Genomic DNA, 53,358 nt, shown 5'->3' with positions numbered 1-53,358 from the left:
GCGGGAGTTCAGGGTGTTCCGCCTCGACCCCGTCGAGTGAAGCGCACGCGGCGTCAGGCCGCCGCCGCGCTCGGCCCCAGCCGCTTCACGATGCCGCTGACCGCCGCCCGTCCGGCCCGGTTCGCACCTATCGTCGACGACGACGGGCCATAGCCGATCAGGTGCACGCGCGGCTCGTTCGCGACCTGCGTGCCGTCCATCACGATGCCGCCTCCGGGCGCGCGCAGGTGGAGCGGGGCGAGATGGTCGAGCGCGGCACGGAACCCCGTCGCCCACAGGATGACGTCGGCGCGAAGGAACGAGCCGTCGGCCATGCGCACGCCGTCGGGCTCGATGGCGGTGAACATGGGATGCCGCTCCAGCGCGCCGCGCGCCGCCGCCGCTCGCAGTGGCGGGGTCCACAAGAGGCCCGTGATCGACACCACGCTCTGCGGCGGCAGCCCCCGTCGCACGCGCTCCTCTACGAGGGCGACCGCGTCGTGGCCGGCGCGGTGATCGAACTCGTCGTCGCGCCACACCGGTTCGCGCCGGGTGAACCACGTCGTGGTCGTCACTTTCGAGATCTCGTCGAGGAACTGCACCGCCGAGATGCCGCCGCCCACCACGACGAGGTGCTGCCCCGCGAACTCGCTCGCCGCGACGTAGTCCTTCGTGTGCAGCTGTCGCCCGAGGAACGTGAACTGCCCCGGGTAGACGGGCCAGAACGGCCGGCTCCAGGTGCCGGTCGCGTTGATCACGTCACGGGCCGACCAGACGCCGGCGGATGACTCGACCGCGAGTCGCCCATTCGGGTCGTCGTCCTCCCTCCGCACCGCCGACACCGTCACGGGCCGCAGGATCGGCAGCGCGAGCTCGCGCTCATAGTCGCCGAAGTACCGGGCGAGGAACGCCGAGCTCGGTTCGGCGGGGTCCACGTCGGGCTTGGCGATACCGGGCAGGTCGTTGATGCCGTTGACTGTCGCCATGCGCAGGCTCTGCCAGCGGTGCCGCCACGCGCCACCGGGCCCCTGCTCGGCGTCGAGCACGATGTAGGTGCCCGCGGCCGAGCCCGGGTCGGCGCCGAGCGCGGCGCCCGCAGCATCCGTCGCCGGCAGGAAGCCGCGACGGCGGAGGTGGTACGCGGCGGAGAGGCCGGCTTGGCCGGCGCCGATCACGACCACATCGGCCGCGCGAACCGCGGTCGCCGACGAGCCGGCAACGCGGGCGCTCAGGAGGGTGTCGGTCACGCCAGGATGCAACGCCGCAACGCGGCCGGGACTTCCCACGAGGCCTACGGATGCCCCGAGCCGCCGATCGCGGCGATGAGCGCCCCGATCGCGGTGAGGCCGACGAGCGCGGCGAGCCCGTACCGCCGAACCTGCACCGCGAGGCGGGCGACCGAGAGCCGCCGGCGCGGGCGGCGCCGGCGGCTCTCGGGCGAGCGCCCGGTCAGTTCGAGCCCGGCACGATGAGTCCCTGCGTCGCGGTACGGGCGCGCTCGAAGCGGGACGCGACATCCGACCAGTGCGCGATGTTCCAGAACGCCTTCACGTAGTCGGCGCGCACGTTCTTGTAGTCGAGGTAGTAGGCGTGCTCCCACACGTCGAGCTGCAGCAGCGGCGTCACGCCGAGCGGTACGTTGCCCTGCTGGTCGAAGAGCTGGAAGACCACGGGGCGGGCGCCGATCGAGTCCCACGCGAGCACCGCCCACCCCGAGCCCTGCACGCCGAGCGCGGTCGCGGTGAAGTGCGCCTGGAACTTCTCGAACGATCCGAACGCGTCGTCGATCGCCGCGGCCAGCTCGCCCTGCGGCTCGCCACCTCCCTCGGGCGAGAGGTTCTGCCAGAACACGCTGTGGTTCACGTGCCCGCCGAGGTTGAACGCGAGGTCCTTCTCGAGCTTGTTGACGTTCGCCAGGTTGCCCGCCTCACGGGCCTCGGCGAGCTGCTCGAGGGCCGTGTTCGCGCCGGTCACGTAGGCCTGGTGGTGCTTGGAGTGGTGCAGCTCCATGATGGTCGCCGAGATGTGCGGCTCGAGTGCGGCGTAGTCGTACGGCAGGTCGGGGAGGGTGTACGCGTTCATCGGATGCGTCCTTTCGAGTCGTCCGTCGCCGGGCGGCGACGGTTGGGTGCGATGTGCGTGGGAATCAGGCGTTCAGAGGTCGGGGGCGGCGGGGTCGAACCGATGGAATCTGCGGTCGTGGTACATCAGCGGGTCGCCGGGCGTGCCGGGGATGACGTCGAGCACCTCGGCGAGGACGAGGGAGGAACTGCCCACGGGCACGACGTGCAGCGCCCGGCACCGGAACGCCGCGCGTGTGTCGGCAAGGAGCGGCTCGCCCGTGTTGAGCGTGGTCCAGCCCTGCTCGGGCGTGAAGCGCGGGGCGCCCGAGTGCGCGAACACCCGCGCGAGGTCGGCGTGGCGGTCCGCGAGGAAGTGCACGAGCATGGTGTCGGCGGCGAGGAGGCCGCCGGCCGATCCGGTGGCGCGCGTGACCGAGAACGAGATCGACGGCGGATCGAGGGCGACGGATGCCACGCTCGACGCGGTGAGCCCGACCGGGCCGGTGGACGTCGACGCCGTGATGAGGGTCACGGACGCCGGGTGCGTGCGGAACACTGCCTTGAGGGCCACGGCGCGGGCGGCGTCGTCGACGGCGGACTCGGTTTGCCTCGTGTCGTCGGTCATTCGTGGCCGCCCTGCGGCGGTAGCGCGGCGATGAGCTCATGATCGCGCGGGATGAGGCCGATCTTCGCGGCGCCGCCTGGCGAACCGATGTCGTCGAAGAACTCGACGTTGGCCTTGTAGTAGTCGGCCCACTCCTCGGGCAGGTCGTCCTCGTAGTAGATCGCCTCGACGGGGCATACGGGCTCGCAGGCGCCGCAGTCGACGCATTCGTCGGGGTGGATGTAGAGCGAGCGTTCACCCTCGTAGATGCAGTCGACGGGGCATTCGTCGATGCACGCCTTGTCTTTGAGATCGACGCACGGCAGTGCGATCACGTAGGTCATCGAGTGCTCACCGAGTTCAACACACGCATGTCCCCACGGTACGACCTCAAGTGGGGTTGAGGTCAAATGCGCCGCCATACGGGGACGCACGCGGGAAAGTCCGTAGGGTGGATCCGTGACCGCCGACCCCCGCGCCGAGCTCACCGCCCTCTGCGAGCGCGGGCTCGACTGGTCGATGAGGACGCCCCGAGTGCTCCCGGATGCCTCGACTGCGCGTCCCGCCGCGGTGCTCGTGCTCTTCGGCGTGCTCGACTCCGTGCCCGCGAGGTCGGGCGGCCACGTGCCGCGCGACCTCGACGTGCTGCTGTTGCGCCGCGCCGCGACGCTCGGCAACCACCCGGGGCAGATCGCGTTCCCCGGCGGGCGGCTCGAGGGATCCGACGCAGGTCCGATCGCGGCTGCGCTCCGCGAGGCCGCCGAGGAGACGGGCGTCGACCCCGACGGCATCGAGCCGCTGGGAGTGTTGCCCGCGATGCCGGTGCCCGTGAGCAACTACCTCGTGACCCCCGTGCCGGCGTGGTGGACGCGCCCCTCGGAGGTGGCCGCCGTCGACCACGACGAGTCCGTCGACGTGTTCCGAGTACCCGTCGGCGACTTGCTCGCGCCGGCGAACCGGGCGAACACGGAGCACACATATGGCGGCCGCACCTACCGCGCGCCGGCGTTCACGGTCGACGGCCGGATCGTCTGGGGGTTCACGGCCATCGTGCTGTCGCGCATGTTCGACGAGCTCGGCTGGTCGGAGCCCTGGGACGAATCGCGCGTGGTGGAACCCGACCGATGACGGTGGCCGGCCGCCGCGTCGCCGTCCTGGGCTGGCCGCAGGGGTGCCGGTTCCCCGCTGGATGGAGCGATCGGCATGAGCATGCTTCGGGCACTTGGGGTCGCGGCGCTGGCCGTGGCATCCATCGTTCTCGTACTCGTCGTGCCTCGTCCCGCCCGTGCCCACTGCGACACGATGGACGGTCCGACGGTGGCCGACGGGCGGCGCGCACTGGAGTCGGGCAATCCGTACCTCGCCGGGCGGGACATCCTGGGCGTGGTGCGCTTCCGGCTGCTGCCGTGGCGGAGGCGACCGCATCGGCCTCGGGCGAAGCGTGCACGGCATGAGCCACCCGCCGGCATCGCCACCCTCGTCGACGAGCCCGGGAGCTCGCGCTCGCGACGCGCCGGATGCTCGCGACGGTCAGGCGCGATGTCGGGGCATCCGACGCGCCATGAACCGCATTCCCCGGCGGCCGTCATTCCCCCGGCACCTCGGTGGCGGACTCCGTGAACCGCAGCACCGCTTGCACCGGTTCGTGGTCGGATGCCGCGGCGCCGTCGAAGCGCACGGCATTGATTCCCGTGCGCAGCACCTCGACACCCGGACCCGCGAGGATGAGGTCGATGCGCTTGCCGCCGACCCGGCGACGCCGGTAGTTCGAGAATGTGCCCCACTGCGGCCCGATGCGCTCCTCGGCGACATCCCACGCGTCGCGGAGCACGCCGTCGCCCTCGAGCCGCCGATGCACGACCGAACCGGCGGCGGCGTTGAGGTCGCCCATGACCACGAACCCGGCGTCGGGATCGGCGGCGTGCTCGGCCAGCACGAGGTCATGGATCATGAGGGCCGCTGCGTTCCGCGAGCGACGGGAGACGTGGTCGAAGTGGGTGTTGAAGACGATGAGACGACGGTCGGTCGCGACATCCGTGAAGTGGGCGGACACGACGATCCTCGGCACGAAGTTGCCCCAGGTGCGGGACCCGGGTGTGTCGGGCGTCGCGGAGAGCGCGCGCTGGTGCCACCTCGAGAGCGTCAACCGCTGCGTGTCGTAGAAGATCGCGCAGCGCTCGCCCTCTCCGGACGCGTTGCGCCCATGCCCGACCCAGTCGTAGTGCGGGCCGAGCGACTCGGCGACGAAGTGCACCTGGTCGGCGAAGGCCTCCTGCACGCCGAGCACCGTTGGCTGCTCCGCGGCGAGGATGCGCCGCAGCAGCCACTTGCGCCGGTCCCACCGGTCGGGACTCCCGGGTCGCAGGTTCCGGAAGCGCCGGCGCACGTTGTACGTCATCACGTGCACGTCGGGCGCCTCCACCTGCCCGATCAGCACCGGATCCGTCATTCGTCCAGCGTACGACCGCCCGGCGCCGCGAGCGTGACGAGACAGAGCTCGGGTTCGACGAAGGGCAGGAGGTCGGCGCGGCGGTCGGACCCGCGCGTCAGCAGGAGCTGCTCGATGACCCCCCGGTGCACCGAGCACACCACTTGCGGGTGGTCGCGTGCGGCGTCCCGGAACGGGCACGCGCGAAGCCTGATCTCGTCGTCACCGGCGACGAGCGGCTCGAAGCCGAGGTCGTCGAGCACGCGCACGAGCGTGTCGACGCCGCTCGCGTCGCCGGTGTCGGCGTCGGAGTCGGGCTCCGCGTCTGGCCGCGGAGGCGCCAGCGCGTCGGCCCACCGATGCCCGGCCTCGATCGACCGGGCCCGCCCGTCGGGGCGCTCGGCGAGTGCCGCGGCGAGCACCTCGATGAGCTGCTCCCGGCTGTCCTCCTCGGGGCCCGACGTCGCGACGTAGCGGATGCGCGGCCGGCCGCGGCGCGGTTCGGCGCCGACCTGGCGTCGCACGAGGTGCGCGGTCTCCAATTGGTAGAGGTGGAACCGCACCGTGGTCACGTGCAGCCCGAGCTCCGCAGCGATGGTGAGGGCGTCGACCGGGTGCGCCGAGCGGGCGATCGCGTCGAGCACCTGCCGCCGCGGACGCGAGGCGAGCGCCGCGTGCACGTCGCCACGGACCGATTCACGGGGCATCCGCTGGCTCCCGAAGGCGGATCGTCTCGAACTCGCTACCGGAGCGGCCCTGCATCCGCCGGCTGATCGAGCCCGCGATGCGTTCGGCCTGGAGCTTCGCGAGTTCGGCCTTCTCTCCGCTGAAGTGCTCGTCGACGGTGCCGACCCAGAGCTGCAACCAGCGCTCGAAGTGCTCGGGGCGAAGTGGATGCCTCGCGTTCAGCGCGAGGTGGACCTGCAGGGCATTGCGCCGGTAGAGGCCGGCGTTGAAGAGCACCGTCTCCCAGAAGTCGCACATGATGGGCATGTGGTGGTCGAGGTCCATCTTCGCGACGTCGGTGAAGATCCGGCCGATCAGCGGGTCGGCGAACGCGCGCCGGTAGAACTCGCCGACGAGGCTGCTGATGTCGGCTCGATATTGGAGGTCACGCGTCATACTTCGACGCTATCCGATTAAACCGGATAGTGTTGCGGTTAAGTCGACAATTGGACGGAGAGCGGGCAGTGACGGTTCGGAAGGCATCCCTCATCGCGCTCGACGCGGTCGACTCGGGCACGGTCGAGCCTCCGTCCGTCGATCCCGTGGACCGCGTCGACCGCATCGGGCGCGGGGGGTTCGCACTCGGCGTCGCACTCGTCATCGTCGGCGGCCTGGTGGCCGCCGTCACCGACCCGCTCGAGCTCGCGAAGGGCAGCTGGCTCGCCGCCTATCTCGTGCTCGTGGCGGGGGTCACGCAGTGCGGCCTCGCCATGCAGCATCGAGTGCTCCGAGCGACGGATGCCTCGGCCGGCCGCCTGCGAACGACGCTCGTCGGCTGGAATGCCGGGAACGCGCTCGTCATCATGGGCACGCTCGCCGCGGCGCCCGTCGTGGTCGACGTCGGAGGCATCCTGCTGCTGGCCGTGCTCGTCGCCGCACTGGCCGCGACGTGGAAGCATGCGGCTCCCGCACGGGCGGTGCTCGCCCGGGTCGTGCTCGGCGCCCTGATCGTCAGCATCCCGATCGGCCTCACGCTCGCCCACCTGCGGGCGGTGGGCTGACCGTGAACCGGGTGGACCACGCGACCGGACCGGCCGACCTCGCAGGCGAGCGCCGCGTCATCCGGCCGAAGATCCCCTACGTCGGCACCCCGGTGTTCCTCGTCGCGACAGGGAACTCCGACGGCTCGGCCAACCTCGCACCCGCCTCGTCGTACTGGGCACTCGGGCAGATGCTCGTGCTCGGTCTCGAGACCGACGGGCAGACGATCGAGAACCTGCGGGAGCGACCCGAGCTCACGGTGAACTTCCCGTCGGGCTCGCACTGGGAGGCGGTCGAGCGCCTCGCCGCGCTGACGGCGCGTGATCCCGTGCCGCCCGCGAAGGCCGACCGCTACCGGTTCGAACCCGAGAAGTTCGCGGCGGCCGGGCTGCACACCGAGGCATCCGACCTCGTGGCACCACCGCGCGTGCGGGAGTGCGCGCTGCAATTCGAGGCGAAGGTGCGCCGCATGACGCCCGGATGGAGCGACGACTACGTGCTCGTCGAGGCGGAGGTCGTGCGCGTGCACGCCGCCGCCGGCATCGTCGCCGAGGGCGACCACATCGACCCACGAGCATGGCAGCCCCTCATCTACAGCTTCAAGCACTACTTCGACCTCGGCGAGGAGCTCGGCTGGACGAGGTCGAGCCCGACGGCCCCGGCGGTGTCGGATGCCCGCTGAGTTCGGCGGCGACGCGGTGTGCTGGCTCGGACGGGTTTGCCCCGAGTGCGGCGCGATGACCGAGGGCGCACCGGATGCCGCGAGCCGGCCATGCTGGCGATGCGGCGCGGTGCCGGCGGAACAGGAGACCGATGATGCGTGACCTCGGTGAGTTGCTCGGGATCGAACGGCCGATCGTGCTCGGACCATTCGGCGGTCTCTCGTCGATCGAGCTCACCGCTGCGGTCAGCGAACGGGGCGGACTCGGCTCCTACGGGCTCTACGGGTACGACCCCGAGCGGATCCGCCAGATGGCCTCTGCGCTGCGCGCCGTCACGGATCGTCCGTTCGCGCTCAACCTCTGGCTCGCGCACGACGAGGTGGAACAGGTGTCCTCCGCCGACTTCGACCGCTCCGCGCAGGCCCTGCGGCCGTTCTTCGACGAGCTCGGGCTCGAGGTCCCCGAGCGACCCGACCGGTACCTTCCGTCATTCGAGGCGCAGTTCGACGCCGTGCTCGAGGCGCGGCCGGCGGTCGTGAGCTTCGTGTTCGGCGTTCCATCGCGAGCGGTCGTCGACGCGGCCCACGAGCGGGGCATCGTCGTGGTCGGCACCGCGACGAGCGTCGACGAGGCGGTCGCGCTCGAACGCGGCGGCGTCGACGCGGTCGTGGCGACCGGGGCGGAGGCAGGTGGTCACCGCGTGTCGTTCCTGCGCCCGGCCGAGGAATCGCTCGTCGGCACCGTCGCCCTCGTGCCGCAGGTGGCCGACGCGGTGACCCTGCCCGTGATCGCGGCCGGCGGGATCGCCGACCGGCGCGGGGTCGCCGCCGCCTTCGCGCTCGGCGCCTCGGGGGTGCAGGTCGGCACGGCGTTCCTGCGCACCGAGCAGTCGGCCACGACCGACGCGCACCGACGGGCGATCACGCAGGCGCCGGCCCACGGTACCGTGCTGACGCGAGCCATGAGCGGACGTCTCGCACGGGGCATCCCGAACCGCGCCGTTCGCACGATCGAGGGTGGGGGAGTGGTCGCCCCGTTCCCCGTTCAGAACTGGCTCACCGGGCGCTTCCGTGCCGAGGCGGTTCGTCGCGGCGTCGGCGAGCTGCAGTCGCTCTGGGCCGGCCAGGCCGCAGCGCTCTCGCGCGAGTCCGACGCAGACGCGGTGTTCGACGAACTCGCCGCCGGGTTGCCCGCCTAGTCTGGACCCGTGAGCGACCTGCACAGCTACGAGCCGCGACTGGGTCACGGCCTCGCGCACGATCCGCTCAACCTGATCGTCGCGCCGCGTCCCATCGGCTGGATCTCGTCGCTCGCGGCCGACGGCTCACGCAACCTCGCGCCGTACAGCTTCTTCAACCTCTTCAACTACCGCCCGCCGATCATCGGCTTCTCGAGCCTGCGCTGGAAGGACTCGGTCGCGAACATCGCCGAGACGCGGGAGTTCGTGTGGAACCTCGCGACCCGCCCTCTCGCGGAGGCGGTCAACGCCACGTCCGCTGAGGTGCCCGGCGTCGTCGACGAGTTCGAGCTCGCCGCGCTCGAGGCGGCGCCGTCGTCGCTCGTCGCGCCGCCGCGGGTCGCCGCGACCCCGGTCGCGTTCGAGTGCCGGGTGGCGGCGATCCACCGACTGACGGATGCCTCGGGGCGAGACCTCGACGCCTGGCTCGTGCTCGGCGAGGCCGTCATGATCCACATCCGGCGCGACCTCGTGGCGAGCGGCACCTACGACACCGTGGCCGGCGAGCCGATCCTCCGTGGCGGGGGACCGGCCGACTACTTCACGATCAGCGAGGGCGCGCGGTTCCGGATGCGGCGCCCCGGGGCATCTGTCAGCTGAGCGATGTCGCGATGGCGTCTAGAGGCGGTCCATCGCGCGCAGCACGTCGTCGGCGGAGCCCAGTGCGCCGTCGCTCCCAGCACGAGTCCCGGCCTGGTCGGGCATCGTCTGCGCGTGCTCCCGCCGGCCGAACACGAACCACACGCCGCGCGCCGGCACGGTGCCGTGGTTGGAGTAGAGATGCGGCCGCACGGCGTCGAAGTGCACCGAGTCGCCGGCGTGGAGGATGTGCGTGTCGCGGTGCTGGCGTTCGACTTCTCGAACATCCGCTACATGACGGCGACGCACATCGGCACATGGGCGATGGACGGGGATCGCCGAGGGCGTGGCGCCGACCGGCGCCGCGTCACTCGACGGTGGGGGCGGGAATGCGGTGGTCGAGAGCGCGGGACTCCGCCAGGAAGTAGGTCATGGCAAAGCCGGCGAGCAGGGAGCCGAGTCCGCCCCAGAGCAGGTCTCCGAGCGAGTCCACATAGCCCACGTAGATCTCGCCGTCGATGAAGGCATGGCCGAACCACTCGAAGAACTCCCAGAGCACCCCGAGCGACAGGCCGATCGCGGTGTTCACCACGACGGCCGAGAGGGTCGGGCTCGGGAGGGTCCGGTGATCGGCCACGACCTGGAGCCGCACGAGCAGGATGTAGACCAGTGCGGCGAAGAGCCCGTTCGTGAGGAGGTGCATCGGGAGGTCCCACCAGCGGGTCGTGAGGTAGATCCCGAGCACGCTGCTCCAGGTGGACGCGAACACGGCGACGCCGAAGGCGATGTCGAAGCTCGGACGGAGGCCGAGCAGCCGCGGCACGAGCATGACGGCGGTCGCCGACACGAAGCTCACCGCCGAGAGCGGGCCCCAGCCGACGCCCGCGACGATGATGCTGATGACGGCCAGCACGCGGATCACGTCGGCAAGCACCTCGGCGGGCCCGGTGGGGGCGCGCAGCAACGTCCGGATCATGACAGCAGACTAGTCGGACGGCCGACCGATCAGTCTCGCAGGTACTCCCGCAGGTTGTCGGGCAGCCCGAGCACGACCGTGTGGTCGTCGTGCGACACGGCCAGCCCGCGTTCGTTGAGTGACAGACTCCAGCCGTGGAGCTCGACCCGGCGCCGCACGGTCTCGATGAGCGCCTTGCGCCGCTCGGCGGTGTCCTGTGGCTCGATGTTCGTCTCGAGGATCAGCTCGAAGTTGAGATCGTCGGTCGACAACGTCCCCAACTCCTCCAGGCGCGCCTCGACCCCGAGGACGACGGGCGCCAGGTAGAGGTCGGTCATGTCGTGCGGTCGTTCAGCCACGAGGTCCCCTCCAACATCTCGGTCGCGTCGATGCGATCGTCACGCCTCACACTAGCCACGGTGCGCGGTCGGTGGCCAGTGCAAGCCCGGGCCGGTCGCCCGGGTCGTTGAGCCCGACCCGCGTCAGCGTGCGGCATCCGGCGCCGTCGGCGTCCGCTCGCCGACCGTGAGCAGGAGGTGCGACGGGTTGATCGCCTCGACGGCGTGCGGCACCCGCGCGCCGATGTGGATGACGCCACCTGATCGCAGGTCGATGCGCTCGCCGCCGACCTCGAGCGCCACGCGGCCGTCGAGCACCGACACCAGCAGGGGCGCCTGCGCGAGATGCTCCTTCATCACGGTGCCCGCGTCCATCGAGAGGCGCACCACACTCGCCCCCGGTCCCTTGTGGATGCGCGTCGAGCGCACCGCGCCGGGTTCGATCGGCAGGGCGTCGAGCAGCGCGGCCAGATCCGTCGCGATGACGGTGTGCGTGGCGTCGGCCATAGGGTTCCTCCGGGTGATCTCGGGCGGTCGGTCGTCCGTCCCGCTCATTCTCCCCGTTCGATCGGGGGTACGGTGTGAGGATGGGCCACGGGAGCGTTCCCGACACGTGGGAGCAGGGCCGCACGTACGAGCAGTACGTCGGTCGCTGGAGCCGCGCGATCGCCCCCAGGTTCCTCGACTGGCTGCGTGTGCCGCGAGGCCGGCGCTGGCTCGACGTGGGGTGCGGCACGGGCGTGCTGTCGGCCGCGATCCTCGAGCGGTGCGGGCCCGCGAGCGTCGACGGCGTCGAGCCCTCCGAAGGGTTCCTGGAGACTGCCGTGGCACAGCTGGGAAGCCGGGTCACCTTCCACCGCGCCGTCGCATCGTCCCTGCCGATCGACGACGCGTCGATGGACGCCGTGGTGGCGGGCCTCGTGCTCAACTTCGTACCCGATCTCGACGACGCGCTCTCGGAGATGACGCGTGTGGCGGTCGACGGCGGCGTGGTAGCCGCGTACGTCTGGGACTACGCCGACCGGATGGAGCTCATGCGCCGGTTCTGGGACGCCGCGACCGATCTCGATCCCGCGGCGGCGACGCTCGACGAGGGAGCCCGCTTCCCCGACTGCACGCCCGAGGCCCTGACCTGGCGGTTCGCGAGCGCCGGGCTCCTCGACATCGCGACCACGGGTATCGAGATCCCGACGGTGTTCGCGGACTTCGACGACTACTGGACTCCCTTCCTCGGTGGCCAGGGACCGGCCCCGTCGTACGTGATGTCGCTCGACGAGACCGCCCGGGGACGCCTGAGGGAACACCTCCGCGAGTCCGTGCCTGCCCGGCCCGACGGATCGATCGCGCTCGTCGCGCGGGCGTGGGCGGTGCGCGGCGACGTCGCTCGCTGAGGCGCCGCGCCGTCAGTCGCTACGCGGCGGGCTCCGCGTCGCGCTCCGGCAGCTTCCACCCGGGCCGCACGTAGTGGCACGTGTAGCCGTTCGGGTAGCGCTCCAGGTAGTCCTGGTGCTCGGGCTCCGCCTCCCAGAACGGGCCGGCGGGGGAGACCTCGGTTGTGGCGGGCCCCGGCCACAGCCCCGAGGCGTCGACGTCGGCGATGGTCTCGTACGCCGTCACCTCCTGCTCGGGCGTGGTCGGGAAGATCGCCGAGCGATAGCTCGTGCCGATGTCGTTGCCCTGCCGGTTCCTCGTCGACGGGTCGTGGATCTGGAAGAAGAACTCCAGCAGGTCGCGGAACGACTCCTTCGAGGGGTCGAACACGATCTCGAGGGCCTCGGCGTGCGTGCCGTGGTTGCGGTACGTCGCGTTCGGGACCTCGCCGCCCGTGTATCCGACGCGGGTGTCGATGACACCGGGGCGCCTGCGGATCAGGTCCTCCATGCCCCAGAAACAACCGCCGGCGAGCACGGCGGTCTCGGTGCCGGGGATCCGGGTGATCTCACCTTGGTTCGTCATGATGCGTCCTCCTTCTCGGATGCCGCGGCATCCGTCATCGTTTCCGGGAACAGCGAGCGGTACTCGCCGTAGCCCTGCGCCTCGAGTTCGGCGATTGGCACGAATCGCAATGCTGCCGAGTTCATGCAGTAGCGAAGCCCGCCGGCCTCGACGGGGCCGTCGTCGAAGACGTGGCCGAGGTGGCTGTCGGCGCCGGCCGAGCGCACCTCGACGCGCTTCATGAACAGCGAGCGGTCGACGTGCTCGTTGACCGCGCCGGGCTCGATCGGCCTGGTGAAGCTCGGCCAGCCCGACCGGCTGTCGTACTTGTCGGTCGAGGCGAACAGCGGCTGCCCCGAGACGACGTCGACGTAGATCCCGGTCTCGTGGTGGTTCCAGTACTCGTTGCGGAAGGCCGGCTCGGTTCCGTCCTCCTGGGTGACCTGGTACTGCTTCGGCGAGAGACGGGCGATCGCCTCGGGAGTCCTGCGGTAGTCCTGTGACACTTCGTTCCTCCTTCGTGGGCGCCGCTGGCTGCGGCGCCTCGACGCTCGGCTCGCGTGATCGCGGAACCGCGGCGTCATCAGAGAGAACCGGCGAAGCCGCCGTGCTGTTCCGCGTCATGCCGCCGCCGGCTGTGACTTCGCTGTGAGGACGCCGTCGGCGTCCCGACGTACGATGGGATTGCGTCGGCCGGGGCGCTTCGGAAGGAGCAGCACTGGCCACCACCTGGCATCCCATCCTCGCCGCGACGGAGCCCGAACCGGGGTGCTGGCGCCTCGTCGACAGCATGGGTCGCGAGTACGGCTCGGTCACGATCGTGCGCGTCGACGGCGTGGTGCGCTACCGTGCCGAGTTCGCCGGCCGGCTCCTCGGCTGGGGCACCACGCTTCGCGGTGCCTGCGAACGCGTGCACCAGGCATTCGTGCGCTCCCACGGTCCTCGCGAGTGGCCCGGGTACCCGGATTTCCGAATGCGTTGAGGGCGACGAGAACCTGAGGAATCATCCCGTTTTGGATGACATTCACAGGATCATGTGAGGGGTTGTACAGAACCTCTCGACAGACTGGCGACTTCGCCCGGGCGCCCCCGCGTCCGTGGAACGTCGAGTCCAGGATCGTCGAGCGCGAGTTCGCCGGTTCGCCCCGTGAAAGTCATGCAGAACCGATCTGAATCCTCCAACCCGAACACCTCCAATCCGAACACCTCCATCGACGCAGTGAAGCCCGACGCCCCCGGCCGTCGGGTCCGGCGCAGGCCGTCGGGCCGGCATAGGGGAGCGATCCTCGCGGCCGGCGCCGTCACCGCGATCGGCGCCATGGTCGGCACGGGCTTCGCCGTGCAGGGCGCCGTCGCCGCCCAGAACGACCGGGTCGCCGAGACCCGGGCCCTCACCGAGGCGACCGACCTCAACGTCGACCAGCTCGACGCGCACGGCGGCATCCTCGCCGCCCGTGCGGTCAAGCAGGCCGAGGACACGCTGAGCGGTGCGAACGACACGATCGCCGCCGCGCAGGGGAAGGTGGATGCCGCGCAGCTCGCCTCCTCGGTCGCCGCACTGTCCGACTACCGTCTGCTCGCCCCCGAGCGGGTGTTCGAGCTCGTCGACACGACGACGTACCACGTCCACACCGTGAGCGCGGCCGTCGCCGAAGCCGATCGGCTCGCCGCAGAGGCGGCAGCCAAGGCGGCTGCGGAGGCCGCTGCCGCGAAGGCGGCGGCGGAGGCAGCAGCCGCGGAAGAGGCGTCCTCGTCCTCCGCCGTCTCCCGCCCCGGCGCGCCCGCCAACCCGACCGAGGCGCAGGCGATCGCCCGCGAAATGCTCGCCCAGCGTGGTTGGGGCGACGACCAGTTCGGATGCCTCGTGGAGCTCTGGAACCGCGAGTCGGGGTGGAACGTCTACGCGTCCAGCCCGAGCGGCGCCTACGGCATCCCGCAGGCCCTGCCGGGCAGCAAGATGTCCACGGCCGGTGCCGACTGGGAGACCAGCGCGGCCACCCAGATCACCTGGGGCCTCGGCTACATCGCCTCTCGCTACGGCACGCCATGCGGCGCGTGGGACGCCTTCAACTCGCAGGGCTGGTACTGATCGAACCCACCCGCGGAGGCGGGGACGGCTGACGCCGTCCCCGCCTCCGTCGTCTCCGGGCGAATCCGGCGGGCGGCCGCATCGGGCGGTCCGGTGCTCGAGCGACCCGGTGTCAAGCGCCTGCACGCGACATCCGGCGCTCGATAGCCTGACGCCATGTCGGAACAGACGCAACCGCGGCGGGGTGGCCCGTTCGCGGGCATCGTCGCCCTGGGCAAGCGCGCGACGGCGTGGGCGCTCGCACGGAAGCCCGTGCGTGCGGTGCTGCTCTACCAGGAGCACCACGGCCCGATGCTCGCCGACAGCGTGACGTATCGCACGCTGTTCTCGGTGTTCGCGGGCATGTTCCTCGGCTTCGCCATCGGCGGCATCTGGCTCTCGGGCAACCCCGACGCGATGGACGCCCTCGTCGCCACGATCGGCACGGCGATACCCGGACTCGTCGGCGAGGGCGGCGTCATCGACACCGACGACCTCATCCAGCCGATCACGCTCAGCGTGGCCGGCCTGGTCGGCCTCATCGGACTCGTCGGTGCGGCCATCGGCGCCGTCGGATCGCTGCGCAAGGCGTTCCGTGAGCTCGGCGACAAGTCCGACGAGCACACGTTCTTCCTCTGGCTGCTCCTGCGCGATCTCGCCCTCGCCGTGGCCTTCGGCGCCTCGCTCGCAGTGGCGGCGGCCGTGACCTTCTTCAGCACGACGGCGCTCGGCGCGCTGTTCGACTGGCTCGGCATCCCGACGCACGACCCTGCCTACGATCTCGCGACGCGCGCGGTGTCGATCATCGTGATCTTCGCCATCGACACGCTCGTCATTTCCGGCATGTTCCTCATGCTGTCGGGCTTGCGGCCGAGTGCCCGCTCGCTGTGGACGGGAGCGCTGCTGGGCGGGGTCGGGCTCGCGGTGCTGCAACTGCTCTCGAGCCTCTTCGTGGGCGGCGCGTCGAGCAATCCGCTGCTCGCGTCGTTCGGCTCGCTCATCGCCCTGCTGCTCTGGTTCAACCTCTCGAGCCAGGTGATCCTGATCGCCGGGGCCTACATCATCACGGGCGTCGACGAGGAGCGCGACCGGGTGGCGGCGCGGTTCGGCGCGCCGACGCCGGCGGTCCGGCGCATGCGCCGGGCTGAACGGCGAGCCACGGATGCTGCAGCCGAACTCGCGGCGGTGCGTGAGGCGGTCGCCGAGGAGCAGGCCGACACCCCGGCCGGGGCCTGACGCGGGGCGGCGGGCGCGCGACCGCGTGGTCGCGCGCCCGGTCGCGGCTCAGAGCGCGGTGTCGCGCCCGGCGGGCGGGTAGTCACGGTCCTCCTCGACGATCTCCACGACCTCGACGTCGTCGTCGTCGAGGTCGTTCTCGTCGAGGACCTCCTCGACCGCCTCGTACTCCTCCTTGGGCAACTCCGCGCTCAACGGCAGCTCGGAGTCGGTGTACTCGCCTTCGAACGGGTCTCCGGGACGCAGTGCGTCGGACATGGCTCCTCCGATCGTCAGGGCCGATCCGCGGTCGCGGCGGCCTCGGCCCACGCTACGGCGGCGCCATCGGGTACCACAGGGGATTGACGTTCCGAAGCGGGCGGGGTAGCGCCGCACTTCAGCAATGGGGTGGTCAGGTGGAACGGCAGGTTCGAGACGACGTTCGACGGCCGCGGCATCCGGCACGACACTTCCGGCGCGGCATCCGGCCCGCCAGAATGGGCGGATGGCCACCGTGCTGCAGGTCGTGCGAACCGTCGTCGCCCCGCTCACGCGGACTCGGGTGTTCCGGGCCGTGGGCCCGCTGGTGCTGCCGCCGGTGGAACGCGTGCTTGCGCGGGCGACCGGCGGGCGCGTGCAGCTCAGCGGGTTGCTCGTGCCGTCGCTCGTGCTCCATTCCACGGGCGCGCGAACGGGACTCGAGCGCGACACGTACCTGATGTACACGCCCGACGGGCACGGCCGTGCGATCGTCGCGGGCACGTCGTTCGCGCAGGAGCGGCATCCGGCGTGGACCTACAACCTGCTCGCGCATCCCGATGCGGCCATCACCGTGCGCGGCCGGCGGATGCCGGTGCGGGCGACCCGCATCCGCGGCGAGGAACGCGAGCGGGCGTGGGCGCGCATCGAGGCGCAGTGGCCGGGCTACCGTGCCTACGAGCGCGACTCGGGCCGCGAGGTGCGCCTGTTCCGGCTGCAGCCGCTGGCCGATCCGCATCACGTGTCGATGTGACGCGGCCGGCCAGCGCGCACTGCCGCGTTCAGGCCGTGTTCGGCTCGATGCGCGCCCCGGCCTCGAGCAGCAACCGGACCGCGGTGCGGATGCCGGTGCTCTCCGCCATCGACCGACGGTAGGCGACGCTGATGTCGCGCACCTGGCTGTGGTCTGCCAGTGGGCGGGCGACGACTCCGTCGGGCAGCTCGGAGCGACCGAGGCGCGGCACGAGCGCGATCGTGACTCCCTGACGCGCGAGCTCGACGAGCGAGCCGAAGTCGGGATCCTCCGCGACGATGCGCGGCACGGTGCCGAGGTCGGCGAAGATCCGCATGAGCGCCTCGTGGCATATCTGGCCGCGAGGGGTGCTCGCCCACAGTTCGTCGACGAGGTCGGCGCGTCGGATCTCGGCGTGCCGGGCGAGCGGATGCCGCGTCGAGAGCACGACGTCGGCCTCGTCGCGGCACACATGTTCGGTGACGACGTGCGCCGGGGTGACGAGTGGCACCGAGTTCCAGTTGTGCACGATGGCGAGGTCGGCGACGCCGGGCGCGACCAGGTCCATGGCGTCGATGGGGTCCATGCCCGTCACCGTGGCCGACACGGGCGGTTCCGTCTCCTGCAGGCGTCGGAGCACTGGTCCGAGGAGGCCACGCGTGGCGGTGGAGAAGGACGCGATGCGCAGCGGCGCACTCGCTCTCGACGTGCCCGCGCCGAGCGCCTCGAGTCGTTCGAGGCGGTCGAGCAGTTCGCGGCCCTCGCCTGCGAGCGCGCGCCCCCGCTGCGTGAGGAGCACGCCGCGGCCGCGCCGCTCGAGCGCCGGTGTCGCGGGCCTCGTGATCGCGCCGTTCAGCGAGGCGGGCCTCTCGGGCCTCTTCGGATTCGGCACCCTCGCCGTGCTCTGGCTCGCGACGGGATGGGCAGCCTACCGGGCGATCCGTCAGGGCGACGTCGCGAGTCACCGCGCATGGATGATGCGGAACTTCGCGCTCACGTACGCCGCCGTGACCCTCCGGCTCTGGCTCGGTGTGCTCATCGGCGCAGGCCCTGCCCGGCGGCGCGTTCGACCTCGAGGCGGCGTTCGCGAACGCCTACGCCGTGGTGCCCTTCCTCGCGTGGCTGCCGAACCTCGTGGTCGTCGAATGGCTCATCCGGCGCAGGGGCCTTCCCGCGTTCCGCCTGGTGCAGACAGGTGAGGCGGACTCACCGCTGCGGGGCTAGGCTTCGGGACATGTGCAGGAACATCCACCCCCTCCACAACTTCGAGCCGGCGGCCACCAGCGACGAGGTGTACGCGGCGGCCCTCCAGTACGTGCGCAAGGTGAGCGGCGCCACGAAGCCGTCGAAGGCGAACCAGGCCGCGTTCGAGCGCGCCGTCGCCGAGGTCGCGCACATCACGCAGCACCTCCTCGACGAGCTCGTCACGGCGGCCCCGCCGAAGGACCGCGAGGTCGAGGCGGCCAAGGCGCGTGCTCGGGCCGCGCGGCGCTACGCGACCGTGTGACGGCACCACGCGCCGGGTGACGGCCGCCCGCTCCGCGCGGCCGTCGAGCCGTCGTCGGGGGGAGAGGGTACCGTCGCACCATGGCCGGTGATGCAACCACGCTCTCTGTCCCGGGTCCGCACGGCGTACGCGACGTGCGGATCTCCTCGCCGACCCGGGTGCTCTGGCCCGAGGTGGGCGTCACCAAGCTCGAGCTCGCCGAGTACCTCGTCGCCGTGGGCGAAGCGTTCATCGAGGCGAACGGCGATCGTCCCGTCTCCCTCCAACGGTTCCCCGGTGGCGTCGACGGCGAGCAGTTCTTCTCGAAGAACCCGCCCAAGGGCGCACCCGAGTGGGTGCGATCGGTCACGGTCACGTACCCGAGCGGCCGGCGGCATCCGCAACTCGTGCTCGACGAGCCGGCCGCCGCGGTGTGGGCCGCGCAGATGAACACCGTGGTGTTCCATCCGTGGGCGTCCCGCGCGGGGAACACCGACAACCCCGACCAGCTCCGGGTCGACCTCGATCCGCAGCCCGGCACCGGGTTCGCCCACGCGGTGCCGGCCGCGTACGCGCTGCGCGACCTGCTCGGCGAGGTCGGGCTCGCCGGCTACGTGAAGACGTCGGGCAACCGCGGCATCCACGTGTTCGCGGCCATCGAGCCCGAGCACGAGTTCCTCGATGTCCGGCACGCCGTCATCGCGCTCGCGCGGGAGCTCGAGCGCCGCATGCCGGCCGAGCTCACGACGGCATGGTGGAAGGAGGAGCGCGGCGACCGCATCTTCATCGATTACAACCAGGCCAACCGCGACCGCACGATGGCCGGCGCCTACAGCCCGCGCCCTCTCCCGCACGCGCCTGTGTCATGTCCGCTCGCGTGGGAGGAGCTCGACGGTGCCGACCCCGCGGAGTTCACCGTCCGCACGGTGCCCGAGCGGCTGCGAGAGTCGGGAGATCCGTGGGCGGGCATGCACGATCGGCCCGGTCGGCTCGACACGCTGCTCGAGTGGTGGCAGCGCGACCTCGACGGCGGCCTGGGCGAGCTGCCGTTCCCGCCGGACTTCCCGAAGATGCCCGGTGAGCCGATGCGCGTGCAGCCCAGCCGAGCACGCACCCCAGACTGAGCGCACGCCGCGGCTCAGGTCGTGACGAGCAGTTTGCCGACGGTCTCGTGGGGCCGACGCCCCGGCTGCCGCGCCGACGTCGTCGAATCGGTACGCGTGCTGCACGGCGACGGTGAGTCGCGCCACGCGTCGCGATCAGCCGGTTCGGGTCTGCGCCTCGGTGTTCGGGGTCCGCGTGGCGCGGGCGAGCGTTGCCACGACGTCGAGCGCGATGGCCCCGGGCACGAACACGCCCGTGGCGCCCGCCGCGAGGTACCGGTGCGCACGAGCCACCGCCTCACGAGTGCGTTGCCGGACATCGGCCGGGCTGCCGACCCAGAACGGATCGGTCCGGGCGTTGAGGTACAGCCCGGGCGCCGCCGTCGAGATCGCGTGGACCTTGTGCGCGGCGAGTTCTGGATCGACGAGCCGGCCCTCGGCATCGGAGTCCTCGACGTTGACGCCCACGACGCCGAGGCCCGCGAGTCGCGCGGCGTACCGGCCGACGGCCCGAAGCCAGCTCGCGGAGGCGAGGTCCCGGGCGTTCGGCAGCACGAGCGGATCGCCCCGACGGTGCAGGGCGCGGAAGGTCGCCGGCGTCATCATGGGCGCAGTCCGTCCACCACGGCGGTCGCGATGGCGAGCGCCGGTCCGGGCGCCGGACACGCCCGGGCGCCAGCGCCGAACGCGGCGTCGGGATGCGCCGCAGCCGCACCGACGTCGCCCAAGATGAGGGCGGCGGTCGCGACGTGCGCCCGCACGAGGAGTTGCACGCGCAGCACGCCGTCGTCACGATGCTCACGCCGGCCGGGCGGCGGTGCGGCGGCGAGCAGCCGCACGAGGGCGGCGTCCGCGGCATCCGACGGGCCGCCCGCCGGGTAATGGTCTGCGAGCACGGCGACAGGCGGGACGCCGAGTCGGGAACGGCGAAGCCGAGCTGCTCCGCCAGACACGCGACGGGCATCTGCACGGCGACCGCGTCGGCTCCGGCGGGCGCCATGGCGCTCGTACGCGAGGAGGTGGCCGTCGCGAGGGCGCCCGTGTCGAGGGTCGAGAGGCGCTCCTCGGTGCGGCGGCGACGCGCGGCGTGCAGTGGCCCGTTCACGAACCGCGAGGCCTCAGCACCGCACCTTCACGATCGCCTCGCCCCGCGGCTTGCCGATGCGCTCGTGGCCGAGGGGGCCATCGCGCCGCTGGAAGCGGGGGAGCCGGGTCGTCTCCGGCACCTCGGCGGGGAGCTCGCGGAGCGCCCGCGATTGCGCGAGGTCGACACGGCCGCCGGCCGGCGTCCCGCCCTGCGCTGATGCCTCGACTGGACGGGCGCCCACCTCCTCGACACGCTGGTCGCCGAGGGCTGGGTCGCGTGCGTGCCCGGGGATCGGTCGCTGCGTGACCGATGCCGGACGCGAGGCATTCGCGGCGCTCGAATGAGCGCCCGGCGTCGAGCGGCTCAGATCGAGACGCGCCCGCGTCCGTGCGTCGGGGCGCCGTGCAGCTGCCGGTGCAGCCGCTCCATGCGCGCGTCGAGGTCGGCGGCCGTGTGTGCGGCATCCGTCAACTCCTCGAGCAGTTCCGCGGGCACCCGCCGGTCGTACTTGTAGTAGATCTTGTGCTCGAGGCTCGCCCAGAAGTCCATCGCGATCGTGCGGATCTGCACTTCGACGGCCACCGGGTGCGCCCCGGTCGACAGGAACACGGGCACCTCGACGATGACGTGCAGGCTCTGGTAGCCGTTCTCCTTCGGCTCGGCGATGTAGTCCTTGGTCTTCAGCACCCGGATGTCGCGCTGGGTCGTGAGCAGCTCGGCGAGTCGGTACGCGTCGGTGACGAAGCTGCACGTGACTCGCACGCCCGCGATGTCGGTGATGGTCTCGCGGATCGACTCGAGCGTCGGCTCGATGCCCTTGCGCTGCATCTTCGCGATGACGCTGTCGAGGCTCTTGAGCCGACTCGAGATGTGCTCGATGGGGTTGTGGTCGTGGTCGAGGCTGAACTCCTCCCGGAGGATGGACAGCTTCGTGACGACCTCGTCCATGCCGAACTTGTAGCGCAGCATGAAGCGCTCGGTCTCGTCGCGGAGGGCGCGCATCTCGTCGAGCGTGTGCCCGTCGATCGCCTCGAGGGTGCGCTGGGCGCGCGCCGTGAGCATGTGGGGCGCGTCGCCGCGCCGGGTCGCCGGGATGCCGTCGAGCGGAGTCACGTAGGCCACGCTACGGGCGGAATTTCTGGATTCGCTTTGACGGGCCGCGATTCCGCTGCGCGCGGATCGCTAGCATCGGGAGATGCCCACGTGGACCACGGTCGCCCCCCGCATCCACCAGCGTCGCGGCGGACCATTCGACCTGTCGACGGTCGTCGTGGAGGGCGACGACGGGCTCCTCGTCGTCGACACCGGTGCGGAGCCCGCCGAGGCCGAGGAGCTCGACGCCGACATCGGGCGGCGGTTCGACGGCGACGTGCGGTGGGTGGTGAACACGCACGCCCACTTCGATCACACGTTCGGCAACCAGGTGTTCGGCCCGGGATCGGCAACGGATGCCGCGATCTACGGCCACGCGGGAATCGTCCGCCATTTCGAGCGCTACGAAGGTCCCCGGCTCGCGGCGTGGCGAACCGACCCGTCCCGCGAGCCCGAGCGGCGCTGGCACGACGCGCGGCTCACGCCGCCGACGCATCCGGTGGAGCGGATTTCCCGGCTCGATCTCGGCGGCGTCGTCGTCGAGCTGCGACCGCAACCGCGCGCGCACACCGACACCGACCTCGTGGTCTTCGCGCCCGCCCAGCGCGTCTGGGTCGTGGGCGATCTCGTGGAGGAGTCGGGGCCGCCGATGTACGGCTCGGGCAGCTTCCCGCTCGACTGGCCGGGCGTGCTCGACGGACTGGTCGCCGAGCTGCGGCGCGGCGATCGCGTGATCCCGGGACACGGACGCGTCGTGGATCGCGAGTTCGTCGAACGGCAGGCCGCGGACCTCCGCACGATCGCCGAGCACTTCGTCGCGGCACACGACGCGGGCCTGGGCGCGGCCGCGGCACTCGCCGAGCACGACGACTGGCCGTTCCCCGTCGAGGGTCTCGTCAGCGCCGTCGAGCGGGCGTACGCGTCCCTCGACGGGCTGCCGCTCGACGAGGGCGGCATCGACGATGCGTGATACGCCGCCGCGTCAGGCGCCTCGCTCGTCGAGCACGGCGCCGACCGCCCGGATCGCGAGGTCGACCGCCTCGTCGAAGCGGTGCGCCGGGGGAGCGCCGTAGCCGACGACCATGGCGGGCGGATGCCGCCACTGCGTGCCGCGCAGTCGGAACGAGCAGAGCCCGTCGAACCGGAGCCCGAGCCGCGCCGCCTCCTCGGTCACCCGCTCCTCGCTCGAGCCGGGCGGAAGCTCGAGGAGGCAGTGCAGGCCCGCGCTGAGGCCAGTGACGCGGCATCCGCGGAGTTCGTCGGCGACGCGCGCCTCGAGGGCCAGCCGAGACGGATGCCACGTGGCGAGCAGGTACCTGGAGTCGCCGATCACGAAGGCCGAGTACCGCGAGCGCATGTGCCGTTCGGCCGTCGGGGCATCCGCGGTGCCCGCGATGAACCTGCCGCAGCACTGGTCGAACCGCTCGCCGCTGAGGCAGCGCGGTCATGGTCTGCACAGGAGGAACTGAGGAACCTTCCAGATTCGCGGGGCAGGGTTGCCGGGTGCGCCTCGGCTCGGAAGGCGCGCGGCCCCCCGACCCCCGACCGAGCGCCCTTCTCCTATGCGAAACACGAACCGAATCACGCGCGCCTCCGAAACCGACAACCCGAACAGCTCCAACCCGACCTCACCCGCCACTCCGCCGGCCACGTCTCGGCGCGAGCTCCGTCGCCGGCGCATCGGCCGCCGCCGCTTCATCGTCGCCGGCGCGATCGCCGCCGCCGGCCTCGTCGTCGGCACCGGCTTCACGGTGCAGGGCGCCGCCGAGACCCAGGCCCGCATCGAGGCCACACAGGCGCTCAACTATGCCGGCACGTTGCACGGCGAGCAGGTCGGCGCCCATCGCACGATCGCCGCCGCGCGCATCCTCGACAACGCCGAGGACACCATCAGCGTCGCGAACGCGGCGCTGGCCGAAGCCGAGGGCAAGGTCGACGCCTCGGGCCTCGCCTCCTCCGTCGCGTCGCTCAATGAGTACCGCAGCATTCCCGTCGACGAGGTCGCCGACCTCGCGAAGGCGACGCGTGCGGAAGCCGAGAAGACCGCCGCCGCGGCCGCGGCCTGGGACAAGGCCCGGGCCGAAGCCGCCGCCGCGGCGGCTGCCGCAGCCGCGGCCGAGTTGGCCGCGGCCAACACGCCCGACGGCGCACGAGCGTTCGCCGCCGACCTCGCCGCGTCGCAGTACGGGTGGGGCGCCGACCAGTTCCAGTGTCTGAACAACCTCTGGCAGAGGGAATCCGGCTGGTCGTACACGGCCTACAACGCCTCGAGCGGCGCCACCGGCATCCCGCAGGCGCTACCGGGCAGCAAGATGGCCACGGCCGGTGCCGACTGGGCGACCAACGCCCGGACCCAGATCACGTGGGGCCTCGGGTACGTCAGGGCCGCGTACGGCACGCCCTGCAGCGCGTGGTCGCACTCGCAGGCCGTCAACTGGTACTGATCCGCTGACGCGGGCCGGGGTCGACGACCCCGGCCCGCGTTCGCGTCTGCGGGCTTCGACTCCCGCCGCCGTCCGCCGAGCGTGCACCTCCCGCCCTCCCGGGGGCGGCGAGTGCACTCTCGGTGGCAGCGAGAGGGATGCGGCCAGGGCACGGGGAGCACCTCGGCCCGCCTCAGTCGGTGAGCACGAGCGGGGCCAAGGCCGCGAGCTCGTCGCCGAGCCCGAGATCGACGAGTTCCACGCGACCGGCGTAGCCGGTGGCGGGCCCGCGCAGCAGTCCGGCCTTCACGGCCCCGAAGGTCACCGTCAACGTGGCGTGCAGCACCCTCGGGTCGGGCACGGTGCCGTCGTCGGGATGGATGCCGCTCGGCAGGTCGACCGCGACCACCGACGTGCCACGCCGTTCCACGATCGGGATCGCCAGCTCCACGAGGTCGCGCGCCGCCCCCCGGAGCGCCGGCGAACTGCTCGTGCCCGTGCCGAGGATGCCGTCGACGAGCACGACCGCCGATTCGAACGCCGCTCGCGCGGCATCCGTGTCGTCCGGCCCGACGAAGCGGACGCCGGCCTCGGCGGCGGCCTCGCGCCCGCCGGGGTGCATCCGCTCCGACGTCGCCACGCCGACCACGTCGACCCCGTCGCGCGCGAGGTCCGCGCCCGCGAACAGCGCGTCGCCGCCGTTGTCGCCGGCGCCGACGAGGAGCACGACCGGGCCATGCGGCGCATCCGAGTCGGCGAGAACGCCGCGGATCGCCGAGGCCAGTGCCGCGGCCGCACGTCGCATGAGCGGTTCGCCCCGCGCGAGGTGCGGCGCCTCCGCCGCGCGGACCTGTGCCGCCGAGTATCCCGCGACCATGGGATCAGACCGTTCGGGGATCGAGGAGGCCGGCGCGGTCGGGGTGGCGTCCGAACCACTCGCCGACGTACCAGCAGCTCGGCACGATGTGGCGACCGCCGGCCGCCTCGACGTCGTCGACGGCGAATTCGACCAGTTCGCCCGCGAGTCCGCTGCCGCGGTACGGCGGATTCGTGAAGGCGCGCGTGAACGCGACCGAGTCGCCGAGCACGCGGTAGTCGAGGACACTCGCGATGTCGCCGTCGACGCGGAGCACGTAGCGGCGGGCATCGGGCTCGTGGCTGATTTCCTTCTGCACCGTCTCAGGCTACGCCCGGCGACGCGCGGGCCCGGCGGATCCCGAGGCGGGTCGCTCAGCGCCCGCGCAGTCGCTCGAGGTCCCGTCGCTCGCGCTTCGTCGGCCGACCCGCGCCGCGGTCGCGCACCGGCACGACCGGCACGGCCTCACGCGGCGGCCGCGGGGGCGTGCGATCCTCGAGCGCGGTCACGGCGACGCTCGCCGACACGCGCTTCACGAGGGTCTGGCGCACCACCAGCATCCGGTCGAACCCGTCGACGCGCACCCGCACCTCGTCGCCCGGCCGTACGGGCTGCGCGGCTTTCGCGCGCTCGCCGTTCACGCGCACGTGGCCGGCGCGGCAGGCGGACGTGGCTGCCGAGCGCGTCTTGAACTGGCGCACCGCCCACAGCCACGCGTCGACGCGGACGGGGGAGTCGGAGGACATGCAGCCAGCCTACGACCGCACCAGCGCCCACCAGATGAGCAGCATGGTGACGAGGAATCCGATCGCGTAGTTCAGCGCGATGAATCGGCGCCAGCCCCGGTTCGCCGTGCCAGACTCGGCGTCGCCGACCGAGCGGTACGGCCACGCCGCGACGAGGTACGGCGTCACGAGGAAGGCCGCGAGCGGCCCCGGCCATTCGGTCACGAGCATGAGGAGGCCGGCGACCACCCAGAGCCCGAGGGCGAGGCGCACGGTCGCACGGGCTCCCAGCGCCGTGGCGATCGAGGCGATGCCGGCCTCCCGGTCGGGCACCACGTCCTGCACGGCGCCGAAGGCGTGGCTCGCCATGCCCCAGCAGAAGAACGCCGCGAGCAGTGCGATGAGCTGCGGCGTCGGCTCGGCTCCGGCGACCGCCAGCCCGTACACGGCGGGACTCACGAAGTGGGTGCTGGACGTGACGGAGTCGAGCACCGGGCGCTCCTTGAACCGCAGTCCGGGCACCGAGTACGCGAACACCGCGAACAGGCTCACCGCCAGCACGAGCCAGGACCACGGATGCCCCGTGCCGCCGAGCCAGAGCATGGCGACGATGAGCGGGGCCACCGTGATGATGCCCGACCACACGACCGTGCGATGCAGCCCCGGCTCGAGAAGCGCACCCTCCGCGCCGCCCTTGCGCGGGTTCCGCAGGTCGGACTCGTAGTCGAAGACGTCGTTGACGCCGTACATGAGCAGGTTGTAGGGGATGAGGAAGAACAGCGTGCCCACGACAAGGAGGGCGTCGACGGTACCGGTGGTGAGCAGGTAGGCGGCGGCGAACGGGAACGCGGTGTTGATCCAGCTGATCGGCCGCGACGAGAGCAGCACCTGCGCCATCGTGTGCACGGGTCCGCGGGTCACGGATTCAGTCTTCATCATCGCCGCCTCGCTGCGCACGCCGTCGCACGATCGTCCACACGGCGGGCACCAGGAGCGCGGCGACGGTCGGGTAGGCGAAGTCCTCGATCGGTGCGAGGCCCACGGTCGGCCCGAGCCTCGTGCCGTCGGCGTAGCCGAAGAGGCCGGCGGCGATCATGACCGTGTCGAAGACGCCCGTGAGCGCGAGGAGCACGGCCGCGGCGATCGCGGTCGCGATCCACCGCCGACGTCGGGCCGGCCGCGGCAGCGAGCGTGCCGTGATCACCGCGGCGAGCACGCCGATCGCGAGGAACGGCAGGGAGATCAGCGCGTAGGTCACGGGCGTCCCCTCGCCTGCAGGGCACGTTCGGCGCCGAGCACGGTCACCAGCGAGAGATGGCAGAGGAAGAGGAGGAACACCGGCTCCTCGATGGGCAGCTCCGGCGCGATGACGAGGCCCGACGCCCAGGGCGAATCGCCGCGGAAGAACACGCCGAAGCCGATGCCCACGACGTCCCAGGCGAGCAGCAGTGCGGTACCGACGCCGACTGCGATCGCCGCAGCACCCGGTGCACGCCAGAACGCCAGACGCCAGCGCGCGTCGATGAGCGCCATCGCGCCAAGCGAGACGAGGAGCGCGGCGAGATAGGCGAACCCCGTCATCCCGCGTTCCGGTCGAGCTCGACGGATCGCGCAGTAACGGCGGGCTCGGGCAGCGGGCCGCTCGACCGGTCGCCGCGAACGCGCTTCAGCACGTTCTCGGCGCTGATGAGGCACATCGGCAGGCCGATACCGGGCACGCTCGACCCTCCCACGTAGAGGAGGCCCCGCACGCGGCGCGAGCGGTTCGACCCGCGCAGGAATGCGCTCTGCCGCAGCGTGTGCGCCGGGCCGAGCGCGCCGCCCCGCCAGGAGTTGAGGTCCTCGGCGAAATCGGCCGGCCCCACCGTGCGGCGCACCACGATGCGCGCCGCGATGCCGGGGGTGCCGGTGGCCTCGGCGATGCGCGCGATCGCGCGGTCGGCGGCCTCCTCGACGAGGCGGTCGCCCCCGCCGTCCTCGCCGCCGCGGCCGATCGAGACGTCCGCGGGCACCGGCACGAGGATGAACAGGTTCGTGTCGCCCGGCGGCGCGACGGTGGCGTCGCTCGCACTCGGCTTGCACACGTAGAACGACGCCGGGTCGGGGATGCGCGGGTCGGCTCCGAAGATCTGCTCGAAGTTCTCGGACCAGTCCTCGGTGAAGAACAGCGTGTGATGGGCGAGCGCCGGCACCTCCCCGCGCACGCCGAGCATCGCGAGCACCGCGCCGGGTCCCGACGTCCGCCGCTCCCACCACGACTCGGGGTACGTGCGCGCCGCCGGCGGCAGCAGCTCGGTCTCGGTGTGGTGCAGGTCGGCCGCCGACACCACGCGGTGGGCGGTAACGCGATGCTCGTCTCCCGACACGTCGCGGTAGCGCACGCCCGTGACCGAAGGCGACGGCTCGTCGGTCAGCTCGATGGCCTCGACGTGCGCGTTCACGATCAGGTCGACCCCGGCGGTCTCGGCGATCTCCGCGATGCGCGCGATGAGCACGCCGAACCCGCCCCGCGGGTACAGCACGCCCTGCTCGAGGTCCATGTGGCTCATGAGGTGGTACATGGCGGGCGTCGCCGACGGCGACGACCCGAGGAACACGGCCGGGTAGCCGAGCACCTGGCGGAGCCGTCGGTCCCGCACGGAACGGGCCGCGAACCGGTCGAGCGGCGTCGCGAGCAGCCGCGCGAGGCGACCGGCGCTGCCGAGCACCTCGGGGGCCGCGAATGCCCTGGGGTCGTCGAAGTTCGTGTAGAGGAAGCGGCGTCGGGCGACGTCGTAGGTGGATGCCGCGGAGTCGAGGTACCGCTCGAGCGCGGCGCCCGCACCGGGCTCGATCGACTCGAAGAGGGCGACGTTCTCGGCGCGCGAGGCGCGGAGGTCGATGGGGTCGTCGTAGCCGTCGGCGTAGACGCGATAGCCGGGGTCCAGGGTCGTGAGCTCGAGCTCCGCAGCGACGGTCGTGCCGAACAGGCGGAAGAAGTGATCGAACACCTCGGGCATGAGGTACCACGACGGGCCGGTGTCGAACCGGAACCCGCGTCGCTCCCACGTGCCGGCTCGCCCGCCGAGCGTCGGCAGCGCCTCGAGCAGGGTGACCCGATGGCCGTCCCGCGCGAGCAGCGCCGCCGACGCCAGCCCGGCGATCCCCCCGCCGATGACGACGATCCGTTCCCCCGACATCGTCGTCATCGGCCGATCCCGCCGGCCGTGATCGCGGATCTGACCGCGATCACGAGCTTCTCCCCGTCTGGCACCCGGATCCGCGTCGCGATGAGCCGCTCGGCCGGCGTCGTGCGGCAGCGAGCGGCGAGCTTCGCGAACAGTCCGTGTGCGGCGGCGACCGCGGTACGGGCGCGGCGCGGGAGTTCCCGGATGCTGCGACCGGCGATCTCCAGATCGTGATCGATGTCGTCGAGGATGCGCGCCTTGTCGGCCTCGGTGAACCGATCGGGGTCGATCCAGGGGAAGTAGTTGCGCCCGAGCTCGTGCCAGTCCACGGCCAGGTCGCGGAGGAAGTTGATCTTCTGGAATGCGGCGCCGAGGTGCACGGCACCCTCCTCGAGCCGCTCGCGTCGCGCGGCATCCGCCGGCTCGTCGATGAGGAACACCGCGAGGCACATGAGGCCGACGACCTCGGCCGAGCCGTGGATGTACGGCCCGACCTCGTCGATCCGCATCGGCGCACGGTCGAGGTCGCGGCGCATGGAGGCGAAGAACGGGCGCGTGAGCCGCTCGTCGATGCCGGCGTCGCGCGCGGTCGTCGCGAACGCGTGCACCACGAGGTTGGCGGAGTACCCGCGCCCCATCGCGGTCTCGGTCTCGGCCTCGAGGTCGCCGAGCACCGCGACGAGCTCGGCGTCGGCGAGCCCGGCCGCGCGCGCGGTGCCGTCGACGATCTCATCGGCGACGCGCACGAGGGCGTAGATCGAGCGGATGCGCCGGCGCGACGCCGGATCGAGGAGCCGGGCCGCGGCCCCGAACGAGGTGGAATAGCGCCCGATCACCACGGCCGCGCTCGCCTCCGCGGTCGCGCCGTACCGGCCGAGCGCGTCGGCCTCGCCGCCGGGGGGGCTCATCGGGCACGCTCCGCCGCGTGCTGGGCGAGCTCGCCGAGCTCCGCCCTGAGGGCTTCGGGCAGGTGGGCGGCGTCGAGCTCGAGCCGGGCAAGGGTGACGTGCTCGTCGGCGAGCCGTCGGGCCGCGTCGAGCGCGCCGCACTCGCGGAGCGCGACCCGCATGAGGTGCGCGGCTCCGTCGTCGAGCTCGGGGTCGCCGAGCCGCGCGGAGATCGCGGGCCACGCATCGGTCGTCGCGGCGTGTGCCGTGAGCGCGGTCTGCTTGCCCTCGCGCAGGTCGGACGCGGCGGACTTGCCCGTCACCGCGGGGTCGCCGAACACGCCGAGGATGTCGTCGGCGATCTGGAACGCCACGCCCACCAGGCGCCCGAAGCGCGCGAGTGCGTCGACGGTCGCCCCGTCGGCCCCCGCGAGCACGGCGCCGGCGGCGAGCGGGCACTCGAACGAGTACACCGCGGTCTTCTGCTCGAGTGTGGCGAGCACGCGGTCGACGCGCGGCGTCTCGGGGATGCCGGCATGCACGACGTCGGCCAGCTCGCCCGCGGCGGACACGAATACGGCACGGTCGAGGATGTCCAGCAGCGCCGCCCGCCGGTCGTCGTCGACGGCCAGCGTCGCGATCTCCCGGTGCGCGCGGCTGAGCGCGAGGTCGCCTGCGAGCACCGCCGCCGTCTCGCCCCACGTCGCGCTCACGCGGTCGCCGGCGCCATGGTCGCGGGCGCGCCCGGCGAACTGCGCCGCGATGTTCGGCGCACCCCGTCGCACGGTGTCGCGGTCGATCACGTCGTCGTGGATGAGGAATGCGGTGTGCAGCAGCTCGAATGAGATCGCGACGCGCGTGACGAGCGACCGGTCGGTGCCCCCGAGGCCGAAGTAGGCCGCGTTCACGAGCTGCGGGCGGATGCGCTTGCCGCCGGCGCTCTGCTGCTCGAGCGATTCCCAGAGCGCAGCGTAGTGCGCGCCGTACTGGCCGGCGCGCACGCGGGCGTCGGCGAAGACGGCACGAAGCCCGTCATCGACCGCGGAGTCGAGCACGTCAGTCACGGAACAGCTCCAGCTGCCGGGCCTGCAGGACGAGCCATGGGCTGAACGCCCACGGGGCTGCCTCGACGGCCCGGCCGAGCTCCGCCGGATCGACCCAGCGATACTCCGCGACCTCGCGCGGATTGGGGTCGGGCTCACTCGCCGTCCTGGCGAGATAGACGGGGCAGACCTCGTTCTCGACGGTGCCGTCGGCGTCGGCGGCGCGGTAGCGGAACAGCGGGAGCGCGAGCTCCACGTCGTCGAGCTCGATGCCGAGCTCGAAGTCGGCGCGCCGGCGCACGGCCGCCACGAGCGACTCGGCGGGCCTCGGGTGTCCGCAGAACGAGTTGGTCCACACGCCGGGCCACGCCTGCTTGGTGAGCGCGCGGCGGGTCACGAGGAGTTCGCCGAGGGCGTTCACCACATGACAGGAGAACGCCAGGTGCAGGGCCGTGTCCGGCCCGTGCGCGGCGCTCTTCGGTGCCCGACCGATGGGGTTCCCCGCTTCGTCGAGGAGCACGACCTCGTCTTCGATGGCCTCTATGGTCTGTGTCATCGCCCCCTCCAAATGACTGAATTCGCTAACCGAGTTAGTGACTTGACGATAGCATCGTGGTTATGCCCGAGGGAACAACCGAAAGTTCGACGAGCGACGGGTACTGGTACGACCGGACCGATCCGTCCACGCTCGACGTCCTCGAGGCGGTCAGGCGTCACCGCGACGCGGAGGCGATGATGCGCAGGCGCACGCGTGACGACATGGACATGGGCGACACCGACGTCGCGGCGCTCCGCTGGATCATCCGCGAGGAGCGTGCCGGGCGCGACGCGACGAGCGCGGCGGTCGCGCGCGAGCTCGGCATCACCACGGCCGCGGTCACCAAGCTCGTGGGGCGGCTCGTGACATCCGGTTACCTCGAGCGCTCGCGGCATCCGTCCGACCGCCGCGCCATGCTGCTCAGCACCCTGCCCGGGGCGCACGAGCGACTCCGGCGCACCCTCGGGCCCATGCACGAGCGGATGCTCCAGCTCGCCGTGTCCCTCACCCCCGCCGAGCGGGCGATCGTCGTCGACTTCCTGGATCGGCTCGCGGGCATCGTCGTCGAGGCGGGTGACCGCGCGGGTGCGCCGGCCCGCCGTGAGTCCCATGTGGGTCATGCTGGAGTCATGAGCGGAACGAGCGGGGACGCCTGGGTCGAAGGACCCGACGGCGCGCGGTACTGGGGCAGGTTCGGTGCCGCCGGACTGCTCGTCGTCAGCCCCGCATCCGAGGTGCTGCTGCAGCACCGCGCCGCCTGGAGCCACTTCGGCGGCACCTGGGGCATGCCCGGTGGCGCCCGGCACGAGCACGAGGACGCCGTGCAGGCCGCGGTGCGCGAGGCCGCTGAGGAGGCAGGCGTTCCGGCACGGCTGCTCGCCGTGCGATTCACGTCGGTGCTCGACCTCGGCTACTGGTCGTACACGACCGTCGTGGCCGACGCCGTCGAGCGGTTCGCGCCCGTCGTGAGCGACCCCGAGAGCATCGAGCTGCGCTGGGTCCGGTTCGACTCCGTCGGCGAACTGCCGCTGCATCCGAGATTCGCGGAGTCCTGGCCTTCGCTCAGGTCGAGGCTCTGAATCCCGCGCGGTCCCTCGATCGCGGAATCCACGGCACGATGGGCGACGTGCGCGCCCGGTACTCGTCGTACTCGGGATATTTCGCGCGCGAGATCGCCTCGGTGAAGGCCGTCGAGCCGACGAACAGGAGCGAGAGCAGCACCGCGCCCGCGATGGTCCAGTGCACCCACACGCCGGTGGCGGCGACGGCGAACCCGTAGAACACCCACCACTGCGCCTGCTCGAAGAAGTAGTTCGGATGCCGCGAGAGGCGGAACAGGCCCGTCTGCAGGAAACCGGGATCGGGGGAGCGGCCCGCCGCCGTCTCCGCGGCCTTCCAGCGGTGGAACGCCCACTGCTGCTGGTCGGCGACGGTCTCGCCGACGAGGAAGGCCACGAAGAGCGCCGCGAGCACGACGTCCCACGCGCCGAGCGGGTCGCCCGCCGCCTCGAATGCCGTGAGGGCCGGCAGGCTGATCAGCAGGATGAGGCCGTTCTGGTAGATCGAGATGAAGAGCAGGTTGAACGCCTGGAACGCCGGCGGCGACATCCGCCCGCGCAGCACCGCCCACCGGTAGTCCTCGCCGCCCGGACGGTAGCCGCCCTTGCGCGCGTAGTTGAAGGTGAGCCGGATGCCCCATGCCGTCACCAGCACCGCCATCAACACGAGTCGGGCGTCGAAGGCGCTCGCCACCGCGAACACCCAGACGTACGCGATCGGCGCGACCGACCAGATGCGGTCGACCCACGAGTACTCCCGCGTCACGATCGAGGCGAGCCACGTCGCGGCCGTGATCGCGCCGCAGATGACGAGACACACGAAGAGGGGAGCCATGGCGGCATTCTAGGGGTCGATAGGATCGCATCGTGGCTGGGGAGAGCACGAGGGCGGTGGGTTCGCGGGTCTGGACGATCCCGAACGTCCTCAGCATGCTGCGGCTCGCCCTCGTGCCCGTGTTCCTCGTGCTCATCGTGGTGGGCGGATATGTCTCGGCGCTCGTCGTGCTCGTGGTGGCGAGCCTCAGCGACCTCCTCGACGGCTACCTCGCGCGACGACTCGGCCAGGTCACCCGCCTCGGGCAGCTGCTCGACCCCGCGGCCGACCGCCTCTACATCTTCGCGGCGCTCGTCGGACTCGCCGCGAACGGCCTCGTGCCCTGGTGGATCGTGGTCGTGATCGTCGCCCGCGACGTGTTCCTCCTCGTGCTCGGCGTGGTGCTCGCCAGCCACGGGTACGGACCGCTGCCCGTGCACCAGCTCGGCAAGGTCGCGACCTTCGCCCTGTTCTTCGGGGTGCCCGTCATCATGCTCGGGCTCGCATTCCCGTCCGCGCAACCGGTGACCGAGCCGGTCGGCTGGGCGGTCACCCTGTGGGGGGCGTTCCTGTACTGGTGGGCGGGCGTCATCTATGCGATCGAGACCGCCCGCGTCATCCGGATCCCCCGTGTAGCGGACGACTCCCGATCGGATACGCTGGGGGAAGGAGGTTAGTCGTGGCGGATACCGACATCACCCAGCCCGGCGGCGAGGCCGAGGGCGAGCCTCAGGCGACGCCGGCGAGAGCCGGCGACGACGGGATGGGCGACACGACTATCGGGTTCAGTCGCGAGGCCGCCGCCCAGCTGGCGGCGCTCGACAGTGACATCTCCGCCGAGGAGCAGGAGGCGATCAACGCGCTGCCCTCGGGGTCGGCGTTGCTCATCGTCCGCCGGGGCCCCAATTCGGGTGCGCGGTTCCTCCTCGACGCCGACGTCACGACCGTCGGCCGCCACCCCGACGCCGACATCTTCCTCGACGACGTCACGGTCTCCCGCCGGCACGCGGAGTTCCTCCGGCATCGCACGGCGTTCGAGGTGAAGGACCTCTCGTCGCTGAACGGCACGTACTTCGACGGCGTGCGCATCGACACGGCCCTCCTCAGCGACGGCGCCGAGGTGCAGATCGGCAAGTACCGGCTCACCTTCTACGCCTCCCGACGCGACCTGGCGCCACTGGCGACCGGATAGTGCCCGGCACCGCCGTCTTCCCCCACGCGAGCGGCCAGGCCCAACTGCTCGGGATCGGCCAGGTGCTCGCGCTCCTCCAGCCCGAGTTCCCCGAGCTCACCCCCTCGAAGCTGCGCTTCCTCGAGGAGCAGCGTCTCGTGTCCCCGGCGCGCACGGCCGCCGGGTACCGCAAGTTCTCGAGGGCAGACGTCGACCGCATCACGGTCGTGCTGTCGATGCAGCGCGACCACTACCTGCCGCTCAAGGTCATCCGCGCGCACCTCGAGGCGATCGACGCGGGCGAGACGCCCGCACTGCCCGGCGCGACCGACGCGACGACGTTCCTCGCCGGGGCGCGCCGGTTCCGGCGCGACGAGCTCGTCCAGGCCGCGGGCGCCACGCACGCGCTCCTCGACGAGGCCGTCTCGGCATCGCTCCTCGCGGCCGCCGAGACCTACGGCGAGGAGGCGGTCGGCGTCCTGCGGTCGCTCGTGGCCCTGCGCGGCGTCGGCATCGAGCCGCGCCACCTCCGCGGCGTGCGCGCGGCGGCCGAGCGAGAGGCCGCGCTCGTGGAGCGCGCGATCGCACCGTCGAGGCGCTCGGATGCCGCCGACAAGGCCCGCGCCGCCGAGCGCGCGCTCGAGCTCGCGGGGCACCTCGAGAACGTGCACGTGAGCGTCGTGCGGGCGACCATCGCACGCCTCGCACGATGATCCGCGACACGCCGTGACGTTCGGCCCGATGTGTTTGGCGCAGCCTCTCCCCGTGGGTAGCGTGGGAATCGCGCCGTCGGGGTGCGGGCGTGAGAGTGAGGGGCGATCGGATGAGTGAGCTCGACCGGAGCGAACGGGCTCGTTACGACCTCGGCCTGCTCTTCACCGACGGCATGCCCGAGCACGACGACGGCACCGGCTACCGCGGCGCGGTCGCGGCCCGAGCGGCCGGCATCAGCTACCGCCAGCTCGACTACTGGGCTCGCACGCAACTCGTCGAGCCCACGGTCCGCGGTGCGGCCGGATCCGGTTCCCAACGGCTCTACGGGTTCCGCGACATCCTCGTGCTGAAGCTCGTCAAGCGACTGCTCGACACCGGCATCTCGCTGCAGCAGATCCGCACCGCGGTCATGCAGCTCCGCGAGGCCGGCATCGAGGACCTCGCGCAGACGACGCTCATGAGCGACGGGGCGAGCGTCTACCTGTGCACCTCCGACGACGAGGTCATCGATCTGGTGAACCGCGGCCAGGGCGTGTTCGGCATCGCCGTCGGCAAGGTGCTCCGTGAGGTGGAGTCGACGCTCGTCGAGCTCGACACCGAACCGGCCCACCCGCTGGACGAGCTCGCCGTGCGCCGTGGAGCGCGGTCGCGCAAGATCTCCTGAGCGGATCGTTCGCTCGCTCGCTGAGTTCGTCGGAGCGGGACGCGGCGTCGCGCGCACTCTTCGCGAACTCCCTTCGAGGAGGTCAGGGAGCGACAGATCGTGAGGTCAGGTGACGGGCGACTCGAGCTCGAACGGCGTCGCGGCGTAGTCGCCGATGCGGGCGGTGCGCAGCACGCGGTCGAGCAGCTGGTCGAAATGCCGCGACATCTCCTCGGCGCTCTCGCCCGGCCACATGTGCAGCGGCTTGGCGGCGCCCTGAGCCTGCTGCAGCGAGGTGCGCTCGGGCAGCTGGGGGCTCAGCACGAGCGGGCCGAACATGTCTCGGAGCTCCTTGATGCGGAACTGGTGCTCGAGCGACTGCACGCGCGCCCGGTTCACGATGATGCCGAGTGGCTGCAGGCGTGGCGAGAGGCCACGGCGGATCTCCTCGATCGCGCGGAGCGCACGGTCGGCGGCGGCGACGGAGAACAGGCCCGGCTCGGTCACCACGGCGACGCGGTCGCTCGCCGCCCACGCGGTGCGCGTGAGGGCGTTGAGCGAGGGAGCGCAGTCGATGAGCACGAGCTCGTAGTCGGCCTCGACGTTGGCGAGCGCCTCCTCGAGCTTCCAGATGTCGCGGATCGACGGATGCGGTCCGTCGAAGTTGATCGCCGACGGGCTGCCGATCATGACGTCGATGGTCGACTGGGGATTCGATCTCGCCCATCCGCTCGGCGCGATCGCCGAGCGGACGATCTTCTCCTTCGGAGAGGCGAGGACATCGGCAACGTTGAGATGGCCGGACATCTGGATGTCCATGCCGGTCGAGACGTCGGACTGGGGGTCGAGGTCGACGACGAGGGTTCGGACGCCGCGCGCGAAGGCCGCCGACGCCAACCCGAGCGTCACGGTCGTCTTGCCGACACCGCCCTTGAGGGAGCTGACGCTGAGTACGTGCACGAACAGATACGTTACCTTTACTACTCGGGCGATACCTACATGTTCGCTGTGCGCCATGCTCACTCTGCGCTGTCCGTCTGAAAGGCCTGCATGTTCACGAAGATCCTGGTAGCCAATCGCGGTGAGATCGCCATTCGAGCGTTCCGTGCAGCCGTCGAGCTCGGCGCGAAGACCGTCGCCGTGTATCCGTTCGAGGACCGCAACTCACTGCACCGCCTGAAGGCGGACGAGGCGTACCAGATCGGTGAGCCGGGACATCCGGTGCGTGCCTACCTCGACGTGTCCGAGATCATCCGCGTCGCGAGGGAGTCGGGCGCGGACGCCATCTACCCGGGATACGGGTTCCTCTCCGAGAACCCCGAACTGGCCCAGGCCGCCGCCGAGGCGGGAATCACCTTCATCGGGCCGTCGAAGGACGTGCTCGAGATGGCCGGCAACAAGGTCACGGCAAAGGAGCACGCGATCGCCGCGGGCGTGCCGGTGCTGAAGTCGACGCCGCCGTCGCGCGACGTCGAGGCCCTCGCGGCACAGGCCGACGAGATCGGCTTCCCCATCTTCGCCAAGGCCGTCGCCGGCGGCGGCGGCCGCGGCATGCGTCGGGTGAACTCCAAGGACGAGCTGCGGCCGGCCCTCGAGGAGGCCATGCGCGAGGCCGACAGCGCGTTCGGCGACCCGACCATGTTCCTCGAGCAGGCGGTGCTCCGCCCGCGGCACATCGAGGTGCAGGTGCTCGCGGATGCCACGGGTGAGACGGTGCACCTGTTCGAGCGTGACTGCTCGGTGCAGCGCCGCCACCAGAAGGTCATCGAGATCGCGCCCGCGCCGAACCTGCCCGACGAGGTCCGGGAGCGGCTCTACCACGACGCGGTCGCGTTCGCGCGCTCGATCGGCTACGTCAACGCCGGCACCGTGGAGTTCCTGCTCGACAGGGCGGGCGAGCGGGCCGGGCAGCACGTGTTCATCGAGATGAACCCGCGCATCCAGGTCGAGCACACCGTGACCGAGGAGGTCACCGACGTCGACCTCGTGCAGTCGCAGATCCGCATCGCGGCGGGGGAGACCCTCGCCGACCTCGGGCTCCTGCAGGACTCGATCAGGCTTCGCGGTGCCGCGCTCCAGTGCCGCATCACGACGGAGGACCCGACGGCCGGCTTCCGTCCCGACACGGGCAAGATCACGACGTACCGGTCGCCGGGCGGCGCAGGCATCCGCCTCGACGGCGGAACCATCAATCCCGGCGCGCAGATCAGCCCACATTTCGACTCCATGCTGGCCAAGCTCACCTGCCGCGGTCGGGACTACCCGGCGGCCGTGGCACGGGCGAGGCGGGCCCTCGCCGAGTTCCGCATCCGCGGCGTCTCGACGAACATCCCGTTCCTCCAGGCGGTGCTCGAGGACCCGGCGTTCATCGCCGGCGACCTGAGCACGTCCTTCATCGACGAGCGCCCGAGCCTCGTGCGCGGCCGCGTGTCGAAGGATCGGGGGACGAAGCTCCTGAACTGGCTCGCGGACGTCACGGTCAACCAGCCGAACGGTCCGGCGCCGACCAGCGTGAACCCGGTCGAGAAGCTGCCGTCGATCGACCTCGGCGCCCCGGCACCCGACGGGGCGCGCCAGCGTCTGCTCGAGCTCGGCCCGGTCGGGTTCGCCGCCGCGCTCCGCGCACAGACCCCGCTCGCCGTCACCGAGACGACCTTCCGGGACGCACACCAGTCGCTGCTCGCCACCCGTGTGCGCACCCGCGACCTCGTGGCTGTGGCGCCCTACGTGGCCCGGATGACCCCCGAGCTCCTCTCGGTCGAGGCGTGGGGCGGTGCGACGTACGACGTCGCGCTGCGGTTCCTCGGCGAGGACCCGTGGGACCGACTCGCGGCGCTCCGCGAGGTACTGCCGAACGTGAACATCCAGATGCTGCTGCGCGGGCGCAACACGGTCGGCTACACGCCGTACCCGACCGAGGTGACCGATGCGTTCGTGCGCGAGGCGGCGGCGACCGGCGTCGACATCTTCCGCATCTTCGATGCGTTGAACGACGTGTCGCAGATGCGCCCGGCCATCGACTCGGTGCTTGCCACGGGCCACACGGTCGCGGAGGTGGCGCTGTGCTACACGGGCGACCTGCTCGATCCCGCCGAGGACCTCTACACGCTCGACTACTACCTGCGGCTCGCCGAGCAGATCGTCGAGGCCGGTGCGCACGTCATCGCCATCAAGGACATGGCGGGACTGCTCCGCCCGACGGCGTCCGAGAAGCTCGTCGGCGCACTGCGGGAGCGCTTCGACCTGCCCGTCCACCTGCACACGCACGACACCGCCGGCGGCCAGCTCGCCACGCTCCTCGCGGCGGCCCGAGCCGGGGTCGACGCGGTCGACGTCGCGAGCGCACCCATGGCCGGCACCACGAGCCAGCCGTCGGCGTCGTCGCTCGTCGCGGCGCTCGCGCACACCGAGCGGGACACGGGCATCTCGCTGCAGTCGGTCGCCGACCTCGAGCCGTACTGGGAGGCGGTGCGCCGCATCTACAAGCCGTTCGAGTCTGGGTTGCCCGGCCCCACGGGCCGCGTGTACCACCACGAGATCCCGGGCGGCCAGCTCTCGAACCTCCGCCAGCAGGCGATCGCGCTCGGCCTCGCCGACGACTTCGAGCTCATCGAGGACATGTACGCCGCGGCGAACGACATCCTCGGCCGCGTCCCCAAGGTGACGCCGTCGTCGAAGGTGGTCGGCGACCTCGCCCTGCACCTGGCCGCGGTGAAGGCCGACCCGGCGGACTTCGCGGCGAACCCCGACAAGTACGACGTCCCCGACTCCGTCATCGGGTTCATGGCCGGTGAGCTTGGCGACCTGCCGGGTGGTTGGCCCGAGCCGTTCCGCTCCAAGGTGCTCGCCGGCAAGGACATCCGGATCGGTGTCACCGAACTCGTGCCCGAGCAGCGCGATGCGCTCGAGGCCGACAGCTCCACTCGGCGCGCCACGCTCAACGCGCTACTATTCCCTGCGCCGACGCGGCAGTTCGAGCAGATCCGCGAGCACTTCGGGGACCTCTCCGCGATGGACACTGCCGACTACCTCTACGGGCTCCGGCAAGGCTCGGAGCACGTGGTGGAGATCGACCGGGGCGTGCGGCTCTACGCGGGCCTCGAGGCCATCGGCGAGGCCGACGACAAGGGCATGCGCACCGTCATGACGATCCTCAACGGCCAGTTGCGCCCCGTATTCGTGCGTGATCGCAGCATCGTCGTCGAGACCCGAGCGGCCGAGAAGGCGGATGCCTCGCAGCCCGGCCAGGTCGCCGCGCCGTTCTCCGGCGTGGTGACCCTGCAGGTCGAGGCGGGCGCCGAGGTGGCCGTCGGACAGAGCGTCGCCTCCATAGAGGCCATGAAGATGGAGGCCGCCATCACGTCCCCGATCGCCGGCGTCGTGGAGCGCGTCGCGATACCCAAGACGCAGCAGGTCGAGCCCGGCGATCTGCTCGTGGTGGTGCGCCCACGATAGGCTGTCCCCGTGCTGCACTGATGAGGAGGGGTATCGGTGTCTGACAGGGGTGGAGAAGAGATGACGAGGCGCCGGGCGACCGGCGTTCACACCGCGTCGCCCGATCACGGGGAACTCGAGCCATCGAGCGGTGCGCACGCCGCGGACGCGCTCCCGGAGAGCTTGAACATCCACGTGGACCTCCCGCCCGCGCCCCAGCCCGTGATGCCGGAGGACGAGGTGGCGGTAGCCATCGATGACGTCGCTGTGAACCCCGGCACCGTCGTGGCGGCCGGCTCGAGCACGATGTCGGTCGAGGTCGTCACGCCGGCGCTCGCGGGCGCCGGTCACCGCGGCGCGTCACGACGCGACCCGTCCCCGTACAGCGCGCTGCTGTCCGCCGACGCGACGAAGTTGCGGCGTGAGCGCGTGACCACCGACACCGGCAGTCATGTGGCCATCGTCGACGTGCCGGGCGAGGCTGCGGCCGGATCCGAGCTCGAAGTGCCCGAGACCTCGGATTCGCTCACCGCCGACCGGTTGATCGACCTCAACCGTACGACGCGTCCTGCTCCGCAGGGCGGGTTCAACCGCTTCCTCTACGATGCATCCCTCCACCTCGTCAACCTGGGCGACTCCGCGAAGGTCCGCGCGCACAAGGCGATGAACGCGCGCATCCAGAAGCGGTTCGAGGGCGGGGCCAGGTTCGTTCCGGTGCTCACCCGCAAGGGCGGCGTGGGCAAGACGACCGTCACCACCCTCCTCGGCATGGCGCTGGCCGACGCCCGCGACGACCGCATCATCGCGATCGACGCGAACCCCGACCGCGGCACGCTCGCCGAGCGCGTCGACCGGCAGACGCGCGAGACGGTGCGCGATGTGGTCACGAAGGCGGCATCGATCGGGGGGTACACCGACTTCTCGAGGTTCGTCTCCCGCGACGAGACCCGGCTCGACATCCTCGCGTCGGACAGCGACCCGACGCTCTCCGAGGCGTTCGACGACAACGACTACAACGTCGTCGCCGGACTGGCCGCCCGCTACTACTCGCTCGTCGTCACCGACTGCGGCACGGGCATCGTGCACTCGGTGATGCGGGCGACGCTGCAACGCGCAGACTCCATCGTCATCGTGTCGGGTGGCAGCGTCGACGAGGCGCGACTCGCGTCCGAAACGCTCACGTGGCTCGAGGCCAACGGCTACGGCGAGCTCGTGCGCAACGCGGTCGTCGCGATCAACCTCGCCACGCAGGGCACCCATCTCGTCAAGGTCGACGAGATCGAGGCGCACTTCCAGTCCCGGGTGCGGGAGATCGTCCGTATCCCGTACGACCCGCAGCTCGCGGCAGGTTCCGTGGTGAACTGGCACGAGCTGCGCCCGGTTACCCAGCACGCGGCGCGCGAACTCGCCGCCCTCGTCGTGGAAGGCCTGCCCGCAGAGCGCGGGCACTGATCGGAGCACAATTGCCGGAACGTCCCATTCGCCTGTTCGGCGACCCCGTCCTGAAGACCGTCTCCGCCCCCGTCGAACAGATCGATGACGGCATCCGTGCACTCGTCGACGACCTCCTCGACAGCGTGAAGCTGCCCGGGCGCGCCGGCGTGGCGGCGTCGCAGATCGGCGTGAACCTGCGCGCGTTCAGCTACAACGTCGACGGCCGCGTCGGCTACATCCTGAATCCCGTCCTCGTCGAGGTCACGGGAGAACCCGAACTCGTGGACGAGGGCTGTCTCTCGGTGCCCGGGCTCTGGCACAAGACCAGGCGGTACCCGTTCGCTCGGGTGCGCGGCATCGACCTCGACGGCAACGAGATCGAGCTCTCGGGCACGGGGATCATGGCCCAGGCGTTGCAGCACGAGACCGACCATCTCGACGGGCTCCTCTACCTCGACCGCCTCGACAAGGACGAGCGTCGGGCCGCGATGAAGGCGGTGCGGGAGTCGGACTGGTTCTGACCTGTGGCGACCACCGGCTCCGCGCCACTTCGGCGCCTGCTGCGCCAACACCGGTGGCGCGGAGCGCGCACGAGGGGAGCAGCGGCTGCGCCCTGCCCAGAGCGCGCACGAGGGGAGCAGCGGCTGCGCCCTGCCCAGAGCCGCGGGACACTTCAAGTCGGATGAGGCTCAGTGCACGATCGAGTGTCCCTCGGTGGCCGGCGCCCCAGAGTACATGCCCTCGATCTCGGTGGCGAAGTCCTCGAGGATCACGTTGCGCTTGATGCTGAGCTTCGGCGTGAGGTGACCGCTCGCCTCGGTGAGCTCGGTCGGCAGGATCGTGAACCTGCGGATCGACTCGGCGCGCGAGACGTTCTCGTTCGCAGCGTCGATCGCCCGCTGCACCTCGGCGAGGACCGCGGGATTCTTCACGGCATCCTCGACGCTCATGCCCGCATCCTCGTCGTTGTTGTTCAGCCACACCGGGAGCATCTCGGGGTCGAGCGTGACGAGTGCGGAGATGAACGGCTTCTTGTCGCCGACCACCACGACCTGGCCCACAAGCGGGTTGGCACGAATCGGGTCTTCGAGCGCAGTCGGAGCGACGTTCTTGCCGCCGGCGGTGACGATGATCTCTTTCTTGCGGTCCGTGATCGAGAGGAATCCGTCGCTGTCGAACGATCCGATGTCGCCCGTCTTGAACCACCCACCGTCGAAGGACTCGGCCGTGGCCTCGGGATTCTTCCAGTACTCCTTGAAGACGTTGACGCCCTTCACCTCGATCTCGCCGTCGTCGGCGGTGCGCACGGCCACGCCGGGGAGGGCCGGACCGACGGTCCCGATCTTGGACTTCGTGGCGAGGTTCACCGTGGCGGGTGCCGTGGTCTCGGTGAGGCCGTAGCCCTCGAGGATCGTGATGCCGAGCGAGTGGTAGAAGTGGCCGAGGCGCGGACCCAGCGGTGCCGAGCCCGAGACGGCGTACTTGACGTTGCCGCCCATGGCCGTGCGCAGCTTGGCGTAGACGAGTCGGTCGAACAGCGCGAACTTCAGCTTCATCCCGAGCGGGATCTTCGCACCCGACTCCTTCGCGACGGAGTGGGCGACGGCGGTCTCTGCGGCGGCGCGGAAGATCTTGCCCTTGCCGTCGGCCTCGGCCTTCTGCTCGGAGACGTTGTAGACCTTCTCGAACACGCGCGGGACTGCGAGGAGGAACGTCGGCTTGAAGCTGCCCAACGAGGGGAGGAGCTGCTTCGTGTCGGGCTGGTGGCCGACGCGCACGCCGGCGTGCACGCAGAGCACGGAGATGAACCGGGCGAACACGTGCGCGGTCGTGATGAAGAGGAGCATCGATGCGCCGTTCGGGTCGAGCACGACCTCCTTGAGCGCGACCGCGGTGTTGCGCGAGAGCTCGACGAAGTTGGAGTGGGTGAGGACGCAGCCCTTCGGCTTGCCGGTCGAACCCGACGTGTAGATGAGCGTCGCGATGTCGGAGCCGACGGCGAGGTTGCGGCGTCGTTCGATCTCCTCGTCGGGTACGTCGGTGCCCGCGGCCACGAGCTTGTCGAGGTCGCCGAGGTCGATCTGCCAGACGTTGCGGATCGCGGGGAGGTCGGGGTGCACCTCGTCGAAGCGCGCGAAGTGGTCGGGTGTCTCGAGGATCACGGCGATCGAGCCCGAGTCGCCGAGGTTCCACTTCACCTGGGCGGGCGAGCTCGTCTCGTAGATGGGCACGAGCACAGCTCCGGCGAACCAGGTGGCGAAGTCGATGAGCGTCCACTCGTAGCGCGTCTTGGCCATCAGGCCGATCTTGTCGCCCGGCTGGATGCCCGACGCGACGAAGCCCTTCGCCAGGGCGATGACCTGCTGGTGGAACTCGCGGGTCGTGACGGGCGACCAACCGCCGTCGGCCGTCGGAAGGGAGAACAGCACGGAGTCAGGCGTCTCCGCCACCCGTTGCACCAGCAGCTCGGTCGTGTTGGCCTCCGGGTCCGCGGGGACGAGGGCGGGAGTCTCGAATTCGATCACGGTAGCTCCTTCGGCAACCGGGGAGGGTCGTGCGGCAGAGCGCTTGCGAACCTCGGCATTGGGGTCGATTACACTCTAGTCGTTGCTCGCGCGGCCAGGAGGCCCCGGGACCATTCGGCCTCACCCCTCTCGAAAGGCAGCCTGCTCGTGCACGCGATCGGTATCGACATCGGCGGAACGAAGATCGCGGGCGCGGTCGTCGACGAGCTGGGCGCGATCGTGCGCAGCGAGCGCGTGCCGACCCCGGGCGACCCGGCGCTGCTCGAGGACGCCGTGGTCGAGATGATCCGGTCGCTCTCGGCCGGGGAACCGACCGCGGCCGTCGGCGTGGCGGCGGCGGGGTTCATCGACGCGGCGCAGTCGATCGTGTACTACGCCCCCAACATCCGCTGGCGCAACGAGCCGTTCCGCGAGAAGCTCGAGGCCCGCGTCGGCACGACCGTCGTCGTCGACAACGACGCGAACGCCGCGGGCTGGGCCGAGTTCCGGTTCGGCGCGGGCCGACTCGTGAGCGACATGGTCATGCTCACCATCGGCACCGGCGTCGGCGGGGCCATCGTCGCGGGCGACCGGCTGTTCCGCGGCGGCTTCGGCGCGGGCGCCGAGCTGGGCCACATGCGCCTGGTGCCGAACGGCATCGCCTGCGGCTGCGGTCAGCACGGATGCCTCGAGCAGTACGGGTCGGGTCGTGCCCTGCTCCGCATGGCCGGCGAGATCGCCGACGCCGGCGGCATCGGACAGGCGCTCGCGCGCACCCGCGACGAGCACGGGGCGCTCGACGGCCGTCGCGTCGGCAACCTCATCGCAGCGGAGGACCCGGGGGCCACCGCGGCGCTGCGTCAGCTCGGGCACTGGCTCGGCGAGGCGTCGGCGTCGCTCGCGGCCGTGCTCGACCCGCAGCGCTTCGTCTTCGGCGGCGGCGTGGCCGTGGCGGGAGACCTGCTGCTCGACCCCATCCGCGAGGCGTTCCTCGAGCACCTGCCGGCGCGCGGCTACCACCCCGAGCCCGACTTCGTCATCGCGGAACTCGTGAACGACGCCGGCGTCGTCGGGGCGGCGGACCTCGCCCGGGTCTGGGTCGCCGAGCACGCCTGAGCCGCTCGGCGATAGGCTGGATCGTCGCTCGCGACGGAAGGGAGGCACGCGGTGTTCTACTGGATCATGAAGCACATCGTCGTCGGCCCCATCCTGCTGGCGATCTTCCGGCCCTGGGTCGTCGGCCTCGAGCGGGTGCCGAGGGAAGGTGCCGTCGTGCTCGCGTCCAACCACCTCTCCTTCATCGACTCGATCTTCCTCCCGCTCGTCGTCCACCGTCGCGTGGTCTTCCTCGCCAAGAGCGAGTACTTCACCGGCAAGGGCCTGAAGGGCTGGGCCACGCGCGTCTTCTTCCAGGCGTCCGGCCAGCTGCCGATCGATCGATCCGGCGGCAAGGCGTCCGAGGCGTCGCTCGACACGGGACTGCGCGTGCTGCGCGACGGCGGGGTGCTCGGCATCTACCCCGAGGGCACGCGCAGCCCCGATGCGCGACTGTACCGGGGTCGCACGGGCGTGGCGCGCATGGTGCTCGAAGCCGGCGTCCCCGTCATCCCCGTCGCGATGATCGGCACCGAGAAGGTCATGCCCATCGGTACCCGCATCCCGAAGGTGCGCCGCATCGGCATCATCATCGGCGAACCGCTCGACTTCTCGCGCTTCCACGGGCTGGAGGGCGACCGGTTCGTGTTGCGGTCCGTGACCGACGAGCTCGTCTACGAACTCCGCGCCCTGAGCGGACAGGACTACGTCGACGTGTACGCCAGCTCGGTGCGGGAGCAGCGGGCCGCGCAGTCGGGGTAGGCTCGACACGGCGGCGTCGCGACGTGCGGGGCCGTTTCCCGTTCATGGCGCCTCGCGCCTCACCCTTCAGGACAGTCCCGTGGTACAGCTCGTCGAGCCCGTCGTCTTCGCAGATCCCTCCGTGATCGACGGCCTCGACTATTGGCGCACGCTGCCGATCAAGCAGCAGCCCACGTGGCTCGACCCCGAGGCGGCGCACGCGGCATCCGCCGAACTCGCGACGCTGCCGCCGCTCGTCTTCGCGGGCGAGGTCGACATGCTGCGTCAACGGCTCGCCGCCGCGTCGCGCGGCAAGGCGTTCCTGCTGCAGGGCGGCGACTGCGCCGAGACCTTCGCGGGTGCGACGGCCGACCAGATCCGCAACCGCGTGAAGACGGTGCTGCAGATGGCGGTCGTGCTCACCTACGGCGCCTCGATGCCCGTGGTGAAGATGGGCCGCATGGCCGGGCAGTTCGCGAAGCCCCGCTCCAGCGGCACCGAGACGCGCGGCGGCGTCACGCTGCCCGCCTACCGCGGCGACATCGTGAACGGCTACGACTTCACGCCCGAGTCGCGCGCGGCCGACCCGTCGCGCCTCGTGCGCGGCTACCACATGGCCGCGTCGACGCTGAACCTCATCCGTGCGTTCACGCAGGGCGGGTTCGCCGACCTGCGCCAGGTGCACTCGTGGAACCAGGGCTTCGCGGCGAACCCGGCGAACGCCCGCTACGAGTCGCTGGCCCGCGAGATCGACCGTGCCATCAAGTTCATGGACGCATGCGGCGCCGACTTCGAGGCGCTCCGGCACACCGAGTTCTACACGGGCCACGAGGGCCTGCTCATGGACTACGAGCGGCCGATGACCCGCATCGACTCGCGCACGGGCACGCCGTACGACACGTCGGCGCACTTCATCTGGATCGGTGAGCGCACGCGCGACCTCGACGGCGCGCACGTCGACTTCCTCTCGCGCGTGCGCAACCCCATCGGCGTGAAGCTCGGGCCGACCACGACCCCCGAGGCCATGCTCGAGCTCGTCGACAAGCTCGACCCCGAACGCGAGCCCGGTCGCCTCACGTTCATCACGCGCATGGGCTCGGGCCGGATCCGCGACGCGCTGCCCCCACTGCTCGAGGCCGTCAAGCGCAGCGACGCCAACCCGCTGTGGGTCACCGACCCGATGCACGGGAACGGCATCACGACGCCCAGCGGCTACAAGACGCGACGCTTCGACGACGTGGTCGACGAGGTGAAGGGCTTCTTCGAGGCGCACCGCGCGGCCGGCACGTACCCGGGCGGCATCCACGTCGAGCTCACCGGCGATGACGTCACCGAGTGCCTCGGCGGCTCGGAGCACATCGACGAGATCACGCTCGAGACGCGGTACGAGTCGCTGTGCGACCCGCGCCTGAACCACATGCAGTCACTCGAGCTCGCGTTCCTCGTGGCCGAGGAGCTCACCGCGCGTTGACCCGGCCCGCGGGGCATCCGGCGAGGATGTCCCGCGGGCCGGTGGCCCGGCGGCTCAGCCGCCGAAGTTGACGGTGATCTCGGAGCCGCGCTTCTCGAGCTCGCCGGCCGCCGGGCTCTGCACGGATGCCACGACGGCGCCCTCGAGGAATCCGGGGACGTTGCTCGTCACGATGAAGTCGAGCGCCTCGAGCTGCTCGCGTGCCTGCGCGACGGTCTGACCGGTGATGACGTTGGGCACCTCGACGAGGTCCGGGCCCTTCGACACGGTGAGCACCACGGTGTCGCCGGGGCGCATCGGGTCGTTCGCAGGCGCTGCGGAGATGACATGGTCGACGGGCACTTCGTCGCTGAACTCGGGGTCGGCGTAGCCGACGGCGAGGTTCGCGCCGGCCAACGCCGCCTCGGCCTCGCCGACGGGAAGCCCCGTGACGTCGGGGAGGGGGCCGACGCTGATGACGAGCGTGAGGTCGGCGAGCTCGGCGACCTCCCCACCGACGGGGTTGCCGTCGGCGCCGAGCACGGCGATCACCGCGCCGGCGGCGAACTCCGCGGAGAACTGCTGCAAGTTCTGCTCCGCGACCCTGAACTCGCCGAGCGCATCCCTCGCCTCCGCCTCGGGAAGGCCGATGACGTCGGGCATGGCGAGGATACGCGGCCCGAGCGAGACGAACATGGTCACGGTCGACCCGCGCCGTGCCTGCGCGCCGCCCTCAGGATCGGTGCCCGAGACCTGGCCCTGCGGGACGACCGGGTCGTTGCGTTCCGCGGAGGCCACCCGGAAGCCCTCGTCCTCGAGCACCTTTCGGGCGTTGTCGGGCAGGAGCGTCGACACGTCGGGCACGGTCGCCAGTGCTCCCGGGCCGGCACCGAAGTACCAGCCGGTCCCGGCGGCGAGACCGGTGAGCAGGAGCACGAGCGCGAAGATCCAGTAGCCGCGTCGCCTCCGTCGCTCGGCGCTCGTCGCGAGTGCGTCGACGTCCTCGTCGTCGGATGCCTCGGCCACGGCGACGGCGATGGGCGCGCCGGCGCCGAGCACCATGGTCTCCGCGGTGGCGGGGCCCGCCGGCAGGGCGTCGGCCATGATCGTGGTCGCCTGCGTGGAATGGGCCGGGCGGCGGGGCATGCGGATCGACGGCTCGACCTCGCGGAGGCGCTCGAGCATCTCGCGGGCGTCGCGCGGCCGCTCCTCGGGGTCGCGTGCCGTCGCCCAGAGCACGAGCTCGTCGAGCTCGGCCGGCACCGCGGGGTTCTTGCTGCTCGGCGTCGGCACGGTGTCGTTCGCGTGCTGGTACGCGATCTGCATGGGCGCCTCGCCCACGTACGGCTGCTCGCCGGTCAGCATCTCGTACAGCATGATGCCGACCGCGTAGATGTCGCTGCGCGCATCCGCCACGCCCCGGGTCACCAGCTCGGGGGAGAGGTAGGCGATGGTGCCGAGCAGCGCCTGCCCCGTCGCCGTGTTCGCGCTCGCGGCGCGCGCGAGGCCGAAGTCGCCGAGCTTGATGCGACCGTCGTCTGCGAGCAGCACGTTCTCGGGCTTGAGGTCGCGATGCACGATGCCGGCCTGGTGCGCCGCGGCGAGGCCGGCGAGCACCGCGTCCATGATGTCGACGGTCTGCTCGGGCGTGAGCTTCGTGTAGTCCTTCAGGAGCTCGCGCAGCGTGATGCCGGGCAGGTACTCCATCACCAGGTACGCCATGTCGGAGTCCTGGCCCTGGTCGAAGACGTTCACGACGTTCGGGTGCGCGAGCCGCGCGGCCGAGCGCGCCTCCTGCACGAACCGCGTCTTGAACGTGTTGTCGTCGGCGAGGTGCCCGTGCATGATCTTGATCGCGACCCGGCGCTCGAGGCGCAGGTCGGTCGCGAGGTACACGGTGGCCATGCCGCCGCGGGCGATCCGCGAACGCACCTGATACCGGCCGTCGACGAGACGGCCGATCATCGGGTCGGCGGGCGGCGCGGTGGTCACCGTACGAGTGTACGAAGAGCCGCATGCCGCGCGGTGTCTCGACGCCGGTCAGTCGCCGAATCGCAACGGCTTCGTGATCGACGGATGCCTCCGTCGCGGAGCCCGCTCAGCCCAGCTCGGACAACCAGGCGCGTGCCGATGCCTCCCACTTCGCGTAGTGGTCGGGGAAGTCCGAGAGCTGCACCGCCTGCGCGGCCTGCGTGACGGTCATCGTCTCCCAGCCTGCGATGTCGAGCAGCCCCTCCGTGCGGCCGGGATTGGGATTGGCCGCGCCGCCGTAGAACGCGGCCGTCGCGCGCACGGGGTCGAGCACCTCCTCGACCGTGCCCCATCCCTGGCTCGGACGCTGCTGGAAGAGGCCGAGCGAGTCCCGGTGGCCGTGGTGCAGGTTGCGGAGCCCGGACTCCTGAGCCGCGGCCGCCAGCGCGACGACGATGCCCTGGTCGTGCACGCCGAGCGCGCGTCCCATCTCGATGATGATGCGCGCGTGGTCGCGCATCTCCCCGGTGAGCGGCACGTTGACCGAGGCCACGATCGCGACGGGCTCGGGCCTGCGGACGACGAGCACCCGGCCGGGGACGATGATGGTCGACCCCGCGAGGCCGTTGGCCCGGTCGAGGTCGGCGACCTTCAGGCCGTGCGCGCTCGCGATGTCGTACAGCGTTTCGCCGGGGGCGACGACGTGCGTCTCGGCCGGTGCGGGGGCGGATGCAGCATCGGGCGACGACGGCCCGCCCGGCGCGTCGGGCACGGGCACGGTCGAATCCGTCAGCGGCAGCACGATGGACTCGCCGGGAAAGATGAGGCTCGATGGGCCGAGACCGTTGGCGCTGAGGACGCTGCCGACGTCGAGTCCGTAGGCGGCCGCGATGCCGCTCACGGTGTCGCCGTCGACCACCACGTGCTTCCGGATCTCGGGTGCGGCCCGGGGAGCCTGCGCCGCGGCCGCTCCGCCGGGCAGCGCCAGGCGCTGCCCGGCAAAGATGAGGCTCGACCAGCTCAGGCCGTTGAACGCGAGCACCTCCGCCGTCGCGAGCCCGAACTGCTCGGCGATGCTGCTCATGGTGTCGCCGTCGACCACGACGTACTCGGCCGGCGGGATGGATGCGGCCACGGTGCGCGCAGTGCGCCCGGCGCCGGCGTGGTTCGCCTTCGACTTCGGTATTCGCTTCACGGTCTGCGGTGCCGCCTCGGCGGGTTGCACGATGCCCAGGGTGACGGCGACGGCGCTCACGATGGCGAGCGGCACGCCGAGCACCGCACGGATGCGGCGGGTCCGCGGAGGCCGTGCCCACGCGGCATCCGTGCGCCGATCCCCGTCGACGCCGGTCGTCTCTGACTCGTCCGCCATGGTGCCCCCTCACGCCGACCTGGTACTTCGACGTTGCGGTCACCGTCGCATGGGGGGCCTGCCGAGTCAACGACCTCGGCCGCGAGTCCGCCGACTCCCTCCCGGACCGGGTGACGGCTCCGGCGTGCCCTTCCCGACCCGGGCGCGCGTCTGGCAGGCTTGGAGTCGTGACCGACGCCGACCAGACCGACTGGCTGACCGTTCCCGACCTCGTCGAGCTGCTCGGGCTGACGCCGAGCCGCGTCCGCCGCCTCATCGATGATCGACACCTGCTCGCGACGCGCGTCGACGGCATGCTGAAGGTGCCGGCGCTCTTCCTTCGCGATGCCGCCCCGTTGCCCGAGCTGCACGGCACGGCCATGGTGCTCGCCGACGCGGGCTTCAGCGACGCCGAGTCGCTGGAGTGGATGCTCGCCGAGGAGGACAGCCTCGGCACCACGCCCATCGCCGCGCTCCGCGCAGGCCGAAAGTCCGAGGTGCGCCGGGTCGCCCAGGCGCTCGCGTAGTCGTTCACGCCGGCCGGCCGGTCAGCTGGTGCGCCGGCTGACGGACCTCGCGAGCGACCCGAGCTCCGAGCGCGCCTCGCGGCCGAGCGGGGCATCGGCGAGCACGGCGGTCGCGCGAGCGACGTTGTCGGCGATGATCCGCTCGACCTCGTCGACGGCGCCGCACTCGCTGAGGGTGCGCTGGAGCATCCGCACCTGGTCCGCGCCGAGGTCGGGGTCGCCGAGGAGCTCGTCGAGGAGCCGCCGCTGCCCCGGCGCGAGCCGCTCCCGAGCGATGGCCACGAGCATCGTGCGCTTGCCCTCGCGCAGGTCGTCGCCACTCGGCTTGCCGGTCACGTCGGGGTCGCCGTAGACGCCGAGGAGGTCGTCGCGCAGCTGGTAGGCGATGCCGAGGGGCAGGCCGAAGTCCCGCAGCGCCGAGAGCTGTACGACGGAGGCACCGGCGATCGCGCCGCCGATGGTGAGTGGCGCCTCGACCGAGTACTTCGCCGCCTTGTAGACGATGACGCGCTCGGCGCGCGTGCGCTGCTCGGACCCGGGCTGCGTGAGCCAGGCGCGTTCCTCGAGGATGTCGAGGTACTGGCCCGCGGTCACCTCGGTGCGCATGCGGATGAACTCCGCGCGCGCCGTGCGCGCGGCCTGCTGGTCGGAGAGCGCGCCGAGGCCCTCGTCGAGCAGCTCGTCGCTCCAGCCGAGGAGGAGGTCGCCGAGCAGGATCGCCGAGGCCCGGCCGAAGTCCGAGCCGCTGCCGGCCCATCCGGAGTCGGCATGCAGCGCCTCGAACAGCCGGTGCGCGGCGGGCGCACCCCGGCGGGTGTCGGAGTTGTCGATGATGTCGTCGTGCACGAGCGCGGCGGCATGGAAGACCTCCAGGGCGGATGCGGCCGAGACCACGGGGAAGAGATCCCGCCCGCCGGTCTCGAACGGATCGAACCCGCGCGCGCCCACCGCTTCCCAGCCCCAATAGCAGAACAGCGCGCGGAATCGCTTGCCGCCGCTGAGAAACCGCCCTGAGAAGGATGTCAATGGGTCCAGGTCGGGGCTGATCGAGCGGAGAATGGATGTGCGTTCGGCGAGGAATTCCTCGAGGCGCGCATGCACCAGATCGACGAGCCGGGAACCGTGAGCCACCCGCCTAGCCTAGCGAGGCGGGGCAGGGCTAGAATGGACTCGGATGCGTCGGTCCCGAGCCTGAGGGGAATGAGATGCCGCTTTCAGAGCAGGAGCAACGTCTTCTCGAGGAGATGGAGCGGAACCTCTACCGCAATGACGCCGACTTCGTCCATGCGGTCGGTGGAGTCCGCGGTCGTCGTCCCAACTACCGAGCCATCGTGCTCGGCGTGCTGCTCGCGGTCGCCGGTGTCGGCGCCCTGATCGCGGGGGTGGCCCTCCAGCTCCTCATCGTCGGTGTCATCGGCTTCGCCCTCATGTTCGTGGGGGTCCTCGTCGCCATCACCCCCTCCAAGCGCGGCGGACTCGCTGCCGCCCCCACCGACCCAACGACGTTGCCCGGGGCGCGTCGGTCGAGCGGGAGCTTCATGGACCGACTGAACGAGCGATGGGATCGTCGCCAGGAGGGCCGCGACTAGTCCTCCACTTCCCACCACCTCGACGGGTCGATCTTCGGATCGGCCCGTTTTCGCGTGTCCGAAGGGCCGTCGCGCGCTGATCGTGCGCCGCCAGGCGGCGAGGACGGGGGCATCCGTCGTCCGTGGAGCTGTTGTCGGCGGTCCGCTGCGCCGGTTTCACCGCAGATTCCTCCACCTCCCTCCACTCTGCGTCTTCCCCGTGTTCACAGGGAACTCACACCCCCAGAACGGGGAAAACGAGCGATTGTCGTTGGTGAGTGGATGAGAGTGGAGTAAAGTGGGGTCACCTGGATCCTGGCCGGAGGAAAGGGGGTGGTGCGATGTTCCTCGGGACCTACGAGCCCAAGCTCGACGAGAAGGGCCGCGTCATTCTTCCGGCGAAGTTCCGGGAGGAGCTGTCGAACGGGCTCGTGCTCACGCGCGGGCAGGAGCGCTGCATCTACGTGTTCAGCGTGCGGGAGTTCGAGAGCATGAGCGACAAGATCCGCCAGGCCCCGGTCACGAGCAAGCAGGCACGCGATTACATGCGCGTGTTCCTCTCGGGGGCATCCGCGGAGACCCCCGACAAGCAGCATCGGGTCACCATCCCCGCCACGCTCCGCGGCTACGCGGGGCTCGACCGTGACCTCGCGGTCATCGGAGCCGGCAGCCGGGTGGAGATCTGGGATGCGTCGGCGTGGCAGACATACCTCGC

Annotated in this window: 66 protein-coding genes and 1 pseudogene (2 of these 67 only partly in view); 31 read left to right on the top strand and 36 right to left on the bottom strand. The window is 71.3% G+C overall.

Going from position 1 to position 53,358, the window contains the following annotated elements; all coding sequences use genetic code 11:
* On the top strand, positions 1 to 40 hold the 3' end of the coding sequence (locus tag IEX31_RS02215) for a nitroreductase family deazaflavin-dependent oxidoreductase (RefSeq protein ID WP_229662035.1). 443 nt of this gene lie to the left of the window's left edge; only the last 40 of its 483 coding nucleotides appear in the window; its start codon lies off the left edge, out of view; the stop codon is at positions 38 to 40.
* A 13-nt stretch (positions 41 to 53) separates the two neighbouring features.
* Here IEX31_RS02215 and IEX31_RS02210 read toward each other — a convergent pair whose 3' ends face one another.
* The 4 genes from IEX31_RS02210 to fdxA form a co-directional block, all read right to left on the bottom strand.
* Positions 54 to 1,211: an NAD(P)-binding domain-containing protein gene (locus IEX31_RS02210; RefSeq protein ID WP_229662053.1), complete on the bottom strand. Its 1,158-nt coding sequence runs from the start codon at positions 1,209 to 1,211 to the stop codon at positions 54 to 56.
* A gap of 217 nt (positions 1,212 to 1,428) precedes the next feature.
* The gene (locus IEX31_RS02205) at positions 1,429 to 2,061 is read right to left on the bottom strand and encodes a superoxide dismutase (RefSeq protein ID WP_188741772.1); all 633 of its coding nucleotides are present in this window, start codon (positions 2,059 to 2,061) and stop codon (positions 1,429 to 1,431) included.
* Positions 2,062 to 2,133: 72 nt separating this feature from the next.
* Complete coding sequence (locus IEX31_RS02200; protein WP_188741771.1) at positions 2,134 to 2,667, bottom strand: flavin reductase family protein; 534 nt, start codon at positions 2,665 to 2,667, stop codon at positions 2,134 to 2,136.
* Positions 2,664 to 2,990: a ferredoxin gene (gene fdxA / locus IEX31_RS02195; protein ID WP_188741770.1), complete on the bottom strand. Its 327-nt coding sequence runs from the start codon at positions 2,988 to 2,990 to the stop codon at positions 2,664 to 2,666. The genes IEX31_RS02200 and fdxA overlap by 4 nt, the downstream gene beginning before the upstream one ends.
* 115 nt (positions 2,991 to 3,105) lie before the next feature.
* Here fdxA and IEX31_RS02190 point away from each other — a divergent pair, with 115 nt between their 5' ends.
* Positions 3,106 to 3,774, top strand: a complete 669-nt coding sequence (locus IEX31_RS02190) for an NUDIX hydrolase (protein ID WP_373285487.1) — start codon at positions 3,106 to 3,108, stop codon at positions 3,772 to 3,774.
* A gap of 457 nt (positions 3,775 to 4,231) precedes the next feature.
* Here IEX31_RS02190 and IEX31_RS02185 read toward each other — a convergent pair whose 3' ends face one another.
* The 3 genes from IEX31_RS02185 to IEX31_RS02175 are packed head-to-tail and all read right to left on the bottom strand — an operon-like array spanning position 4,232 to position 6,196.
* The gene (locus tag IEX31_RS02185; protein WP_188741769.1) at positions 4,232 to 5,095 is read right to left on the bottom strand and encodes an endonuclease/exonuclease/phosphatase family protein; all 864 of its coding nucleotides are present in this window, start codon (positions 5,093 to 5,095) and stop codon (positions 4,232 to 4,234) included.
* Positions 5,092 to 5,781 (bottom strand): helix-turn-helix transcriptional regulator, encoded by a 690-nt coding sequence (locus IEX31_RS02180; protein WP_188741768.1) that lies wholly within the window; start codon positions 5,779 to 5,781, stop codon positions 5,092 to 5,094. The genes IEX31_RS02185 and IEX31_RS02180 overlap by 4 nt, the downstream gene beginning before the upstream one ends.
* On the bottom strand, positions 5,771 to 6,196 hold the full coding sequence (locus IEX31_RS02175; RefSeq protein WP_188741767.1) for a group III truncated hemoglobin: 426 nt from the start codon (positions 6,194 to 6,196) through the stop codon (positions 5,771 to 5,773). The genes IEX31_RS02180 and IEX31_RS02175 overlap by 11 nt, the downstream gene beginning before the upstream one ends.
* Positions 6,197 to 6,264: 68 nt before the next feature.
* Between IEX31_RS02175 and IEX31_RS02170 the strand changes: the two genes are divergently transcribed.
* The 4 genes from IEX31_RS02170 (at position 6,265) to IEX31_RS02155 (ending at position 9,280) form a co-directional block, all read left to right on the top strand.
* Positions 6,265 to 6,801 (top strand): hypothetical protein, encoded by a 537-nt coding sequence (locus IEX31_RS02170; RefSeq protein WP_229662034.1) that lies wholly within the window; start codon positions 6,265 to 6,267, stop codon positions 6,799 to 6,801.
* Between the two features lie 11 nt (positions 6,802 to 6,812).
* Positions 6,813 to 7,463, top strand: coding sequence for a flavin reductase family protein (locus IEX31_RS02165; protein WP_188741766.1), 651 nt, complete (start codon positions 6,813 to 6,815; stop codon positions 7,461 to 7,463).
* Between the two features lie 131 nt (positions 7,464 to 7,594).
* Positions 7,595 to 8,641 carry an NAD(P)H-dependent flavin oxidoreductase gene (locus IEX31_RS02160; protein WP_229662033.1) on the top strand — a complete coding sequence of 349 codons (1,047 nt, stop codon included), beginning with the start codon at positions 7,595 to 7,597 and terminating at the stop codon, positions 8,639 to 8,641.
* Positions 8,642 to 8,650: 9 nt separating this feature from the next.
* Positions 8,651 to 9,280 (top strand): flavin reductase family protein, encoded by a 630-nt coding sequence (locus IEX31_RS02155; RefSeq protein ID WP_188741764.1) that lies wholly within the window; start codon positions 8,651 to 8,653, stop codon positions 9,278 to 9,280.
* An 18-nt stretch (positions 9,281 to 9,298) separates the two neighbouring features.
* Here IEX31_RS02155 and IEX31_RS18645 read toward each other — a convergent pair whose 3' ends face one another.
* From IEX31_RS18645 to IEX31_RS02135, 4 genes are all read right to left on the bottom strand, one after another.
* Positions 9,299 to 9,568, bottom strand: a complete 270-nt coding sequence (locus tag IEX31_RS18645; RefSeq protein WP_229662032.1) for a cupin domain-containing protein — start codon at positions 9,566 to 9,568, stop codon at positions 9,299 to 9,301.
* Between the two features lie 58 nt (positions 9,569 to 9,626).
* Entirely contained in the window at positions 9,627 to 10,235 is a 609-nt protein-coding gene (locus IEX31_RS02145; protein ID WP_188741763.1) for a DUF2238 domain-containing protein, read from the bottom strand.
* Positions 10,236 to 10,264: 29 nt separating this feature from the next.
* A complete protein-coding gene (locus IEX31_RS02140; RefSeq protein ID WP_188741762.1) occupies positions 10,265 to 10,573 on the bottom strand; it encodes a hypothetical protein in 309 nt (102 codons plus the stop codon).
* Positions 10,574 to 10,696: 123 nt separating this feature from the next.
* A complete protein-coding gene (locus tag IEX31_RS02135) occupies positions 10,697 to 11,059 on the bottom strand; it encodes a cupin domain-containing protein (RefSeq protein ID WP_188741761.1) in 363 nt (120 codons plus the stop codon).
* A gap of 80 nt (positions 11,060 to 11,139) precedes the next feature.
* On the opposite strand from IEX31_RS02135, the gene IEX31_RS02130 reads away from it, so the two are divergent.
* Positions 11,140 to 11,943, top strand: a complete 804-nt coding sequence (locus tag IEX31_RS02130; protein WP_188741760.1) for a class I SAM-dependent methyltransferase — start codon at positions 11,140 to 11,142, stop codon at positions 11,941 to 11,943.
* Between the two features lie 19 nt (positions 11,944 to 11,962).
* On the opposite strand, the gene msrA is transcribed toward IEX31_RS02130, so the two are convergent.
* Positions 11,963 to 12,508, bottom strand: coding sequence for a peptide-methionine (S)-S-oxide reductase MsrA (gene msrA, locus IEX31_RS02125; protein WP_188741759.1), 546 nt, complete (start codon positions 12,506 to 12,508; stop codon positions 11,963 to 11,965).
* The gene (msrB, locus tag IEX31_RS02120) at positions 12,505 to 12,993 is read right to left on the bottom strand and encodes a peptide-methionine (R)-S-oxide reductase MsrB (RefSeq protein ID WP_188741758.1); all 489 of its coding nucleotides are present in this window, start codon (positions 12,991 to 12,993) and stop codon (positions 12,505 to 12,507) included. The genes msrA and msrB overlap by 4 nt, the downstream gene beginning before the upstream one ends.
* Positions 12,994 to 13,277: 284 nt before the next feature.
* Here msrB and IEX31_RS02115 point away from each other — a divergent pair, with 284 nt between their 5' ends.
* From IEX31_RS02115 to IEX31_RS02105, 3 genes are all read left to right on the top strand, one after another.
* A complete protein-coding gene (locus IEX31_RS02115; RefSeq protein WP_229662031.1) occupies positions 13,278 to 13,469 on the top strand; it encodes a hypothetical protein in 192 nt (63 codons plus the stop codon).
* 174 nt (positions 13,470 to 13,643) lie between these two features.
* Positions 13,644 to 14,576, top strand: a complete 933-nt coding sequence (locus IEX31_RS02110) for an aggregation-promoting factor C-terminal-like domain-containing protein (protein WP_188741757.1) — start codon at positions 13,644 to 13,646, stop codon at positions 14,574 to 14,576.
* Positions 14,577 to 14,732: 156 nt separating this feature from the next.
* Entirely contained in the window at positions 14,733 to 15,791 is a 1,059-nt protein-coding gene (locus IEX31_RS02105) for a YihY/virulence factor BrkB family protein (protein ID WP_188741756.1), read from the top strand.
* A 48-nt stretch (positions 15,792 to 15,839) separates the two neighbouring features.
* On the opposite strand, the gene IEX31_RS02100 is transcribed toward IEX31_RS02105, so the two are convergent.
* Complete coding sequence (locus IEX31_RS02100) at positions 15,840 to 16,049, bottom strand: hypothetical protein (protein WP_188741755.1); 210 nt, start codon at positions 16,047 to 16,049, stop codon at positions 15,840 to 15,842.
* A gap of 226 nt (positions 16,050 to 16,275) precedes the next feature.
* Here IEX31_RS02100 and IEX31_RS02095 point away from each other — a divergent pair, with 226 nt between their 5' ends.
* Positions 16,276 to 16,782: a nitroreductase/quinone reductase family protein gene (locus IEX31_RS02095; protein WP_188741754.1), complete on the top strand. Its 507-nt coding sequence runs from the start codon at positions 16,276 to 16,278 to the stop codon at positions 16,780 to 16,782.
* Between the two features lie 28 nt (positions 16,783 to 16,810).
* Here the strand turns inward: IEX31_RS02095 and IEX31_RS18640 are convergent, their stop codons facing one another.
* Positions 16,811 to 17,653, bottom strand: a complete 843-nt coding sequence (locus IEX31_RS18640) for a LysR substrate-binding domain-containing protein (RefSeq protein ID WP_229662030.1) — start codon at positions 17,651 to 17,653, stop codon at positions 16,811 to 16,813.
* Between IEX31_RS18640 and IEX31_RS18635 the strand changes: the two are divergent.
* The 4 genes and pseudogenes from IEX31_RS18635 to ligD form a co-directional block, all read left to right on the top strand.
* Positions 17,601 to 17,741 (top strand): annotated as a pseudogene (locus tag IEX31_RS18635) (DUF2306 domain-containing protein); the annotation flags it as partial. The gene IEX31_RS18640 and the pseudogene IEX31_RS18635 overlap by 53 nt on opposite strands.
* A gap of 49 nt (positions 17,742 to 17,790) precedes the next feature.
* Positions 17,791 to 17,985: a hypothetical protein gene (locus IEX31_RS18630; protein ID WP_229662055.1), complete on the top strand. Its 195-nt coding sequence runs from the start codon at positions 17,791 to 17,793 to the stop codon at positions 17,983 to 17,985.
* 10 nt (positions 17,986 to 17,995) lie between these two features.
* A complete protein-coding gene (locus tag IEX31_RS02085) occupies positions 17,996 to 18,268 on the top strand; it encodes a DUF2277 domain-containing protein (protein WP_188741753.1) in 273 nt (90 codons plus the stop codon).
* An 80-nt stretch (positions 18,269 to 18,348) separates the two neighbouring features.
* A complete protein-coding gene (gene ligD, locus IEX31_RS02080) occupies positions 18,349 to 19,371 on the top strand; it encodes a non-homologous end-joining DNA ligase (protein WP_188741752.1) in 1,023 nt (340 codons plus the stop codon).
* A gap of 135 nt (positions 19,372 to 19,506) precedes the next feature.
* On the opposite strand, the gene IEX31_RS02075 is transcribed toward ligD, so the two are convergent.
* From IEX31_RS02075 to IEX31_RS02060, 4 genes are all read right to left on the bottom strand, one after another.
* Positions 19,507 to 19,956, bottom strand: coding sequence for an isocitrate lyase/phosphoenolpyruvate mutase family protein (locus tag IEX31_RS02075; protein ID WP_229662029.1), 450 nt, complete (start codon positions 19,954 to 19,956; stop codon positions 19,507 to 19,509).
* Complete coding sequence (locus tag IEX31_RS02070) at positions 19,953 to 20,246, bottom strand: hypothetical protein (RefSeq protein ID WP_188741751.1); 294 nt, start codon at positions 20,244 to 20,246, stop codon at positions 19,953 to 19,955. Before IEX31_RS02070 ends, IEX31_RS02075 begins: the two co-directional genes overlap by 4 nt.
* Positions 20,247 to 20,468: 222 nt before the next feature.
* Positions 20,469 to 20,678: a hypothetical protein gene (locus IEX31_RS02065; protein WP_188741750.1), complete on the bottom strand. Its 210-nt coding sequence runs from the start codon at positions 20,676 to 20,678 to the stop codon at positions 20,469 to 20,471.
* Positions 20,679 to 20,800: 122 nt separating this feature from the next.
* Positions 20,801 to 21,439 (bottom strand): GTP pyrophosphokinase, encoded by a 639-nt coding sequence (locus tag IEX31_RS02060; RefSeq protein WP_373285491.1) that lies wholly within the window; start codon positions 21,437 to 21,439, stop codon positions 20,801 to 20,803.
* Between the two features lie 193 nt (positions 21,440 to 21,632).
* Between IEX31_RS02060 and IEX31_RS02055 the strand changes: the two genes are divergently transcribed.
* Positions 21,633 to 22,499 (top strand): MBL fold metallo-hydrolase, encoded by an 867-nt coding sequence (locus tag IEX31_RS02055; protein ID WP_188741749.1) that lies wholly within the window; start codon positions 21,633 to 21,635, stop codon positions 22,497 to 22,499.
* A 12-nt stretch (positions 22,500 to 22,511) separates the two neighbouring features.
* Here IEX31_RS02055 and IEX31_RS19210 read toward each other — a convergent pair whose 3' ends face one another.
* Positions 22,512 to 22,886, bottom strand: coding sequence for a YchJ family metal-binding protein (locus IEX31_RS19210; RefSeq protein WP_373285486.1), 375 nt, complete (start codon positions 22,884 to 22,886; stop codon positions 22,512 to 22,514).
* Positions 22,887 to 23,091: 205 nt separating this feature from the next.
* On the opposite strand from IEX31_RS19210, the gene IEX31_RS02045 reads away from it, so the two are divergent.
* Positions 23,092 to 23,973, top strand: coding sequence for an aggregation-promoting factor C-terminal-like domain-containing protein (locus IEX31_RS02045; protein ID WP_229662028.1), 882 nt, complete (start codon positions 23,092 to 23,094; stop codon positions 23,971 to 23,973).
* A gap of 172 nt (positions 23,974 to 24,145) precedes the next feature.
* On the opposite strand, the gene IEX31_RS02040 is transcribed toward IEX31_RS02045, so the two are convergent.
* Genes IEX31_RS02040 through idi form a run of 10 tightly spaced genes read right to left on the bottom strand, consistent with a single transcriptional unit; the run spans position 24,146 to position 31,186 of the window.
* A complete protein-coding gene (locus tag IEX31_RS02040; RefSeq protein WP_188741748.1) occupies positions 24,146 to 24,829 on the bottom strand; it encodes an NAD(P)H-hydrate epimerase in 684 nt (227 codons plus the stop codon).
* Positions 24,830 to 24,833: 4 nt separating this feature from the next.
* Entirely contained in the window at positions 24,834 to 25,127 is a 294-nt protein-coding gene (locus tag IEX31_RS02035; protein ID WP_188741747.1) for a GNAT family N-acetyltransferase, read from the bottom strand.
* 55 nt (positions 25,128 to 25,182) lie between these two features.
* The gene (locus IEX31_RS02030) at positions 25,183 to 25,554 is read right to left on the bottom strand and encodes an RNA-binding S4 domain-containing protein (protein WP_188741746.1); all 372 of its coding nucleotides are present in this window, start codon (positions 25,552 to 25,554) and stop codon (positions 25,183 to 25,185) included.
* A gap of 9 nt (positions 25,555 to 25,563) precedes the next feature.
* Entirely contained in the window at positions 25,564 to 26,469 is a 906-nt protein-coding gene (locus IEX31_RS02025; RefSeq protein WP_188741745.1) for a prenyltransferase, read from the bottom strand.
* On the bottom strand, positions 26,459 to 26,791 hold the full coding sequence (locus IEX31_RS02020; RefSeq protein ID WP_188741744.1) for a lycopene cyclase domain-containing protein: 333 nt from the start codon (positions 26,789 to 26,791) through the stop codon (positions 26,459 to 26,461). The genes IEX31_RS02025 and IEX31_RS02020 overlap by 11 nt, the downstream gene beginning before the upstream one ends.
* Positions 26,788 to 27,114: a lycopene cyclase domain-containing protein gene (locus tag IEX31_RS02015; protein WP_188741743.1), complete on the bottom strand. Its 327-nt coding sequence runs from the start codon at positions 27,112 to 27,114 to the stop codon at positions 26,788 to 26,790. The genes IEX31_RS02020 and IEX31_RS02015 overlap by 4 nt, the downstream gene beginning before the upstream one ends.
* Positions 27,111 to 28,712: a phytoene desaturase family protein gene (gene crtI, locus IEX31_RS02010; protein ID WP_188741823.1), complete on the bottom strand. Its 1,602-nt coding sequence runs from the start codon at positions 28,710 to 28,712 to the stop codon at positions 27,111 to 27,113. Before crtI ends, IEX31_RS02015 begins: the two co-directional genes overlap by 4 nt.
* Before the next feature lie 5 nt (positions 28,713 to 28,717).
* On the bottom strand, positions 28,718 to 29,608 hold the full coding sequence (locus IEX31_RS02005) for a phytoene/squalene synthase family protein (RefSeq protein ID WP_188741742.1): 891 nt from the start codon (positions 29,606 to 29,608) through the stop codon (positions 28,718 to 28,720).
* On the bottom strand, positions 29,605 to 30,651 hold the full coding sequence (locus tag IEX31_RS02000) for a polyprenyl synthetase family protein (RefSeq protein ID WP_188741741.1): 1,047 nt from the start codon (positions 30,649 to 30,651) through the stop codon (positions 29,605 to 29,607). Before IEX31_RS02000 ends, IEX31_RS02005 begins: the two co-directional genes overlap by 4 nt.
* Positions 30,644 to 31,186, bottom strand: coding sequence for an isopentenyl-diphosphate Delta-isomerase (gene idi / locus IEX31_RS01995; RefSeq protein WP_188741740.1), 543 nt, complete (start codon positions 31,184 to 31,186; stop codon positions 30,644 to 30,646). Before idi ends, IEX31_RS02000 begins: the two co-directional genes overlap by 8 nt.
* Positions 31,187 to 31,248: 62 nt before the next feature.
* Between idi and IEX31_RS19390 the strand changes: the two genes are divergently transcribed.
* Positions 31,249 to 32,247: an NUDIX domain-containing protein gene (locus tag IEX31_RS19390; RefSeq protein ID WP_188741739.1), complete on the top strand. Its 999-nt coding sequence runs from the start codon at positions 31,249 to 31,251 to the stop codon at positions 32,245 to 32,247.
* Here the strand turns inward: IEX31_RS19390 and IEX31_RS01985 are convergent.
* Positions 32,231 to 33,061, bottom strand: a complete 831-nt coding sequence (locus IEX31_RS01985; protein ID WP_188741738.1) for a DUF1295 domain-containing protein — start codon at positions 33,059 to 33,061, stop codon at positions 32,231 to 32,233. The genes IEX31_RS19390 and IEX31_RS01985 overlap by 17 nt on opposite strands.
* 32 nt (positions 33,062 to 33,093) lie before the next feature.
* Between IEX31_RS01985 and IEX31_RS01980 the strand changes: the two genes are divergently transcribed.
* The 4 genes from IEX31_RS01980 to IEX31_RS01965 all read left to right on the top strand — a co-directional run bounded on the left by IEX31_RS01980 (position 33,094) and on the right by IEX31_RS01965 (position 35,589).
* Complete coding sequence (locus IEX31_RS01980) at positions 33,094 to 33,717, top strand: CDP-alcohol phosphatidyltransferase family protein (RefSeq protein ID WP_188741737.1); 624 nt, start codon at positions 33,094 to 33,096, stop codon at positions 33,715 to 33,717.
* A gap of 86 nt (positions 33,718 to 33,803) precedes the next feature.
* Positions 33,804 to 34,232 (top strand): FHA domain-containing protein, encoded by a 429-nt coding sequence (locus tag IEX31_RS01975; protein WP_188741822.1) that lies wholly within the window; start codon positions 33,804 to 33,806, stop codon positions 34,230 to 34,232.
* Entirely contained in the window at positions 34,232 to 34,924 is a 693-nt protein-coding gene (ftsR, locus tag IEX31_RS01970) for a transcriptional regulator FtsR (RefSeq protein WP_188741736.1), read from the top strand. The genes IEX31_RS01975 and ftsR overlap by 1 nt, the downstream gene beginning before the upstream one ends.
* Before the next feature lie 110 nt (positions 34,925 to 35,034).
* Complete coding sequence (locus IEX31_RS01965) at positions 35,035 to 35,589, top strand: MerR family transcriptional regulator (RefSeq protein WP_188741735.1); 555 nt, start codon at positions 35,035 to 35,037, stop codon at positions 35,587 to 35,589.
* Between the two features lie 105 nt (positions 35,590 to 35,694).
* Here the strand turns inward: IEX31_RS01965 and IEX31_RS01960 are convergent, their stop codons facing one another.
* A complete protein-coding gene (locus IEX31_RS01960; RefSeq protein WP_188741734.1) occupies positions 35,695 to 36,528 on the bottom strand; it encodes a ParA family protein in 834 nt (277 codons plus the stop codon).
* Between the two features lie 90 nt (positions 36,529 to 36,618).
* Here IEX31_RS01960 and IEX31_RS01955 point away from each other — a divergent pair, with 90 nt between their 5' ends.
* The 3 genes from IEX31_RS01955 to def all read left to right on the top strand — a co-directional run bounded on the left by IEX31_RS01955 (position 36,619) and on the right by def (position 41,957).
* Complete coding sequence (locus IEX31_RS01955; protein ID WP_188741733.1) at positions 36,619 to 40,023, top strand: pyruvate carboxylase; 3,405 nt, start codon at positions 36,619 to 36,621, stop codon at positions 40,021 to 40,023.
* A gap of 174 nt (positions 40,024 to 40,197) precedes the next feature.
* Entirely contained in the window at positions 40,198 to 41,454 is a 1,257-nt protein-coding gene (locus IEX31_RS01950) for a MinD/ParA family ATP-binding protein (RefSeq protein WP_229662027.1), read from the top strand.
* Between the two features lie 11 nt (positions 41,455 to 41,465).
* Positions 41,466 to 41,957 carry a peptide deformylase gene (gene def, locus IEX31_RS01945; protein ID WP_188741731.1) on the top strand — a complete coding sequence of 164 codons (492 nt, stop codon included), beginning with the start codon at positions 41,466 to 41,468 and terminating at the stop codon, positions 41,955 to 41,957.
* A 168-nt stretch (positions 41,958 to 42,125) separates the two neighbouring features.
* Here the strand turns inward: def and IEX31_RS01940 are convergent, their stop codons facing one another.
* On the bottom strand, positions 42,126 to 43,961 hold the full coding sequence (locus IEX31_RS01940; protein ID WP_188741730.1) for an AMP-dependent synthetase/ligase: 1,836 nt from the start codon (positions 43,959 to 43,961) through the stop codon (positions 42,126 to 42,128).
* A 147-nt stretch (positions 43,962 to 44,108) separates the two neighbouring features.
* Between IEX31_RS01940 and IEX31_RS01935 the strand changes: the two genes are divergently transcribed.
* The 3 genes from IEX31_RS01935 (at position 44,109) to IEX31_RS01925 (ending at position 47,247) form a co-directional block, all read left to right on the top strand.
* On the top strand, positions 44,109 to 45,056 hold the full coding sequence (locus IEX31_RS01935; RefSeq protein ID WP_188741729.1) for an ROK family glucokinase: 948 nt from the start codon (positions 44,109 to 44,111) through the stop codon (positions 45,054 to 45,056).
* Between the two features lie 51 nt (positions 45,057 to 45,107).
* Positions 45,108 to 45,797 carry a lysophospholipid acyltransferase family protein gene (locus IEX31_RS01930; RefSeq protein ID WP_188741728.1) on the top strand — a complete coding sequence of 230 codons (690 nt, stop codon included), beginning with the start codon at positions 45,108 to 45,110 and terminating at the stop codon, positions 45,795 to 45,797.
* A 79-nt stretch (positions 45,798 to 45,876) separates the two neighbouring features.
* Positions 45,877 to 47,247, top strand: coding sequence for a class II 3-deoxy-7-phosphoheptulonate synthase (locus tag IEX31_RS01925; protein WP_373285485.1), 1,371 nt, complete (start codon positions 45,877 to 45,879; stop codon positions 47,245 to 47,247).
* 54 nt (positions 47,248 to 47,301) lie between these two features.
* Here IEX31_RS01925 and pknB read toward each other — a convergent pair whose 3' ends face one another.
* Both pknB and IEX31_RS01915 read right to left on the bottom strand, forming a co-directional pair.
* Positions 47,302 to 49,191: a Stk1 family PASTA domain-containing Ser/Thr kinase gene (gene pknB / locus IEX31_RS01920; RefSeq protein WP_188741820.1), complete on the bottom strand. Its 1,890-nt coding sequence runs from the start codon at positions 49,189 to 49,191 to the stop codon at positions 47,302 to 47,304.
* A 133-nt stretch (positions 49,192 to 49,324) separates the two neighbouring features.
* A complete protein-coding gene (locus tag IEX31_RS01915) occupies positions 49,325 to 50,569 on the bottom strand; it encodes a muramidase family protein (protein ID WP_188741727.1) in 1,245 nt (414 codons plus the stop codon).
* 167 nt (positions 50,570 to 50,736) lie between these two features.
* Between IEX31_RS01915 and IEX31_RS01910 the strand changes: the two genes are divergently transcribed.
* Entirely contained in the window at positions 50,737 to 51,075 is a 339-nt protein-coding gene (locus IEX31_RS01910; protein ID WP_188741726.1) for an Rv2175c family DNA-binding protein, read from the top strand.
* 21 nt (positions 51,076 to 51,096) lie between these two features.
* On the opposite strand, the gene IEX31_RS01905 is transcribed toward IEX31_RS01910, so the two are convergent.
* The gene (locus tag IEX31_RS01905) at positions 51,097 to 52,206 is read right to left on the bottom strand and encodes a polyprenyl synthetase family protein (RefSeq protein ID WP_188741725.1); all 1,110 of its coding nucleotides are present in this window, start codon (positions 52,204 to 52,206) and stop codon (positions 51,097 to 51,099) included.
* Positions 52,207 to 52,280: 74 nt separating this feature from the next.
* On the opposite strand from IEX31_RS01905, the gene IEX31_RS01900 reads away from it, so the two are divergent.
* Together IEX31_RS01900 and mraZ are read left to right on the top strand one after the other, a co-directional pair.
* Entirely contained in the window at positions 52,281 to 52,664 is a 384-nt protein-coding gene (locus IEX31_RS01900; protein WP_188741724.1) for an SCO2097 family morphological protein, read from the top strand.
* Positions 52,665 to 52,984: 320 nt separating this feature from the next.
* Positions 52,985 to 53,358, top strand: the 5' portion of a protein-coding gene (gene mraZ / locus IEX31_RS01895) for a division/cell wall cluster transcriptional repressor MraZ (protein WP_188741723.1). Its footprint extends 58 nt past the window's final position; 374 of the gene's 432 nt are visible here — the first part of the coding sequence; its start codon is at positions 52,985 to 52,987; its stop codon lies beyond the right edge, outside the window.

The sequence above is a fragment of the Agromyces bauzanensis genome, from assembly GCF_014645655.1.
Lineage (GTDB): Bacteria > Actinomycetota > Actinomycetes > Actinomycetales > Microbacteriaceae > Agromyces > Agromyces bauzanensis.
The sequence above is the reverse complement of the archived record's forward strand: the minus strand, read 5'-3'. Positions and strand labels throughout refer to the sequence as shown.

Coding starts and splice junctions, on each gene's coding strand:
- IEX31_RS01915 (WP_188741727.1), bottom strand. CDS start 50,569: ATGGCGGACGAGTCAGAGACGACCGGCGTCGACGGGGATCGGCGCACG.
- IEX31_RS01955 (WP_188741733.1), top strand. CDS start 36,619: ATGTTCACGAAGATCCTGGTAGCCAATCGCGGTGAGATCGCCATTCGA.
- IEX31_RS02205 (WP_188741772.1), bottom strand. CDS start 2,061: ATGAACGCGTACACCCTCCCCGACCTGCCGTACGACTACGCCGCACTC.
- IEX31_RS02105 (WP_188741756.1), top strand. CDS start 14,733: ATGTCGGAACAGACGCAACCGCGGCGGGGTGGCCCGTTCGCGGGCATC.
- crtI (WP_188741823.1), bottom strand. CDS start 28,712: ATGTCGGGGGAACGGATCGTCGTCATCGGCGGGGGGATCGCCGGGCTG.
- IEX31_RS19210 (WP_373285486.1), bottom strand. CDS start 22,886: ATGCGCTCGCGGTACTCGGCCTTCGTGATCGGCGACTCCAGGTACCTG.
- IEX31_RS02085 (WP_188741753.1), top strand. CDS start 17,996: ATGTGCAGGAACATCCACCCCCTCCACAACTTCGAGCCGGCGGCCACC.
- IEX31_RS01900 (WP_188741724.1), top strand. CDS start 52,281: ATGCCGCTTTCAGAGCAGGAGCAACGTCTTCTCGAGGAGATGGAGCGG.
- IEX31_RS02175 (WP_188741767.1), bottom strand. CDS start 6,196: ATGACGCGTGACCTCCAATATCGAGCCGACATCAGCAGCCTCGTCGGC.
- IEX31_RS01965 (WP_188741735.1), top strand. CDS start 35,035: ATGAGTGAGCTCGACCGGAGCGAACGGGCTCGTTACGACCTCGGCCTG.
- IEX31_RS02030 (WP_188741746.1), bottom strand. CDS start 25,554: ATGTCCTCCGACTCCCCCGTCCGCGTCGACGCGTGGCTGTGGGCGGTG.
- IEX31_RS19390 (WP_188741739.1), top strand. CDS start 31,249: ATGCCCGAGGGAACAACCGAAAGTTCGACGAGCGACGGGTACTGGTAC.
- IEX31_RS02040 (WP_188741748.1), bottom strand. CDS start 24,829: ATGGTCGCGGGATACTCGGCGGCACAGGTCCGCGCGGCGGAGGCGCCG.
- idi (WP_188741740.1), bottom strand. CDS start 31,186: ATGACACAGACCATAGAGGCCATCGAAGACGAGGTCGTGCTCCTCGAC.
- IEX31_RS02135 (WP_188741761.1), bottom strand. CDS start 11,059: ATGGCCGACGCCACGCACACCGTCATCGCGACGGATCTGGCCGCGCTG.
- ligD (WP_188741752.1), top strand. CDS start 18,349: ATGGCCGGTGATGCAACCACGCTCTCTGTCCCGGGTCCGCACGGCGTA.
- IEX31_RS01985 (WP_188741738.1), bottom strand. CDS start 33,061: ATGGCTCCCCTCTTCGTGTGTCTCGTCATCTGCGGCGCGATCACGGCC.
- IEX31_RS02115 (WP_229662031.1), top strand. CDS start 13,278: ATGGGTCGCGAGTACGGCTCGGTCACGATCGTGCGCGTCGACGGCGTG.
- fdxA (WP_188741770.1), bottom strand. CDS start 2,990: ATGACCTACGTGATCGCACTGCCGTGCGTCGATCTCAAAGACAAGGCG.
- IEX31_RS02130 (WP_188741760.1), top strand. CDS start 11,140: ATGGGCCACGGGAGCGTTCCCGACACGTGGGAGCAGGGCCGCACGTAC.
- IEX31_RS02100 (WP_188741755.1), bottom strand. CDS start 16,049: ATGTCCGACGCACTGCGTCCCGGAGACCCGTTCGAAGGCGAGTACACC.
- IEX31_RS02200 (WP_188741771.1), bottom strand. CDS start 2,667: ATGACCGACGACACGAGGCAAACCGAGTCCGCCGTCGACGACGCCGCC.
- IEX31_RS02160 (WP_229662033.1), top strand. CDS start 7,595: ATGATGCGTGACCTCGGTGAGTTGCTCGGGATCGAACGGCCGATCGTG.
- IEX31_RS02060 (WP_373285491.1), bottom strand. CDS start 21,439: ATGCGCGCCCTCCGCGACGAGACCGAGCGCTTCATGCTGCGCTACAAG.
- IEX31_RS01975 (WP_188741822.1), top strand. CDS start 33,804: ATGGGCGACACGACTATCGGGTTCAGTCGCGAGGCCGCCGCCCAGCTG.
- IEX31_RS02145 (WP_188741763.1), bottom strand. CDS start 10,235: ATGATCCGGACGTTGCTGCGCGCCCCCACCGGGCCCGCCGAGGTGCTT.
- IEX31_RS02055 (WP_188741749.1), top strand. CDS start 21,633: ATGCCCACGTGGACCACGGTCGCCCCCCGCATCCACCAGCGTCGCGGC.
- IEX31_RS02110 (WP_188741757.1), top strand. CDS start 13,644: ATGCAGAACCGATCTGAATCCTCCAACCCGAACACCTCCAATCCGAAC.
- IEX31_RS02015 (WP_188741743.1), bottom strand. CDS start 27,114: ATGACGGGGTTCGCCTATCTCGCCGCGCTCCTCGTCTCGCTTGGCGCG.
- IEX31_RS02045 (WP_229662028.1), top strand. CDS start 23,092: ATGCGAAACACGAACCGAATCACGCGCGCCTCCGAAACCGACAACCCG.
- IEX31_RS02180 (WP_188741768.1), bottom strand. CDS start 5,781: ATGCCCCGTGAATCGGTCCGTGGCGACGTGCACGCGGCGCTCGCCTCG.
- IEX31_RS02095 (WP_188741754.1), top strand. CDS start 16,276: ATGGCCACCGTGCTGCAGGTCGTGCGAACCGTCGTCGCCCCGCTCACG.
- msrA (WP_188741759.1), bottom strand. CDS start 12,508: ATGACGAACCAAGGTGAGATCACCCGGATCCCCGGCACCGAGACCGCC.
- pknB (WP_188741820.1), bottom strand. CDS start 49,191: ATGATCGGCCGTCTCGTCGACGGCCGGTATCAGGTGCGTTCGCGGATC.
- IEX31_RS02025 (WP_188741745.1), bottom strand. CDS start 26,469: ATGAAGACTGAATCCGTGACCCGCGGACCCGTGCACACGATGGCGCAG.
- IEX31_RS02075 (WP_229662029.1), bottom strand. CDS start 19,956: ATGATGACGCCGGCGACCTTCCGCGCCCTGCACCGTCGGGGCGATCCG.
- IEX31_RS02005 (WP_188741742.1), bottom strand. CDS start 29,608: ATGAGCCCCCCCGGCGGCGAGGCCGACGCGCTCGGCCGGTACGGCGCG.
- IEX31_RS02185 (WP_188741769.1), bottom strand. CDS start 5,095: ATGACGGATCCGGTGCTGATCGGGCAGGTGGAGGCGCCCGACGTGCAC.